At 62.3% G+C, this 57016-nt stretch carries 50 protein-coding genes and 1 riboswitch (1 of these 51 cut by a window edge); of the genes, 29 read left to right on the plus strand and 21 right to left on the minus strand.

Annotated elements, in window-relative coordinates; all coding sequences use genetic code 11:
- The first annotated feature begins 397 nt into the window (after positions 1-397).
- The 4 genes from J9892_RS00210 (at position 398) to J9892_RS00225 (ending at position 5460) form a co-directional block, all read left to right on the plus strand.
- The gene (locus tag J9892_RS00210; protein WP_210537817.1) at positions 398-850 is read left to right on the plus strand and encodes a pullulanase; all 453 of its coding nucleotides are present in this window, start codon (positions 398-400) and stop codon (positions 848-850) included.
- A gap of 204 nt (positions 851-1054) precedes the next feature.
- Positions 1055-3202: an adenosylcobalamin-dependent ribonucleoside-diphosphate reductase gene (locus tag J9892_RS00215; protein ID WP_210537819.1), complete on the plus strand. Its 2148-nt coding sequence runs from the start codon at positions 1055-1057 to the stop codon at positions 3200-3202.
- A 9-nt stretch (positions 3203-3211) separates the two neighbouring features.
- Positions 3212-3883, plus strand: a complete 672-nt coding sequence (locus J9892_RS00220) for an NrdJb (RefSeq protein WP_052816554.1) — start codon at positions 3212-3214, stop codon at positions 3881-3883.
- Positions 3884-4089: 206 nt separating this feature from the next.
- Positions 4090-5460, plus strand: a complete 1371-nt coding sequence (locus J9892_RS00225; protein ID WP_010673145.1) for a PhoH family protein — start codon at positions 4090-4092, stop codon at positions 5458-5460.
- A 66-nt stretch (positions 5461-5526) separates the two neighbouring features.
- Here J9892_RS00225 and thiQ read toward each other — a convergent pair whose 3' ends face one another.
- The 3 genes from thiQ to thiB form a co-directional block, all read right to left on the minus strand.
- Positions 5527-6234 carry a thiamine ABC transporter ATP-binding protein gene (gene thiQ, locus J9892_RS00230; RefSeq protein ID WP_210537821.1) on the minus strand — a complete coding sequence of 236 codons (708 nt, stop codon included), beginning with the start codon at positions 6232-6234 and terminating at the stop codon, positions 5527-5529.
- A 141-nt stretch (positions 6235-6375) separates the two neighbouring features.
- Positions 6376-8004, minus strand: a complete 1629-nt coding sequence (gene thiP, locus J9892_RS00235) for a thiamine/thiamine pyrophosphate ABC transporter permease (protein WP_042016674.1) — start codon at positions 8002-8004, stop codon at positions 6376-6378.
- A complete protein-coding gene (thiB, locus tag J9892_RS00240) occupies positions 7980-8960 on the minus strand; it encodes a thiamine ABC transporter substrate binding subunit (RefSeq protein ID WP_210537823.1) in 981 nt (326 codons plus the stop codon). Before thiB ends, thiP begins: the two co-directional genes overlap by 25 nt.
- An 83-nt stretch (positions 8961-9043) precedes the next feature.
- Positions 9044-9134, minus strand: a riboswitch (TPP riboswitch).
- A 91-nt stretch (positions 9135-9225) separates the two neighbouring features.
- On the opposite strand from thiB, the gene J9892_RS00245 reads away from it, so the two are divergent.
- Positions 9226-9516: a PilZ domain-containing protein gene (locus J9892_RS00245; RefSeq protein ID WP_010673149.1), complete on the plus strand. Its 291-nt coding sequence runs from the start codon at positions 9226-9228 to the stop codon at positions 9514-9516.
- A 51-nt stretch (positions 9517-9567) separates the two neighbouring features.
- Here the strand turns inward: J9892_RS00245 and J9892_RS00250 are convergent, their stop codons facing one another.
- The 5 genes from J9892_RS00250 to leuA all read right to left on the minus strand — a co-directional run bounded on the left by J9892_RS00250 (position 9568) and on the right by leuA (position 15411).
- Positions 9568-10497, minus strand: a complete 930-nt coding sequence (locus J9892_RS00250) for a hypothetical protein (RefSeq protein ID WP_039041181.1) — start codon at positions 10495-10497, stop codon at positions 9568-9570.
- Positions 10498-10609: 112 nt separating this feature from the next.
- Positions 10610-11209: a 3-isopropylmalate dehydratase small subunit gene (gene leuD, locus J9892_RS00255; protein ID WP_103261503.1), complete on the minus strand. Its 600-nt coding sequence runs from the start codon at positions 11207-11209 to the stop codon at positions 10610-10612.
- A 12-nt stretch (positions 11210-11221) separates the two neighbouring features.
- The gene (leuC, locus tag J9892_RS00260; RefSeq protein WP_041211113.1) at positions 11222-12619 is read right to left on the minus strand and encodes a 3-isopropylmalate dehydratase large subunit; all 1398 of its coding nucleotides are present in this window, start codon (positions 12617-12619) and stop codon (positions 11222-11224) included.
- A 32-nt stretch (positions 12620-12651) separates the two neighbouring features.
- Entirely contained in the window at positions 12652-13737 is a 1086-nt protein-coding gene (gene leuB / locus J9892_RS00265; protein WP_041211114.1) for a 3-isopropylmalate dehydrogenase, read from the minus strand.
- A gap of 111 nt (positions 13738-13848) precedes the next feature.
- A complete protein-coding gene (gene leuA, locus J9892_RS00270; RefSeq protein WP_010673154.1) occupies positions 13849-15411 on the minus strand; it encodes a 2-isopropylmalate synthase in 1563 nt (520 codons plus the stop codon).
- A 405-nt stretch (positions 15412-15816) separates the two neighbouring features.
- Between leuA and J9892_RS00275 the strand changes: the two genes are divergently transcribed.
- The 6 genes from J9892_RS00275 (at position 15817) to ilvN (ending at position 20966) form a co-directional block, all read left to right on the plus strand.
- The gene (locus tag J9892_RS00275) at positions 15817-16440 is read left to right on the plus strand and encodes a TetR/AcrR family transcriptional regulator (protein ID WP_010673155.1); all 624 of its coding nucleotides are present in this window, start codon (positions 15817-15819) and stop codon (positions 16438-16440) included.
- Between the two features lie 125 nt (positions 16441-16565).
- Positions 16566-17069 carry a phosphatase PAP2 family protein gene (locus J9892_RS00280; RefSeq protein WP_039041177.1) on the plus strand — a complete coding sequence of 168 codons (504 nt, stop codon included), beginning with the start codon at positions 16566-16568 and terminating at the stop codon, positions 17067-17069.
- Positions 17066-18175 (plus strand): MJ1255/VC2487 family glycosyltransferase, encoded by a 1110-nt coding sequence (locus J9892_RS00285; protein WP_210537825.1) that lies wholly within the window; start codon positions 17066-17068, stop codon positions 18173-18175. Before J9892_RS00280 ends, J9892_RS00285 begins: the two co-directional genes overlap by 4 nt.
- 35 nt (positions 18176-18210) lie before the next feature.
- Positions 18211-18363 carry a hypothetical protein gene (locus J9892_RS00290; RefSeq protein ID WP_010673158.1) on the plus strand — a complete coding sequence of 51 codons (153 nt, stop codon included), beginning with the start codon at positions 18211-18213 and terminating at the stop codon, positions 18361-18363.
- 390 nt (positions 18364-18753) lie between these two features.
- Entirely contained in the window at positions 18754-20472 is a 1719-nt protein-coding gene (locus tag J9892_RS00295) for an acetolactate synthase 3 large subunit (RefSeq protein WP_010673159.1), read from the plus strand.
- Positions 20472-20966 (plus strand): acetolactate synthase small subunit, encoded by a 495-nt coding sequence (ilvN, locus tag J9892_RS00300; protein WP_010673160.1) that lies wholly within the window; start codon positions 20472-20474, stop codon positions 20964-20966. The genes J9892_RS00295 and ilvN overlap by 1 nt, the downstream gene beginning before the upstream one ends.
- A gap of 697 nt (positions 20967-21663) precedes the next feature.
- On the opposite strand, the gene pta is transcribed toward ilvN, so the two are convergent.
- On the minus strand, positions 21664-23817 hold the full coding sequence (gene pta, locus J9892_RS00305; protein ID WP_041211116.1) for a phosphate acetyltransferase: 2154 nt from the start codon (positions 23815-23817) through the stop codon (positions 21664-21666).
- Between the two features lie 70 nt (positions 23818-23887).
- On the minus strand, positions 23888-25090 hold the full coding sequence (locus J9892_RS00310; RefSeq protein ID WP_010673162.1) for an acetate kinase: 1203 nt from the start codon (positions 25088-25090) through the stop codon (positions 23888-23890).
- 300 nt (positions 25091-25390) lie between these two features.
- On the opposite strand from J9892_RS00310, the gene yfbV reads away from it, so the two are divergent.
- Positions 25391-25831: a terminus macrodomain insulation protein YfbV gene (gene yfbV / locus J9892_RS00315; RefSeq protein WP_039040944.1), complete on the plus strand. Its 441-nt coding sequence runs from the start codon at positions 25391-25393 to the stop codon at positions 25829-25831.
- 52 nt (positions 25832-25883) lie between these two features.
- Here the strand turns inward: yfbV and J9892_RS00320 are convergent, their stop codons facing one another.
- The 3 genes from J9892_RS00320 to J9892_RS00330 form a co-directional block, all read right to left on the minus strand.
- Positions 25884-26384, minus strand: coding sequence for a YfbU family protein (locus tag J9892_RS00320; protein WP_039040945.1), 501 nt, complete (start codon positions 26382-26384; stop codon positions 25884-25886).
- A gap of 195 nt (positions 26385-26579) precedes the next feature.
- Positions 26580-27044, minus strand: a complete 465-nt coding sequence (gene bcp, locus J9892_RS00325) for a thioredoxin-dependent thiol peroxidase (RefSeq protein ID WP_102948890.1) — start codon at positions 27042-27044, stop codon at positions 26580-26582.
- Positions 27045-27067: 23 nt separating this feature from the next.
- Positions 27068-27601, minus strand: a complete 534-nt coding sequence (locus J9892_RS00330; protein ID WP_010673166.1) for an ACT domain-containing protein — start codon at positions 27599-27601, stop codon at positions 27068-27070.
- Positions 27602-27789: 188 nt separating this feature from the next.
- On the opposite strand from J9892_RS00330, the gene dapA reads away from it, so the two are divergent.
- From dapA to J9892_RS00345, 3 genes are all read left to right on the plus strand, one after another.
- On the plus strand, positions 27790-28677 hold the full coding sequence (dapA, locus tag J9892_RS00335) for a 4-hydroxy-tetrahydrodipicolinate synthase (RefSeq protein WP_029313831.1): 888 nt from the start codon (positions 27790-27792) through the stop codon (positions 28675-28677).
- Positions 28670-29788: an outer membrane protein assembly factor BamC gene (bamC, locus tag J9892_RS00340; protein ID WP_029313833.1), complete on the plus strand. Its 1119-nt coding sequence runs from the start codon at positions 28670-28672 to the stop codon at positions 29786-29788. Before dapA ends, bamC begins: the two co-directional genes overlap by 8 nt.
- A 169-nt stretch (positions 29789-29957) precedes the next feature.
- Positions 29958-31061 (plus strand): phosphoribosylaminoimidazolesuccinocarboxamide synthase, encoded by a 1104-nt coding sequence (locus J9892_RS00345; RefSeq protein WP_039040947.1) that lies wholly within the window; start codon positions 29958-29960, stop codon positions 31059-31061.
- Positions 31062-31184: 123 nt separating this feature from the next.
- Here the strand turns inward: J9892_RS00345 and J9892_RS00350 are convergent, their stop codons facing one another.
- Complete coding sequence (locus J9892_RS00350; protein ID WP_103261500.1) at positions 31185-31787, minus strand: short chain dehydrogenase; 603 nt, start codon at positions 31785-31787, stop codon at positions 31185-31187.
- 97 nt (positions 31788-31884) lie between these two features.
- Here J9892_RS00350 and J9892_RS00355 point away from each other — a divergent pair, with 97 nt between their 5' ends.
- The 4 genes from J9892_RS00355 to J9892_RS00370 all read left to right on the plus strand — a co-directional run bounded on the left by J9892_RS00355 (position 31885) and on the right by J9892_RS00370 (position 34816).
- Positions 31885-32787, plus strand: a complete 903-nt coding sequence (locus tag J9892_RS00355) for a LysR family transcriptional regulator (protein WP_113978133.1) — start codon at positions 31885-31887, stop codon at positions 32785-32787.
- Positions 32788-32861: 74 nt separating this feature from the next.
- Positions 32862-33485 carry a DUF2057 domain-containing protein gene (locus tag J9892_RS00360; RefSeq protein WP_201936017.1) on the plus strand — a complete coding sequence of 208 codons (624 nt, stop codon included), beginning with the start codon at positions 32862-32864 and terminating at the stop codon, positions 33483-33485.
- A gap of 73 nt (positions 33486-33558) precedes the next feature.
- Positions 33559-34005, plus strand: a complete 447-nt coding sequence (locus J9892_RS00365) for an HIT domain-containing protein (RefSeq protein ID WP_201872396.1) — start codon at positions 33559-33561, stop codon at positions 34003-34005.
- Positions 34006-34123: 118 nt separating this feature from the next.
- The gene (locus J9892_RS00370; protein WP_029313837.1) at positions 34124-34816 is read left to right on the plus strand and encodes a DUF3334 family protein; all 693 of its coding nucleotides are present in this window, start codon (positions 34124-34126) and stop codon (positions 34814-34816) included.
- 61 nt (positions 34817-34877) lie between these two features.
- On the opposite strand, the gene J9892_RS00375 is transcribed toward J9892_RS00370, so the two are convergent.
- Positions 34878-35876 (minus strand): DUF2860 family protein, encoded by a 999-nt coding sequence (locus tag J9892_RS00375; RefSeq protein WP_103261498.1) that lies wholly within the window; start codon positions 35874-35876, stop codon positions 34878-34880.
- A gap of 202 nt (positions 35877-36078) precedes the next feature.
- Here J9892_RS00375 and arcB point away from each other — a divergent pair, with 202 nt between their 5' ends.
- The 6 genes from arcB (at position 36079) to J9892_RS00405 (ending at position 47931) form a co-directional block, all read left to right on the plus strand.
- Positions 36079-38391 carry an aerobic respiration two-component sensor histidine kinase ArcB gene (gene arcB, locus J9892_RS00380; RefSeq protein ID WP_069784566.1) on the plus strand — a complete coding sequence of 771 codons (2313 nt, stop codon included), beginning with the start codon at positions 36079-36081 and terminating at the stop codon, positions 38389-38391.
- 29 nt (positions 38392-38420) lie between these two features.
- Complete coding sequence (gene dgt / locus J9892_RS00385) at positions 38421-39797, plus strand: dGTPase (protein WP_210537827.1); 1377 nt, start codon at positions 38421-38423, stop codon at positions 39795-39797.
- 293 nt (positions 39798-40090) lie between these two features.
- Entirely contained in the window at positions 40091-40294 is a 204-nt protein-coding gene (locus tag J9892_RS00390; RefSeq protein WP_041211124.1) for a hypothetical protein, read from the plus strand.
- Positions 40295-40438: 144 nt separating this feature from the next.
- Positions 40439-44713, plus strand: coding sequence for a transporter substrate-binding domain-containing protein (locus tag J9892_RS00395; protein ID WP_210537829.1), 4275 nt, complete (start codon positions 40439-40441; stop codon positions 44711-44713).
- Positions 44706-45917 (plus strand): EAL domain-containing response regulator, encoded by a 1212-nt coding sequence (locus J9892_RS00400; RefSeq protein ID WP_200164561.1) that lies wholly within the window; start codon positions 44706-44708, stop codon positions 45915-45917. Before J9892_RS00395 ends, J9892_RS00400 begins: the two co-directional genes overlap by 8 nt.
- Before the next feature lie 37 nt (positions 45918-45954).
- Positions 45955-47931 (plus strand): methyl-accepting chemotaxis protein, encoded by a 1977-nt coding sequence (locus tag J9892_RS00405; protein WP_200164560.1) that lies wholly within the window; start codon positions 45955-45957, stop codon positions 47929-47931.
- Positions 47932-48098: 167 nt separating this feature from the next.
- Here J9892_RS00405 and rfaH read toward each other — a convergent pair whose 3' ends face one another.
- From rfaH to metN, 4 genes are all read right to left on the minus strand, one after another.
- Complete coding sequence (rfaH, locus tag J9892_RS00410) at positions 48099-48599, minus strand: transcription/translation regulatory transformer protein RfaH (RefSeq protein ID WP_010673182.1); 501 nt, start codon at positions 48597-48599, stop codon at positions 48099-48101.
- A 97-nt stretch (positions 48600-48696) separates the two neighbouring features.
- Entirely contained in the window at positions 48697-49497 is an 801-nt protein-coding gene (gene metQ, locus J9892_RS00415) for a methionine ABC transporter substrate-binding lipoprotein MetQ (protein ID WP_041211129.1), read from the minus strand.
- Positions 49498-49523: 26 nt separating this feature from the next.
- A complete protein-coding gene (locus J9892_RS00420; protein WP_029313844.1) occupies positions 49524-50177 on the minus strand; it encodes a methionine ABC transporter permease in 654 nt (217 codons plus the stop codon).
- Positions 50158-51201, minus strand: a complete 1044-nt coding sequence (gene metN, locus J9892_RS00425) for a methionine ABC transporter ATP-binding protein MetN (protein WP_043152552.1) — start codon at positions 51199-51201, stop codon at positions 50158-50160. The genes J9892_RS00420 and metN overlap by 20 nt, the downstream gene beginning before the upstream one ends.
- 472 nt (positions 51202-51673) lie before the next feature.
- Here metN and J9892_RS00430 point away from each other — a divergent pair, with 472 nt between their 5' ends.
- A complete protein-coding gene (locus J9892_RS00430; RefSeq protein WP_010673186.1) occupies positions 51674-52129 on the plus strand; it encodes a hypothetical protein in 456 nt (151 codons plus the stop codon).
- Positions 52130-52181: 52 nt separating this feature from the next.
- On the opposite strand, the gene ppgK is transcribed toward J9892_RS00430, so the two are convergent.
- Both ppgK and queG read right to left on the minus strand, forming a co-directional pair.
- Positions 52182-52925: a polyphosphate--glucose phosphotransferase gene (gene ppgK, locus J9892_RS00435; RefSeq protein ID WP_010673187.1), complete on the minus strand. Its 744-nt coding sequence runs from the start codon at positions 52923-52925 to the stop codon at positions 52182-52184.
- Between the two features lie 83 nt (positions 52926-53008).
- Positions 53009-54163 (minus strand): tRNA epoxyqueuosine(34) reductase QueG, encoded by a 1155-nt coding sequence (queG, locus tag J9892_RS00440; protein WP_043152555.1) that lies wholly within the window; start codon positions 54161-54163, stop codon positions 53009-53011.
- Between the two features lie 99 nt (positions 54164-54262).
- Between queG and J9892_RS00445 the strand changes: the two genes are divergently transcribed.
- The 3 genes in view from J9892_RS00445 to J9892_RS00455 are tightly spaced (at most 23 nt apart) and all read left to right on the plus strand, a layout consistent with a single transcriptional unit that may run on beyond the window.
- Complete coding sequence (locus J9892_RS00445) at positions 54263-55765, plus strand: bifunctional ADP-dependent NAD(P)H-hydrate dehydratase/NAD(P)H-hydrate epimerase (protein ID WP_043152655.1); 1503 nt, start codon at positions 54263-54265, stop codon at positions 55763-55765.
- Positions 55766-55782: 17 nt separating this feature from the next.
- A complete protein-coding gene (gene tsaE / locus J9892_RS00450; protein WP_029313846.1) occupies positions 55783-56256 on the plus strand; it encodes a tRNA (adenosine(37)-N6)-threonylcarbamoyltransferase complex ATPase subunit type 1 TsaE in 474 nt (157 codons plus the stop codon).
- Positions 56257-56279: 23 nt separating this feature from the next.
- On the plus strand, positions 56280-57016 hold the start of the coding sequence (locus J9892_RS00455; RefSeq protein WP_202607998.1) for an N-acetylmuramoyl-L-alanine amidase. It continues 781 nt past the right edge of the window; 737 of the gene's 1518 nt are visible here — the first part of the coding sequence; its start codon is at positions 56280-56282; its stop codon lies beyond the right edge, outside the window.

Genomic DNA, 57016 nt, shown 5'->3' on the forward strand with positions numbered 1-57016 from the left:
CCTGACCCCATGCCGAACTCAGAAGTGAAACGCTGTAGCGCCGATGGTAGTGTGGCATTCGCCATGCGAGAGTAGGACACTGCCAGGCACCCAATACAAGAAACCCCGCTCACTCGAGCGGGGTTTTTTATTGCCTGAAATTCAGCCCTCACTGGAGGGCAGGCGGGCACTATGGTGCTGTTTTCCGCCGTGTTTTCTGATACTCGCATTCATCATCCCAGCCAATATCGACTTGTTTGCGGCCTATTTCTGCTCAATATCTATTCGAAGACCCGCATTCTGGATATAAAAAGCACAGAATGTGATGCTTCTACCTTTCTTGTCATGCCTGCTCTGGTTTAATTCCCGGGTCCACATCGATGGACCAAGGAATCACAATAATTTGAGGAATGGACACATGTTCAAAAGAACAGTAACGATGATGCTGGCGGCGGGAACCCTGGTATTAGGCGGTTGCGCATCCAATGGTGGTGCAGAGCAGGCGGCGGCGGACAACAGCGACTTCGGCGGCAAGTCCATCTACCTGCGTGGTGAGATGAACGACTGGATGGCCACCGACGAAAGCAAGGTCGTCAAGGTTGCCGACAAGCTCTACATGGCCAAGGGGACGCTCAAGAAAGAGTGGGCTCCTTACAAGTTCAAGTTTGCCGACTCCGGCTGGAGTTGTGGCAGCAACTTCGGTTACAAGAGCCCGAGCGATGGCGTTGCCGTGCTCGGCGGGGAACCTGTACCGGTCAACCCGTGCTCCAAGTATGAGGACATGAAGTTCTCGCCCGAGGCGGATGGCGTCTATGAGTTCTATCTGAATATGGCGGGTGAGACACCGAGCGTATACGTCAAGAAACCCTGAGATAGTCTCTCGCTTTAAATCTCTCGGAAATTGAACCGGTTAAATGCCCTGGCCCAGAAATCTGCTGGCCGGGGCATTTTTTTAGGATAGAATCGGCGCCCTCACGACGGATGAATCACAACATATTGTGTTTTAAGTTCTTAAATTTGCTACTGGTAGTATTCTTGTCACGATATTGCCCCATTCACAGGAGGTTGATTGACCATGGCTAAATCCATTCCGGTACTGGAGGGCGTCACCGCCAGCCGCCAGATCCCTCTGCAGGAGACGTCTCTCGAGATCTGGGACAGCAAGTATCGTCTCAAGAGCAAGGATGGCGCCCCCATCGACGGCTCCATCGACGAGACCTACCAGCGTGTCGCTCGCGCGCTGGCTGCGCAGGAGCGCGAACCCGACACCTGGTATGAACCCTTCCTGTGGGCCCTGCGCAATGGTGCCATTCCGGCGGGCCGTATCACCTCCAACGCCGGGGCGTTTGAGCACAAGCCGGCGACCTCCACCATCAACTGCACCGTCTCCGGCACCATTGAGGATTCGATGGACGATATCCTCGGCAAGGTGCACGAGGCGGGGCTGACCCTGAAGGCGGGTTGCGGCATCGGTTACGACTTCTCGACCCTGCGACCGCGTGGAGCCTTCGTCTCGGGAGCGGGGGCCTATACCTCCGGGCCGCTCTCCTTCATGGATATCTACGACAAGATGTGCTTTACCGTCTCCTCTGCCGGTGGCCGTCGTGGCGCCCAGATGGGCACCATGGATATCCGTCACCCCGATGTCGTCGAGTTCATCCAGGCCAAGCGGGAGGATGGTCGCCTGCGTCAATTCAACCTCTCCCTGCTCATCACCGAAGAGTTCGTCAGTGCGGTGAAGGAGGATGCCCCCTGGCAACTGATCTTCCCCTACACCGCCAAGGAGGTGGAGCAGGATGGCATCACGCTGGATGACCCTGCGAGGGTGGTCTGGGCGGACTGGCCCAACAAGGAGGGGGTTGTGATCAACGAGCTGGGCCAGGTGGCCTGCAAGGTCTACAAGACCCTGCCCGCGCGCAAGCTGTGGAACGTCATCATGACCTCTACCTACGACTATGCGGAGCCCGGTTTCATCCTGATCGACAAGGTGAACCAGATGAACAACAACTGGTTCTGCGAAGAGATCCGTGCCACCAACCCCTGCGGTGAACAGCCTCTGCCGCCCTATGGGGCCTGCCTGCTGGGCTCGGTCAACCTGACCACCTTCGTGCGCGATCCCTTCACCGAGCAGGCCGCCTTCGACTGGCCCGCGTTTCGCAAGGTGGTGGCCATCTTCACCCGCATGCTCGACAACGTGGTGGAGATAAACCAGCTGCCGCTGGCCAAGCAGCGCGAGGAGATCACCGCCAAGCGTCGCCACGGCATGGGCTTCCTGGGGCTGGGCTCGACCCTCACCATGCTGCGCATCAAGTACGGCTCTGCGGCCTCCGTCGCCTTCACCGAACAGGTCTCCCAGGAGCTGGCGATGACCGGCTGGCAGGAGTCTCTGCGTCTGGCGAAGGAGAAGGGGCCCGCCCCCATCATGGAGCAGGAGTTCGAAGTCACCGGCAAGATGCTGCGTCTGCGCCCCGAAATGGCGGCAGATGGCATCAAGCTCGGCGACAAGGTGAAGGGCAAGGTGTTGCATGCCCGCTACAGCCGCTACATGCAGCAGGTGGCCGAAGTGGATCCCGCTCTGGTAGCCGAGCTGGCCGAGGTGGGCGGACGCTTCACCCACCACAGCAGCATAGCGCCGACCGGTACCATCTCCCTGTCGCTCGCCAACAACGCCAGCAACGGCATCGAGCCGAGCTTTGCCCACCACTACAGCCGCAATGTCATCAAACCGGGCAAGAAGAGCAAGGAGAGCGTGGATGTCTACTCCTTCGAGCTGCTGGCCTATCGCGAGCTGGTGAACCCGGCCGCCATGCCCTATGCCGAGGAGGAAGGTAGCCGCCTGCCGGATTACTTCATCACCGCGGACGACATCACGCCGACCGGGCACGTGGATATCCAGGCGGCGGCCCAGCGCTGGATTGACTCCTCCATCTCCAAGACCGCCAACGTGCCGACCGATTTTCCGTTCGAGCAGTTCAAGGATATCTACCTCTATGCCTCGGACTCCGGCCTCAAGGGCTGTACCACCTTCCGCTTCAACCCGGCCGCCTTCCAGGGCGTGCTGGTGAAGGAGAAGGATCTGGAGAACACCAGTTACGAGTTCACCCTGGAGGATGGCACCGTCATCACGGCGAAGGGGAACGAGGAGATCGAATACGATGGCGAGCTGCACACCGCCGCCAACCTCTATGACGCCTTGAAAGAAGGCTATTACGGCAAGTTCTGAGGACGAGACATGGTCAAGAAGATCGACAGAAAAATCGTCGCCTACAAGGTAAAAACCCGGGATGAGCCGCAAGATGCGCCGACGCCCCAGGATGACGTGGTGCACATGCATGAAACCGTGCTGCGCCCGGAACGGTTGATGGGCACCACCTACAAACTGAAGACGCCGGAGCATGTCTCCGAGCACTCGCTGTTCATCACCATCAACGACATCATTCTTAACGAGGGCACGGTGCACGAGACCCGGCGCCCGTTCGAGATCTTCATCAACTCCAAGAGTCTGGAGCACTATCAGTGGATAGTGGCGCTGACCCGCATCATCTCGGCGGTGTTTCGCAAGGGAGGGGACGTCACCTTTCTGGTGGAGGAGTTGCGCTCCGTGTTCGATCCCAAGGGGGGCTACTGGAACAAGGGCAAGTACGTGCCTTCGCTCATCGCCGAAATTGGCAACGTGATCGAAACCCATCTCACCGAGATCGGCATGCTCAAGGTACCCGGGCTGGACGAGCACCAGCAGGCGTTCCTGGCCGAGAAGCAGGCGCAATTGCAGGCAGAAGAGCAGCCGGCGGGCAGCGGTTTCCCACCCAGTGCCGTGCTCTGCTACAAGTGCCACACCAAGGCGCTGGTGCAAAAGGATGGCTGCATGACCTGTCTCAACTGCGGGGATTCCAAGTGCGGTTGAGGTGCTGATTGCCACCAAAGGCCGGCGACATGCCGGCCTTTTCGTTGCTGATTTTATGTTCGAACGACGCCCATGATGGCAGCGATTTGTTGCGCACCGGTAAATTCGGGCGTAGCGTTGGGGGTAATAAAACTGTCACGGCCGTGTGGTTTCAATGACATCTGAGATTCACACACGTGGCACCTTCAGTGCCAAGGAGGATGCTTATGGACAACACGGACCGAAAGCTGTTTATCCTGGATACCAACGTTCTGCTTCACGAACCCCTCGCCATCTACTCCTTCAAAGAGCACGACGTGCTCATCCCCATGACGGTGCTCGAAGAGCTCGACAACATCAAGGATCGCCAGAAGGACGTCAGCCGTGATGCCCGCATCGCCATCCGTGCCCTGGAAGATGTGTTCCGCGATGCGACTCCGGAGCAGATAGTGCAAGGAGTGGCACTGGCCGGCGAGGCGAGCGGCCGTATCTCCATCTTCAGCGACCACCATCTGCCCCAGGATGCCGAGGTGTTCACCGACAAGGAGGCGGACAACCGCATCATCAACGCCGCCCTCTACCTGCAAAAGCACGAGATGAAGCGTCAGGTGGTGCTGGTCACCAAAGACATCAACATGCGCCTCAAGGCCAAGGGAGCAGGTCTTGCCCATGTGGAGGATTACCGCAGCGACCAGCTCATCGACGACATCCGTCTGCTCGCCAAGGGCTTCCAGGTGGTGCCCGGCAGTTTCTGGGAGCGGGTCGGCGAGTGCGACAGCGAAACCCATGGCCGCGATACGGTCCACGTCATCGATGCCAACCTGCTGGAGGGCGTCCACGTCAACCAGTACCTCCTGGACGAGGAGAACTTCTTTGCCGCGCGGGTACTGAGCCACGACGGCAACAAGATCCGCCTGAAAGATCTCGGCCGCGAGCGGCTGATGTCCCGCAAGGCCTGGGGGGTGCATCCCAAGAACGTCTATCAGGGCATGGCGCTGGATGCCCTGCTGGATCCGCACATCGACCTGGTGATCCTGACCGGCCCGGCGGGCTGCGGCAAGACCCTGCTCGCCATGGCGGCGGCGTTGGAGCTGGTGATCGAGAAGGGGATCTACGAGAAGGTGATCGTCACCCGAAATACCCCGGAAATTGCCGAGAGCATCGGCTTCCTGCCCGGCACCGAAGAAGAGAAGATGATGCCCTGGCTGGCGGCGGTCACCGACACTCTGGAGGTGCTGCACAAGCAGGACGAGAACATGAGCGGGTCCCTCAGCTACATCATGGAGAAGGCCAACATCCAGTTCAAATCGGTCAACTTCATGCGCGGGCGCAGCATCCAGAACACCTTCGTGCTGCTGGATGAGTGCCAGAACCTGACCGCGTCTCAGATCAAGACCATCATCACCCGCTGCGGGGAGGGGACCAAGATCGTCTGCTCCGGCAACCTGGCTCAAATAGACTCCAACTACCTGAGCCCGGTGACCTCGGGTCTGACCTACATCGTCGAGCGGTTCAAGGACTTCGACGGCAGTGCCAACATCTTCCTGAACGGGGTGGTGCGCAGCCGGCTGGCTTCGTTCGCCGAGGAAAATCTCTGATTTGACGTGACCTCTGAATGAGAAAGGGGAAGCCGGACGGCTTCCCCTTTTTTGATCCCGCCTATCTCATGCCTCTCTCGGTCGGCCCAGGTAGCGCAGCAGCCCGGGGTGATCGCTGCTGTGCAGGATATCCGGCTTGCCCTGCAAGGCGATGCGTCCCGCGTCGATGAAGAGCACCTGATCGGCGATGAGCTGGGCATCCTCGGGGTTGTGAGAGACCATCAGCACGGTGATGCCCTGCTCGCAGGCGAGGCGGGCGACCTCCGCCAGCATCTCCCGGCGCAGGGCCGGCTCGAGGGCCGAGAAGGGCTCGTCCAGCAGCAGCAGCGGCCTGCCCCGCACCAGGGCGCGGGCCAGCCCCACCCGCTGCTGCTGGCCGCCGGAGAGCTGCTCCGGCAGGCGCGTCAGCATCTCCCCCAGGCCCACCTTGTCAGCGGCCTCCTGCACCTGCCTTTTCTGGGCCGGATTCAAGCGCAGGCCGGGATGCAGGCCGATGGCGATGTTGTCGAACACCGACAGGTGCAGGAAGAGGTTGTGATCCTGGAACAGGGTGGTGACCGGGCGCTCGGCGGGGCCCAGTGACAGCAGATCCTGGCCGTCGAAGGTGAGGGTGCCCGACTCCACCGGCACGAAGCCCGCGATCATGCCGAGCAGGGTGGACTTGCCGGCGCCGCTCGGACCGATGAGGGCGGTGATCTCCCCCTTGGGCAAGGTCGCACTGAAGGTCACCTGCCAGTCGGGATAACTGGTGACCAGTTCCTCAATTACCAGCATGTTTGGCTCCTGAATGTCGTTTTATAGAACAACAAGTAAGAAAAATTGATGAAAGGCAGCGTGAGTGACTGCCCCAAGGGGCGCCCCAGGGGCGTGCCCGGCCGAATCCTGGGGGCTGGGGGGCGGCAATGCCGCCGGGGATCAGTGATCCACATGTCTGCCTCCCAGTCCCCGCTCCACCAGCCAGAACAGGGAGAAGCAGAGGGTGAGCAGCAGCAGGGCGGTGGCGGCCGCCTCGGTCAGCCGGTAGCTACCGAGCTGCTGATAGAGCAGCCAGGGCAGGGTGGTGAGGGTCTGGCTGCCGAACATGGCGATGGCCCCGAGATCCCCAAGGGACAATATCATCGAGAGCGCCATGGCCAGGGCCAGCGGGCGGCGCAGCAGGGGCCACTCCACCAGGCGCAGGCGATGCAGGCCGCGCACCCCCAGGCTGTCCGCCAGCCGATCGTACTGGCGCACCACCAGTTGCATGGGGGCCGAGAGGGTGCGCAGCACATAGGGCAGCGCCATCAGGGCGTTGACCAGCACCACCAGCCAGGGGCCCAGGGCAAAGACGTCGGTGAAGGGCATGAACAGGATGAAGAGGCCGGTGGAGAGCACCACCGCCGGGATCATCAGGATCATGGAGCCGCTGGCCTCCCACAGGGCGGCGGCCCGCCGTTTGCGATCCCGCACCCTCAGATGCCGGCTGGTGAGCAGCAGCCCGGCGCCGAGCAAAGTGGCCAGGGAGCCCGCCGCCAGGGCTATGCCCAGGGACTGCCCCCCTGCCTGCCACAGCCGGGGTGAGCCGAGCGCCGCCAGCAGACCGGGGTTGAACCCGGCGACCACGATGGCCAGCAGGGGCGGCAGGAAGATGGCGAGCCCCATGGTCAGGGCCAGGCCATCCACCAGAGCGCTGCCCTTCTGGTGTCTGTCGGGACGCAGGCAGGGGCGACGGCTGGTGAGGCGACTGGCCGGGGTGGTCTGCAGCTTGTGTTGCAGCAGGAGCAGGGCCAGGGTCAGCAGCAGTTGCACCAGGGCGAGCCCGCCAGCGGTGGCGAGATCGAAGTCAAAGCGCAGCGCCTGGTAGACCGCTACCTCCAGTGTGGTGGACTTGGGGCCGCCCCCGAGCGCCAGCACTGTGGTGAAGCTGGTGAAGCAGAGCATGAAGATGAGGCTGGCGAGCCCCGGCAAGATGCCGCGGATGAGCGGCCACTCCAGCAGCCGGAAGATGTGGGAGGAGCGCATGCCGAGCTGGCTGGCGAGGCGCCAGGAGGACTCGGGGATGCTCTCTATGCTCTGCAGGATGAGGCGGGCAGCCAGCGGCATGTTGAAGAAGACATGGGCTAGCAGGATGCCGAACAGGCCATAGAGATAGTTGCCGGGATCCAGGCCCAGGCCGTGCAGCAGTTGCGGCAGCCAGCCCTGACGACCGTGCACCGCCACCATGCCGAAGATGGCGATGATGACCGGCAACACCAGGGAGAGGCCGAACAGCTTGAGCAGCAGGCGGCGTCCGGTGAAACGGCGTCGCGCCAGGGCCCTGGCCACCGGGATGGCAAGCCCCAGGCTCAGCAGGGTGGAGAGCAGTGCCTGCCAGAGGCTGAAACCCAGCACGTGGCGCAGGTAGGGATCGCCTAGCAGGGCGCGGGGGGAGAGGGCCCCCGCCTGCCACAACAGGGCGACCAGCGGCCCAATGGAGAGCAGCAGGATGACCAGGGTGGCTGCACTGCCGGGCAGCCACCAGAGGGTGCGACGACCTGAACTCACTGGGTGACGGCTTGCAGCCATTCGCGGATCCACCCCTTGCGGTTGGCGGCTACCTCGTCAGAGCTGAAGGTGAGTGGCTTCGCTACGGTGATCATCTGTTCGAATCCCTTGGGCAGCACCACGTCTGTCACCGGATACATCCAGTTGCCGCCGGGGATCTCGTTCTGGAAGGCGGGGCTCACCATGAATTGCAGGAACTGGTCAGCCAGTTTGCCCTGTGTGGCGCCCTTGAGCTTGGCTGCTACTTCCACCTGGCGGTAGTGACCCTCCTCGAACGCGGCCGCCCGGTACTGGGGCTTGTTTTCGGCGATCAGGTGATAGGCGGGGGAGGTGGTGTAGGAGAGCACCATGTCCGCCTCACCGTCGAGGAACATGCCGTAGGCCTCTGACCACCCCTTGGTGACGGTGACCGTCTTTTTGGCCAGTTGCGCCCAGGCGGTCGGTGCCTCATCCCCGTAGACCGACTTCATCCAGAGCATCAGGCCCTGACCCGGGGTGGAGGTGCGGGGATCTTGATAGATCACCTTGATATCGGGGCGCGCCACCAGCTCCTTCAGGCTCTTGGGGGGCTGCTTGAGCTTGTTGCTGTCATAGACGAAGGCGAAGTAGCCGTAGTCATAGGGGACAAAGGTGTCGTCCTGCCAGCCACCCGGCACCTTGAGGCCATCGAGCCTGGTGGAATGGGGGGCGAACAGGCCGCTCTGCTTGGCCTCGCTGATGAGGGCATCGTCCAGCCCCAGCACCATGTCGGCCTTGCTGTGCTGGCCTTCCAGCCGCAGCCGGTTGAGGATGGCGACGCCATCCTCGAGGGGCACCAGATTGAGGGTGCAGCCGCACTCCTTCTCGAAGGCCTGCTTGATCTTGGGACCCGGCCCCCATTCGGCGGCGAAGGAGCCGTAGGTGTAGACGGTGAGGGTGTCGGCGGCAAACGCCTGGGCAGAGAGCAGGCTGGTGGCGATCAGCAGCAGGGTCTTCATCAATGGCACTCCTGTGGATGTCGGGGTGCTCATCAATGGCACCTCGCGTGTGGTGAGCGCCGGCGGATGAGGGCACAAAAAACGCGCGCCATGCCTCAAATTCCTCCGCCAGCATTATCTGGATCAGGTTCACGGGTATAATCTCAGCGGTAAACCGCACCCCGTTTGAGCAACGCATCGCATTGTATTGGCGTTCCTGGGGGGAGGCCAGCACTATGTTTCACGGGCCGCATCGTGCGAGCCACCACCAAGGAGGAAGTCCCCAGTGATCACCAGCACCAAGGAAAGACGTGCCTTCCAGCGCATGGTCATCAATGCCCCCGTCACCCTGTTCCAGCATCAGCAGGTGCTGGAGGGGGTCTGCCGGGATCTCAGCGCCAACGGCATGGGCGTCGAAGTGAACAAGCACGAGTTCGATCTGGCCCAGCCCATCCGGGTGAGCCTGGCGACCAGCAGCAATCTTCTGCCTCCCTTCGAGGCCCAGGCTCGCATCGTGCGGGTGTTGGAGGAAGAAGACGGTCTCCTGCTGGCGCTGGAGTTTCTCTCCCTCACCTGAGACCCGGGCGCCCGTCCTCCTCGAGACAGGCCAGCCATGGGCTGGCCTGTCTCATTTCCCCTCATCCTGCACCGGCTGCACGCTCAACTGGCCGCTGTCGACCAGCGTCTTGCTGGTGGGCGCGAGCTGGCCCATGGGCAGCTGGGCCGGGCCGGTCGGCTCCATCAGGAGGTAGGTCTCCCCCGCCCGGCTCAAGGTGGCGTCCCCCGGTTTGGCTGGCAGGGCCACCCCCAGCAGGGCATGTCCCGGCACGAACACCATGGCCTGCTTGAGATCGGGATACCCCTGGGCCAGCAGGGCGGCCATCAGGGTCACCTTGCTGTCGCAATCCCCCCGGTTCTGCTCCAGCACCTGGCGCGGGCTCAGAAACCCCTTGCCAGAGCGGCCCGACTGGCTGTCGAGCAGTTGATAAGGGATGGCCTGGATGAAGTCGAGCATGTGGGCCACCGTCTTCTGGCGCGCCTCGGTCTCGGTGGCCCCTTCCTGCTTGAGCTGCTCCATCAACGGGGCCAGTTCGTCCCGGCTCTCCAGGGCGATGCGCACATGATCCTGCTTGATGGCGGGAGCGCCGTCTGGGGCAGTGAAGGGCTGGAAGTAGTGCTGCGTGAGCCAGGCAGCCTCCAGTTTGGCCTGCTCGGGCTTGACCCATTGGGAGGCTTCCCGCGCCTTGTCGGCGTTGCGGCTCTTGATGCTGAGGCTCATGGCGGGGCGAACGAGGGAGAACTGCACCTCGGGGAACGCCAGGGGGGCCTGTTGCAGCAGGCTTTGCAGTACGTCTTCCTGCATCCTGGCCGGACGGTAAGCGATGAGAGGGGGCAGCTTGCCCGCCTCCAGCCGGTAGCTGAGCTGCTGCGCCTTGCCCTCTCTGTCCTGCCAGCCGACGTTGAGCTGACCGCCACTGTTGGTGAAAGAGGTCTGCCCGCCCAGGGCCGGGAGGCTGAGCAGCAGGCAGAGCAATGAAAGGGCGCCCCTTGCGGACATAGGTGTCTCCTGTCGGACATGCAGAGGTGGCGGGCTTTGTACAGCGACCCGACAATAAAACAGGGAGCCTCGGCTCCCTGTTGATTCTACTCGCTTTCTTGTCGCAGGCTCGTCAAATCCAGCTTGGCTGCTTCGCCTCGAAGGCGCTGATGGCGGCCTCGTGCTGCAGGGTCAGACCGATGGCATCCAGCCCGTTGAGCAGACAGTAGCGACGGAACTCGTCGATTTCGAAGCGGAACGTGAGGCTGCCTGCACGCACCTGGTTGGCCTCCAGATCCACTTCGATCTCGATACCCGGCTGGGCGGCGACCAGCTGGAACAGGGCGTCGACCTCCTCCTCTTTCAGACGAACCGGCACCATGCCGTTGTTGATGGCGTTGCCGTAGAAGATGTCGGCAAAGCTCGGGGCGATCATGGTCTTGAAGCCGTAGTCCGCCAGCGCCCAGGGGGCGTGCTCACGACTCGAGCCGCAGCCGAAGTTCTCGCGGGCCAGCAGGATGCTGGCACCAGCGAATTGCGGTTTGTTCAGTACGAACTCCGGGTTGGGCTGTTCCCCTGCATCGTCCAGGAAGCGCCAGTCGTGGAACAGGTGCTTGCCAAAGCCGATGCGGTTCACCTTCTGCAGGAACTGCTTGGGAATGATGGCGTCGGTGTCGACGTTGGCGCTGTCGAGGGGAACGACGATCCCTTTATGCTGTTTGAAACCTGTCATGTACGTTCCCTCTTACAGTGCACGAATGTCGGCGAAGCGGCCGGTGACGGCGGCGGCGGCGGCCATGGCCGGGCTCACCAGGTGGGTGCGACCGGCACGACCCTGACGCCCCTCGAAGTTGCGGTTGCTGGTGGAGGCGCAGCGCTCCCCCGGTTGCAGCCGGTCGTTGTTCATGGCCAGACACATGGAGCAGCCGGGCAAACGCCACTCAAAGCCTGCCTCGATGAAGATCTTGTCCAGCCCCTCGGCCTCGGCCTGGGCCTTCACCTGCTCGGAGCCCGGCACCACCAGGGCCTGTACCCCGGCGGCGACCTTGCGGCCACGGGCGATGGCGGCGGCAGCGCGCAGATCCTCGATGCGGCTGTTGGTGCACGAACCGATGAACACCTTGTCGATGGCCACGTCGGAGAGCTTCTGGCCCGGTTGCAGGTCCATGTAGGCGAGGGCCTTGCGGGCGGACTGCTGCTCCACCGGATCGGCGAAGGATTCCGGGGCAGGGATGGGCTCATTGACGGCAATCACCTGGCCCGGGTTGGTGCCCCAGGTCACTTGCGGGGCGATGTCGGCTGCGTCGAGCACCACTTCGGCGTCGAAGTGGGCACCTTCGTCGCTCTTGAGGGTCAGCCAGTAGGCGATGGCCTGTTCCAGCGCCTCCCCCTTGGGAGCGAACTCCTTGCCACGGATGTAGTCGATGGTGGTCTGGTCGGGGGCAATCATGCCCGCTTTGGCGCCGAGCTCGATGGCCATGTTGCACACCGTCATGCGCCCTTCCATGGTGAGCCCCTCGATGGCTTCACCGGCGAACTCCACCACGTAGCCGGTCCCGCCTGCATGACCCACCTTGCCGATGATGGCGAGCACCACGTCTTTGGCGCTGATGCCTGCGGCCAGCTTGCCGTTGACAGAGATACGCATGGTCCTGGCGCGGCCCTGTTTCAGGGTCTGGGTGGCCATTACGTGTTCCACTTCGGAGGTGCCGATACCGAATGCGAGCGACCCGAAGGCACCGTGGGTGGCGGTGTGTGAGTCACCGCAGACGATGGTGGTGCCGGGCAATGTGATGCCGAGCTCGGGGCCCATCACGTGGACGATGCCCTGGTACTTGTGGTTCAAGTCATAGAGACGAACCCCGAACGCCTTGCAGTTGGCGGCGAGCGTCTCCATCTGGATGCGGGCCATCTCGCCGGAGGCGGCGATGTCCTTGGTGGTGGTGGAGACGTTGTGATCCATGGTGGCCCAGGTCAGATCCGGGCGACGCAGCTGGCGGTTCATGGCGCGCAGGCCGTCGAATGCCTGGGGGCTGGTCACTTCATGCACCAGGTGACGGTCGATGTAGATGAGAGGGGTTTCCCCTTCCACTTCCCGCACCACGTGGGCGTCGAACACTTTCTGATAGAGGGTCTTGGACATTGCTCGGTTTCCTTGTTATCGATGCCGTGGGATCAGATGCGCGCGGCGATCTGGCTGCCCATGTCGGCCGTGCTCTGCACCGGGTGTGTGGCGCTGGCCTGATGCAGGTCGGCGGTGAAATAGCCTTCTGCCAGGGTCTGGGCCACAGCCTGCTCTATGGCCTGGGCGGCGGCTTCCTGGCCGAGACTGTAACGCAGCATCAGGGCGGCGGAGAGGATCTGGGCGATGGGATTCGCAATCCCCTTGCCGGCGATATCTGGGGCCGAGCCACCGGCCGGCTCGAACAGGCCGAAGCCGGATTCGTTGAGGCTGGCTGAGGGGAGCAGGCCCATGGAGCCGGTGATCATGGCGCACTCGTCGGAGAGGATGTCACCGAACAGGTTGGAGCAGAGCAGCACGTCGAACTGGGACGGATCCTTGATGAGCTGCATGGTGGCGTTGTCGATGTACATGTGGTTCAGGGCCACGTCCGGGTAGGACTTGGCGACCTCGGTCACCACCTCGCGCCACAGGATGGAGGAGGCGAGCACGTTGGCCTTGTCGATGGAGGTGACCCTGGCCTTGCGCACCCGGGCCGATTCAAACGCTATCTTGGCGATGCGCTCGATCTCGAAGCGGTGGTACACCTCGGTGTCGAAGGCCTTCTCGGTGGCGCCTTCCCCTTCACGCCCCTTGGGCTGGCCGAAATAGATGCCGCCGGTCAGCTCGCGCACGCAGGCGATGTCAAAACCGCGATCGGAGATGTCGGCACGCAGCGGGGAGAACTGCTCCAGACCGGTGTAGATGCGGGCCGGGCGCAGGTTGCAGAACAGTTTGAAGTGGGCACGCAGGGGCAGCAGGGCACCGCGCTCCGGCTGATCGTTGGGCGGCAGGTGCTCCCACTTGGGGCCACCCACCGATCCGAACAGCACCGCATCGGCCGCTTCGCAGCCTTTGATCGTGCTCTGGGGCAGCGGTGTGCCGTGGTTGTCGATGGCGATGCCGCCGACGTCGTGACGGTCATAGTCGAGGGAGAAGCCGAATTTGGTCTGCACCTTTTCCAGTACCTTGATGGCCTCTGCCATCACTTCCGGGCCAATGCCGTCACCCGGCAATACTGCGATCCGATAACTGCTCATACTCTCTCCGTCTTGATAGTGTGATTCCGTTTCATCCGGGAGGCCGGTCCGGGCCACTGCCCTGGCCTCGGTCCTCCCCATGTCATGTTGTCATCTTGTCCGGCGGCGGGCTCAGACGGTTTCCGATTTGATGGTGTGGTTGCGCTCCATCTGCTCGGCGACCTGGTCCGCGCGCCAGATGCTGTTGATCACGTGGACCAGGGCCTGGGCCGAGGATTCGATGATGTCAGTGGCCAGCCCCATGCCGTGGAACTTGCGCCCCTTGTACTCGGCGACGATGTCCACCTGGCCGAGGGCGTTCTTGCCCTCGCCCTTGCCTTTGAGTTCGTATTTATCGATGCGGATCTCGTAGCCGGTGATGCGGTTGATGCACTGGTAGACCGCATCCACCGGGCCGTTGCCGGTGGCGGCCTCGCACACCAGATCCTGGCCTACCTTGAGCTTGACCGAGGCGGTGGCGAGCACCGAGCTGCCGCTCTGCACGCCGAGGTACTCCAGCTTGAAGTGCTCGGGCTCCTCGTGGATCTGGCTGAAGAAGGCGAGGGCCTCCAGGTCGTAGTCGAACACCTGGCCCTTCTTGTCTGCCAGGGTGAGGAACTTGGCGTAGAGATCGTCGAGGTCGTAGCTGCTCTCGGCGTAGCCCATGGACTCCATCCGGTGCTTGATGACGTGGCGGCCGGAGCGGGAGGTCATGTTGAGGTTGTTCTGGGTGAGACCGATGCTCTCGGGGGTGATGATTTCATAGGTGTTCTTCGCCTTGAGCACGCCGTCCTGATGGATGCCTGAGCTGTGGGAGAAGGCGTTGGCGCCGACGATGGCCTTGTTGGGCTGCACCGGCATGTTGCAGATTTGACTGACGAGGGTGCTGGTGCGGTGGATCTCGCTGTGGCGAATGTTGGTGTGTACCCCGAGCAGGTCGGCGCGGGTCTTCAGGATCATCGCGACCTCTTCCAGAGAGCAGTTGCCAGCACGCTCGCCGATGCCGTTGATGGTGCACTCGATCTGGCGGGCCCCCATCTGCACGGCACTGATGGAGTTGGCCACCGAGAGGCCCAGATCGTCGTGGCAGTGCACCGAGATGATGGCCTTGTCGATGTTGGGTACCCGGTTGAACAGGGTATGGATGATGCCGGAGAATTCGGTCGGCACCGTGTAGCCCACGGTGTCAGGAATGTTGATGGTGCGGGCGCCGGCCTTGATGGCGGCTTCCACCATGCGGCAGAGGTTGTCTATCGGGGTGCGGCCCGCATCTTCGCAGGAGAACTCCACGTCATCGGTGTAGCGCAAGGCGTGCTTGATGGCGCCGACCCCCATCTCCAGCACGTCTTCGAAGCTCTTTTTCAGCTTGCTCTCCACGTGGATGGAGGAAGTGGAGATGAAGGTATGGATGCGAAACGCCTCTGCCACTTTCAAGGCTTCGCCGGCGGCATCGATGTCTTTTTGCAGGGCGCGAGCCAGGGCGCAGACCCGGCTGTTCTTGATGTGGCGGGCGATGGTCTGAACCGATTGAAAATCGCCGGGAGAGGAGACGGGGAAACCCACTTCCATGATATCGACACCGAGCCGCTCCAGCGCCTGGGCGATCTGCAGCTTCTCCTTGACCGTCAAGCTGGCCGACAGCGCCTGCTCACCATCACGCAAGGTGGTGTCGAATATGATGACCCGATCTGACATGTGACTTCCCTCTTCCTAAGTTCGCTGCGTGCATCCTGCATGGCATAAAAAAACCCGTGCGGGGTGCACGGGTTTCTGTAAATTCCGGCTATGCCTTAGCCCGGCTACAAGGATCCCGCGCGAGGAGTCGCGATTAGGGAGAGCAGTAGTAGCGGAGCGGCAATACGCATGATGTCTCAATCCTTCCAGTCGATAACGCTACTACCAATAACGAGATTTTTATGCTGTGTCAACCGGAATGGACAGGTTCAATCCACTGGTTTATTTAATCGAATTGTAAAGGAGTGCAAATTCTCTTGTCCCATATTCGGTTCATGCCTGATTATCTGGTCATTCCTGCTGTACTCGATCACCCGCACAATCAGATCGACTTATCAGCCCTTGCTGAATTATCTGAGGTATTCCATGGAAAAACGCAGACCTGGCCGTCCAGTCGGACGTTCCGACATTCGTGACAAGCTGCTTGCCGCCGCACGCGAACGTTTTCTCAACACCCCCTACAGCAAGGTGACGACCCGCGAGATTGCCGAGCTGGCAGGCTCCAATCTGGCGATGATCCACTACTACTTCGGCAGCAAGGAAGGCCTCTACAAGGCGGTGCTGGGGGATGTGGCCGAGCCCCTCGAGCAAGCCTGGCACGACGAGAGCAGCAACCGCAGCCTGACCGATCTGCTCAACACCTACTATCAGGTGATGGCGCCCAACAGCGAGCTGACCTCCGCCATCTCCAGCGCATTGTCCACTGAAAAGAGCCCGGGGCGTGATTTTGTGCTGAGCCGCCTGCTGGATCGCCAACTTCCCCAGTTCGATGCCCTGCTCGAATCCATGCGCTCCAACGGCCAGCTGGCGGACAACCTGGACCCCGAGATGCTGAAGATCTCCTTCCTCAGCATGATGTGGCAGCCTTTCGTGATGAAGGATCTCTACGAACAGGTGTTTGGTCTGACGGTGGACGAGCACTTCATGAGCCGCCTCGCGGCCCACAACTGCCGCCTGATGGAAAACGGCCTGCGCGGTGCCCTGAACTGACTTTTCCGGGATGACGGATGAAAAAGGGCCCCTGGGCCCTTTTTTTCATCAATCTGTTATCTGGGCGTCAACGAAGTGTCATGCCGCCCTCCTAGTCTGCACTCAGGATGCAAGGGAGGGCCGTGATGAACAAGATCCAGCAATGGGACCTGCGGGTGTGCCGTGTCTGCCTGCTTCATCCCTACAATCAGCCGCAGGCCAGGATAAGCCGGCTTGTCTCCCGTACCGGTGACGGCCCCCTCTATGCCGTGGCGGCCTGCCTGCTCTGGTGGCAGGGGAGCGCCGGGCAGGAGGCGGTCAGGGTGGCGCTCTGGGCGTTTGCCCTCGAGTTGCCGCTCTACCTGCTGCTCAAGAATGCCCTCAAACGCCAGCGCCCGGCAGGGCTGCCTGTCTTCATCACCCCGTCGGATCGTTACAGCCTGCCCTCGGGCCATACCGCGGCCGCCTTTCTGATGGCGACCGTACTGGCCGCCAGTTTCCCGCTCTGGGCACCGCTGCTGTTTGTCTGGGCCGCGCTGGTGGGGGCGTCCCGCTTGCTGCTCGGGGTGCATTATCTGAGTGATCTGGTGGCCGGGGCGCTGCTTGGCGGTGGTTGCGCCCTCTGGGCGCTGGGTTGGAGCCAGGGATGAGGATACTGTTCGGCGTTCAGGGGACCGGCAACGGCCATATCAGTCGCAGCCGGACCCTGGCGCGCGCATTGAAGAGCAGGGGCGTGGCGGTGGACTATCTGTTCAGCGGGCGCGCCGCCGACGGCTACTTCGAAATGGGGGAGTTCGGGGATTATCGCACCTTCCCCGGTATCACTTTCGCCAGCCATCAGGGGCGCATCTCGGGCTGGCGTACCCTCAAGGGACTCTCTCCCCTGCGTTTCTGGCAAGATCTGCGTACCCTCGATTGTCGCGAGTACGATCTGGTCATCAGCGACTTCGAGCCGCTCAGTGCCCATGCTGCTCGCCGCTGGGGCAAACCCAGCCTCACCATCAGCCATCAGGCGAGCTTCGACTGGCCGATCCCGCGCTGGGGGGAGAGCGGCTTCAACCGCCAGCTGATGCGCCATTTTGCGCCGGTACGCCAGTCCCTGGGGCTGCACTGGTTCCATTTCGGCCAGCCCCTGCTGCCTCCCATCGTCGATCCCCTCGAGCCGGTGCCGGACAACCAGCAGATCCTGGTCTATCTGCCATTCGAGCAGACAGAGACGATCGCGGCCCTGTTGTCGCGTTTCAGCACGCAGTCGTTCATCTGCTTCCATCCCGAGGTGCGCAAGCGTAGCGAGTGGCGCAACATCCGCTTTGAACCTCAGGCCAGAGAGGGGTTCAAGCTGGCGCTGGCCGGTTGTCGCGGGGTCATCAGCAATGCGGGATTCGAGCTTGCCTCCGAGGCGCTCTCTTTGGGCAAGAAGCTGCTGGTCAAACCCCTGGGTGGCCAGTTCGAGCAGTTGACCAACGGCAGGACCCTGGAGCTGATGGGGCTGGCCCAGTTGATGGACAGCCTGGATGCCAATGCGGTGCGAAGCTGGCTGGAGGCCCCTTCTCCTGGCAGGGTACGCTATCCCGATGTGGCAGGAGAGCTGGCCGACTGGTTGCTGGCCGGGGCCGGGGAGGAGGTGGGGGCGCTCTCCCGCCGCCTCTGGGGCAGGACTCTCTTTCCGGAGGAGGTGTGTGACAGCCTGGGGGAGCTTGCCAGCCGTACCGGCCAGGAGCGTCCCTGGTTATCCCAACTCAGCGCCTTTGACTAAACTGAGTCGATCCCACCACGGAGAGGACGGACACCATGCGCTTTACCAATGAAAACGGCGACACCATGACCCTGGCAGACAATCTCACCCTGCATGAGCTGCTCGACATGGGTGTCAGCATTTCGGTCTGCGAAGAGACGGATCCGGATCAGCAGATCTGGCTGGCAGAACCCGAAGACGAGCAGTGAAACCAGCCAGTTTTTGACGGCCCACCCCCTCGGGGTGGGCCGTTTATTTTGTTCCTGACCGACGCGGGCAGCATGATCCGCTGGTTGTTCCCCCCAGGGCCCCTCTTTGTTGCCCGTCTGGTGGCCAAGTCACTGAATGTTAATAGCTGTTTGAAATTTATGACTGTTATGGCCAGACAAAGCCGTGGACAAGCGTTCACGGGCGGGTTAAGTTGGTTTTTCACCCGCTTTTCGGGTGAATGATGGAAAACCCCTATTTTTCTACTATCGACGGCTCCGAACTCGCCTGATCTGCCTGCAGACAACAACAAGACTCGGATCGGCGCTGCCGGGAAGCAGCGGACTGTCGATAGCTTTCGCTTAACGGAGCAAAGCCTGGAGGGCTTTATCATGGAGATGTTATCAGGCGCCCAGATGGTGGTTAGAGCGCTGGAGGATCAGGGAGTGGAACACGTTTTCGGCTACCCTGGTGGCTCAGTGCTCGACATCTATGACGCTCTCTTCGAAAACGGCAAGATGGAGCATGTCCTGGTGCGGCATGAGCAGGCCGCAGTGCACATGGCGGACGGTTACGCCCGCTCCACCGGCAAGGTGGGCACTGTGCTGGTGACCTCGGGTCCCGGCGCCACCAACTGCATCACGGGGATCGCCACCGCCTACATGGATTCCATTCCCCTGGTGATCCTGTCCGGCCAGGTGCCGACCAGCATGATCGGGGAGGATGCGTTCCAGGAGACCGACATGATCGGCATCTCCCGCCCGGTGGTGAAGCACAGCTTCCTGTGCAAGAAAGCCAGCGACATTCCCGAGGCCATCAAGAAGGCCTATTACATTGCCGCCAGTGGCCGCCCGGGGCCCGTGGTGGTGGATCTGCCCAAAGACGTGCAGAATCCGAAAGAGAAGTTCCCCTATCAGTATCCCGAGTCCGTTTCCCTGCGCTCTTACAATCCGACCAAGGCCGGGCACAAGGGCCAGATCAAGCGGGCTGCCAAGCTGCTGACCGAGGCGAGCCGCCCGGTCATGTACGTGGGTGGCGGCGCCATCAACGCCAATGCGGATCACCTGGTGACCAAGCTGGCGGAGCTGCTGAACCTGCCGGTGACTACCACGCTCATGGGGCTGGGCGCCTTCTCCGGCACCCATCCGCAGTTTATCGGTATGTTGGGGATGCACGGTACCTTCGAAGCGAACAAGAGCATGCACAACGCGGATCTCATCTTCGCAGTGGGTGCCCGCTTCGATGATCGCGTGACCAACAACGTAGCCAAGTTCTGCCCCAACGCTACCATAGTCCACATCGACATCGACCCCACCTCCATCTCCAAGACGGTACAGGCCCACGTGCCCATCGTCGGCTCGGTGGAAACCGTGCTGGAACAGATGCTGGAAGTGATCCGCGAGTGCGGCTTTGACAACGACAAGCAGGCGCTGGCGGACTGGTGGGAGCAGATCAACCAGTGGCGCTCCCGCAACTGCCTGGCCTACGAGACCCACCCCACCCTGATCAAGCCGCAGCAGGTCATCGAGACTCTCTACAAGGTGACCAAGGGGGAGGCGTTCGTCGCCTCCGACGTGGGTCAGCACCAGATGTTTGCCGCCCTCTACTACCCGTTTGCCAAACCGCGCCAGTGGATCAACTCCGGCGGTCTCGGCACCATGGGCTTTGGCATTCCCGCCGCCATGGGCGCCCAGTTTGCCAACCCGGAAGCCGTGGTCTGCTGCGTCACCGGCGACGGCTCGGTGCAGATGAACATCCAGGAGCTCTCTACCTGCATGCAGTACGGGGTGCCCATCAAGATCATCTCCATCAACAACCGTGCGCTGGGCATGGTCAAGCAGTGGCAGAAGATGTTCTACGGTGGCCGCCACAGCCACTCCTACATGGAATCCCTGCCTGACTTCGTCAAGCTGGCGGAAGCCTATGGCCACGTCGGCATCGCGGTGAGCGATCCGGCGGAGCTGGAGAGCGCCATGGAGAAGGCCTTTGCCATGAAGGACAGACTGGTGTTCATGGACATCTCGGTCGATCCGGACGAGCACGTCTATCCGATGCAGATCAAATTTGGCGCCATGGACGAGATGTGGCTGAGCAAGACGGAGAGAACCTGATGAGACATATAATTTCCGTTCTGCTGGAGAACGAATCCGGTGCCCTGAGCCGTGTGGTGGGCCTCTTCTCCCAGCGCGGCTACAACATCGAGACCCTGACGGTGGCCCCTACCGAGGATCCCACCCTGTCCCGCATGACTATCGTCACCATGGGGGATGAGCGGGTGCTGGAGCAGATCCAGAAGCAGCTGCACAAGCTGGTGGACGTGCTCAAGGTGTGTGACCTGAGCGAGGGTGAGCACATCGAGCGGGAGATCGCGCTGGTCAAGGCGCGCGCCGCCGGTGGTGCCCGTGACGAACTGAAGCGGCTGGCGGACATCTTCCGTGGCCAGATCGTCGACGTCACCCCCGAGCTCTACACGGTGCAGCTCGTCGGGACCAGCGAAAAGCTGGACGCCTTCATCAAGACGGCTGCCCAGACCAACGAGATCATCGAAGTGGTGCGCTCCGGTGTCTGCGGCATCTCCCGGGCGGACAAATCCCTGCGTCCCTGATGTGGCCGGATGTGAAAATAGCTGTTCAAGGGCTCTTCGGAGCCCTTTTTCGTGTCTGGCAGCGTTGCGGGCAAGTGGGGGGGGCCGGTAGGGATGATGGCCACAGCATCAGGAGGTTATCAAGGGGGTGAAAGAGAAGATGAGAGGGAGGGCCTTCACCTGTCATTTTCTTTCAAATGATCGGTAAACTATCCACAAAAGCTGTGGAAAACTCTGTAGATTAGCGGTGTGTCTGGCGTTAGTCTCATGATCTTAAAGGGATATTTCAATTTGATCCTGGCTGGATCGCATTTGTGCAATCCCCTGGCGAGGGTGTGAGCGTTTGCTTATCCCTCGTGCCTTGCCAAGGGCGGAACGCGGATCTGTTCGTGGATCCGGACGGGATCCCGATCTGATCTTGCGGATCAACATTTCTGGGCGCGAGCCATAAAAAAACCCGCCTCTCGGCGCAATGCTGTTCACTTAAGAGAATTTGAGTTCCAGTCCACGTAGTATCAGGACAAAAAATCGAGGGAGGCATGATGCCTCCCTCTTTCTATTGCAAGCCCCGCTGGATAAAGGCTGGAGGAAGATCGACTGGACACAGCCTTGCCCCCTCAACTCAAATCCAATTTATGAATAATCAGTCAAAAAAGTGCTTATCTGAACAGCATTGCGCCTCTCGGCGGGTTTTTCATTGCATCGGACTGCGGGTCGATTACTCGGCCTGGGCTGCCTGGATGCCGGTCAGGGCGATGGTGTAGACGATGTCGTCCACCAGGGCGCCGCGAGAGAGGTCGTTGACCGGCTTGCGCATGCCTTGCAGCATGGGGCCGATGGAGACCAGCTCGGCGGAGCGCTGTACCGCCTTGTAGGTGGTGTTGCCGGTGTTCAGATCCGGGAAGACGAACACGGTGGCCTTGCCGGCAACCGGGGAGTTCGGTGCCTTGGACTTGGCGACGTTCTCCATGATGGCCGCATCGTACTGCAGCGGGCCGTCGATGATGAGGTCGGGACGCTTGGCCTTGGCCAGCTCGGTCGCTTCACGCACTTTCTCCACATCCGCGCCGGCGCCGGAGGTGCCGGTGGAGTAGGAGATCATGGCCACGCGCGGCTCGATGCCGAAGGCGGCAGCGGAGTCGGCGGACTGGATGGCGATCTCGGCCAGTTGCTCGGCGGTGGGATCCGGGTTGATGGCGCAGTCACCGTAGACCAGCACCTGATCCGGCAGCAGCATGAAGAAGATGGAGGAGATCAGGGAAGAGCCCGGGGCGGTCTTGATGATCTGCATCGGCGGACGGATGGTGTTGGCAGTAGTGTGCACTGCGCCGGATACCAGACCGTCGACCTCGTTGCGCTCCAGCATCATGGTACCCAGTACCACGTTGTCTTCCAGCTGCTCGCGGGCAACCACTTCGGTCATGCCCTTGTTCTTGCGCAGCTCGACCAGACGAGCCACATAGCGCTCGCGTACGGCAACGGGATCGATGATCTCGACGCGGTCGGTCAGGATCACGCCCTGCTGTTCAGCGACGCGGCGGATCTCGTCCGGGTTGCCCAGCAGCACCGGACGGGCGATACCGCGCTCGGCACAGATGGCGGCCGCCTTGATGGTGCGCGGCTCTTCCCCTTCCGGCAGCACGACGCGCTTGTTGGCCTGACGGGCCAGCTCGGTCAGCTGATAGCGGAAGGCCGGCGGGCTCAGGCGACGGGAGCGGGTGGACTTGGCGGAGAGAGACTCGATCCAGTGCTTGTCGATGTGACCAGCAACGTAGTCCTGCACCAGCTCGATACGCTCGCGGTCATCTTCCGGGATGTCGACGTTGAAGTTCTGCAGGCTGACGGCGGTCTGCCAGGTGTTGGTGCCGGTGATCATGATCGGCAGACCGGTGGCCATAGCCTGTTGGCACAGGGCCATCACCTGGGGTTCCGGGTGGTAGTTGCCGGTCAGCAGCAAGGCACCCAGCTTGACGCCGTTCATGGCGGAGAGGCAGGCGGAGACGATGACGTCGGAGCGGTCGCCGGAAGTCACCAGCAGGCTGCCTGGACGGAAGTGCTCGATCATGTTGTGGATGGAGCGGGCGCAGAAGGTCACGGTCTGCAGGCGGCGGCTTTCCAGCTCACCCTTGTTGATGATCTTGGCGGCCAAGTGCTTGGCGAGATCCTTGGCGCGTGGTGCGATCAGCTGGGTGTTCCAGGGAATGCAGCCGAGGATGCGCAGCGGACTCTTGCCGAAGACCTGCAGCACTTCCAGGTTGTGGCCGGTATCGGCGCCGTGGTGGTGCGCTTCGAACATCTCGGTCAGGTCGGGACGGGTCACGCCGTGCTCGTCAACCGGGGCACCCACCTTGTTGATGACGCAGCCCACGATGCGCGGGTTGTTGACGCCACCGAAGTTGGAGCAGGCCAGCTCGATGCGCTCTTTGAGCTTCTGGCTGGAGTCGTTGCCCGGATGGGTCACGAACACCATGTCGGCGTCCAGCGCCTTGGCGACGTCGTAGTTCAGCTTGTTGGCAAAGGGTTGCTTGTCGGTCGGAACCAGGCCCTCGATCACCACCACTTCGGCACCGCTGGTCTTCACGTGCTCTTCGAAGCGGGCCACGATCTCTTCCAGCAGGATGTCGGTGTTGCTGGAGGTGATCATGTTCTCGGCGTAGGAGAGGGCGAACGGCTCGGGCGGGTTGATGTTGGCAGCGGCGCGGATCACGGCGGTGGAGCGCTCGGTACCGGTTTCACCCGGACGCGGCTGGGCGACCGGTTTGAAGAAGCTGACATTGACACCGTGACGTTCCATGGCGCGAACGACGCCAAGGCTCACGGAAGTTACGCCGACACCAGTGCCGACCGGGATGAGCATAATAGTGCGTGCCACTTATTACCCCTTGTTCATTTTTTGGGATCAGGAAAAGGCCGCCCTGGGGCGGCCTTGCTCTACAGCTAATTTATGCGCCGACCAGTTCCAGCGCGTCGTGGGCGATGACCCACTCTTCGTTGGTCGGGATAACCAGGGCCTTGGTGGAACCAGCCTTGGTGATCTCGCCGCCCTTGCCGAAGCGAGCCTTCAGGTTGGCGTCGTGGTCGACGTCAAAGCCCAGCAGGCCCAGCTTGTTCAGGGTGATCTCACGGATCGGGGCGGAGTTCTCGCCGATGCCGCCGGTGAAGACCACGGCATCCAGACGACCGTCCATGGCGGCGGCGTAGGCACCGATGTACTTGGCCAGACGGTAGCAGTACACGTCCATGGCGCGCTTGGCTTCTTCCTTGCTGTCGTAGTTGTCTTCAACGAAACGGCAGTCGGAGGTGACTTCGGTCAGACCCTGCAGGCCGGATTCCTTGGTCAGCATGGTGTTGATCTCGGCAACGCTCATGCCCAGCTTGTCGTGCAGGAAGAAGATGATGGCCGGATCGATGTCACCGGAACGGGTACCCATCACCAGGCCTTCCAGCGGGGTCAGGCCCATGGAGGTGTCGACGGACTGGCCGTTCTTGATGGCGCAGACGGAGCCGCCGTTGCCCAGGTGGCAGTTGATGATGTTGAGCTCTTCCACCGGCTTGTTCAGCTGCTTGGCCGCTTCCAGGCTGATGTAGTAGTGGCTGGTGCCGTGGGCGCCGTAGCGACGGATGCCGTTCTCTTTGTAGAGCTTGTACGGCAGGGCGTACAGGAAGGCTTCTTCCGGCATGGTCTGGTGGAAGGCGGTGTCGAACACGGCGACGTTCTTCTCGGCCAGTTCCGGGAAGACCTTCAGGGCGGCACGGATACCGATCAGGTGAGCCGGGTTGTGCAGCGGTGCGTAAGGAATGGCGGCTTCGATGCCGGCAATGACGTCATCACAGATGCGAACGGAGGAGGTGAAACGCTCGCCGCCGTGTACCACGCGGTGGCCGATGGCGATCAGGTTCTTGGACAGTTCCGGGTTGAGCGGCAGGATCTTGTGAACGATGAAGTCCAGCGCTTCCTGGTGAGCGGCACCGGCACCCAGATCAGCGTTGCCTTTCTCGCCGTTCAGCTTCCACTTGATGCGGGCGTCGTCGAGGTTGAAGCATTCGGCCAGGCCGGACAGCAGGTCATCACCGGTGGTTGCGTCAATGACAGCAAACTTCAGGGACGAGCTGCCACAGTTAAGAACAAGAACCAGCTTACTCATGAATAAATCCTATCGCAGATTGGGTTGGGTTGGAGGATGCGCCGGACGCGGTGCGTCCAAAAACTATCAACTTATCCTTATGAGGGTTGGCAATCTGTTGCTTGCCCCTTGTATAGTGATACAAGACCCGAAATTCAGACGTCCCTGACTGGTCAGTGGCCGTGCCCCAGCGTAAAATGGGCGTACAAAGGATAACCTGATTGTTGAAAAATAACAAAGTCATCCTCAACCTTTGTTATTGCCTCTCAAATATTGTCGAGGTTTTGCCGTTAATGCGTTCGAAAAGAGCTCGGAGGTAGCATGAGCATGAACATTTTTGGAACTAAATTACAGCAAGGCCGTCATTATATGACTCTTTGGCCGCGCCGTCCCGAGCTTAATTCCATGTTCCCGGAGAATCGGGTGATCAGGGCCACCGAATTCGCCCTCAAGGTGATCCCGGCACTGGCGGTGCTCAGCGTCATGGTGCAGTTCCAGTTTGGCGAGCTTCATTACTGGCCCTCCGTGATGGCGTCCGTGCTCTTCCTGCTCAGCCTGCCGCTGCAAGGGTACTACTGGCTCGGCCAGCGCGCCGATACCCGGCTGCCCCCCTCCCTCGCCACCTGGTATCGGGAGATAAACGGCAAGATGAACGAGCAGGGCGGTCAACGTCAGCTGGTGGCCCGTCCCCGCTACGAAGAGCTGGCCGATACCCTCAACGCCGCCTTCAAGCAGCTGGACAAATCCTTCCTCTACGAATGACTTTCCGGAGTCAGACTGACGACAAAGGCGCCCTCAGGCGCCTTTTTCACATTCAGGCGGCCAGCACCTTGCTGATCTCCTGGATGGATAGCTTGTATTGACGGGGGCACTGACGCCAGACCGCCAGCATGCGTTGGTACTTGTCCCGCATGGCGATGTCGCTGGAGAGCTCATCGCAGGGGCAGGGCAGTTCGGGGAAGCGCTTGTCCACTTCCAGCAGGAAGCAGACGTAATCCGCCAGTTCCCGCTCCTGGCTGCGGCTGTAGCCGTTGAAGGCAAGGCGGCTCTCGTTGACATCGGCCCGGGCGCTGGCATCCAGGTTGCCCCAGGAGATGGCCAGTGCATGGTGCAGCTCCAGGGTGTCCAGCACCTCCTGGCAGGTGGCAAGATCCAGATGGCCGAAGCTCTTCTCCAGCTCGAGGATCTGCAGGCAGTAGCCGCGCTCGACGATGGTGCTGGCACGCTGGTAAAACGCCGCCTTTTCCGGATTGAGTTTGGCCAGGATCTCGTACTGGTTGCTCAGGATCAGGCGTTCGGTGTGGCTCATGTTCATGGGCTGTCTCGCTGGAAAATGAATCTGGGGTCACGTTAACCCATATCCAGGATGAATTTTTTGATCTGAGAGGGGAGGTTGGCGAGAAAAGGCGGGAGGAGGCGCTCTGGTGAGCCGCCAGAGAGTGGGGGCTGATGCCGTGGTGAAACGAGCAGGGCCCGCCATGGCGAGCCCTGCAACAATGCCGCTGGTGGCTTACCCCTTGACGAGGTCGAGCACCACCTGATGGTGATCGCCGGTCTTGAACTTGTCGAAGCGATGGGCAACCTTGCCCTCTTCGTCGATGAGGAAGCTCAGGCGATGGATGCCGTCATACTCCTTGCCCATGAACTTCTTCGGGCCCCAGACGCCAAAGGCATCGGCCACCGCGTGATCCTCATCGGCCAGCAGGCGGAAGTTGAGGTTGTCGCGCTCCTCGAACTTTTTCAGGCGCTTGGCGCTGTCCGGGCTGATGCCGAGCACCACCACATTGAGGGCAGTCAGCTCGCTATTGACGTCGCGCAGACCGCAGGCCTGGGTGGTGCAACCCGGGGTCATCGCCTTGGGGTAGAAATAGATCAGCACCTTCTTGCCGCGCAGGTCGGCGAGGCGAACCTGATTGCCGTCCTGATCGGAGAGGGAGAAATCGGGGGCCTGGGTACCAGCTTCTAGTGGTGACATGGGGTCTCCTCGGATAAACGCCGTCAGGCGTACTTGTGATTGACGATGAATTCGAACGACTCGGCGCCCAGTCCACGACAGAAATCGGCGAAGGCTGTCTTCGAGCCAGGCTCTTCTCCCTGCTTGGAGAGATTCAACTGAAAGTTCGCCTTGAGCAGGTTGAAGGGCTGCTGTTCCAGGGTGATGGTCTGCATGGCCTGGATGTCCCAGCCGTGATCGCTGAAGAACTGGGTGCACTGACTTACGATGCCCGGCTGATCCCGGATCAGCACCTCTGCGCTGGCGCTGATGTCATATTGCAGGGAGTGGTGGCGCTCGGTGCGTTTCATCATGGTGATGAGATCCCACTCCTGGCTGCGCAGTGGGAGGCTGATTTCCAGTTGCATCAGGCTGTTCCAGTCACCGGACAGGAGCATGATGAAGGTGAATTCGTTGCCGAAGATGCCAAGACGGCTGTCGACAATGTTGCAACCGCAGCCACTGACGTGACGGGTCACCTCATTGACGATGCCAGGCCTGTCCGTGCCGATGGCCGTTACGACCAGGTAGTGAGTCATAAATCGTCTCTCGTCCATTATTGAGAATGCGTTGACCGCGGGTGCCGGCACTCTGCCGTGAGGCCTCTTGTGCGCTCGTGCATTCATACGTTTTGTGCCGGATGGTAACACGGCTTGTCCCGTGCCTCCCTTGTTTTTCAAAAGGGGCAGCTTTACCATTACGCCCCTGAAAATCGGGAGAATTATCCATGTTACGCGGTAGTATTGTTGCGCTCGTTACCCCCATGCTGCCCTCGGGCGACATCGATTGGGTCAGTCTGGCAGCGCTGGTGGAATATCATGTGGATGCCGGGACCAGCGCCATCGTCGCCGTGGGAACCACGGGAGAGTCGGTCACCCTGAGCGAGCAGGAACATATCGCCGTGGTTGAGAAGACGGTGGAATACGCCGCCGGACGCATTCCCGTCATCGCGGGCTGCGGCTCCAACAATACTGCTCATGCCATCGCCCTCTCCCGGCGTTTCGCCACCATGGGCGTGGTGGCGGGTCTCTCGGTTACCCCCTATTACAACAAACCCACCCAGGAAGGCCTCTATCGTCACTATTGTGCGATCGCCGAGGCTAGTGGTCTGCCTCAAATTCTCTATAATGTGCCCGGTCGCACCTGTTGTGACCTCAAACCCGAGACGGTGGCCCGTCTGGCCAAGGTGCCCGGCATCATAGGTTTGAAAGAAGCGACTGGCGATCTTGGCCGTACCCCGCTGCTGCGCGAACTGTGCGGGCCGGATTTTGCGCTTTATAGTGGCGATGACGCCAGCGGATGTGATTTTATGCTGCAAGGGGGCGATGGTGTCATTTCGGTCACCACCAATATTGCGGCGCCCCAGATGGCCGACATGTGTCGTGCTGCCCTGGCCGGTGATGCCGGGCAGGCTCATGACATCAACAATCGATTGATGCCGTTGCATCAGACTCTGTTCTGTGAACCGAGTCCCATCCCGGTGAAATGGGCCTGTGCCCGGCTGGGATTGATGGCGACGGCGACCTTGCGTCTGCCCCTGACCGATCTCACCCCCGAGGGGGAAGCGGCGATGGCGCGAGCACTGACGACTGCGGAGTTGATGGCGAGTGTTTAAAGCAAATGGAAAGGGAAATGCAGTGCGCCTGGTACTGAGTGTCGCGACGGTGGCCGTGCTGGCTGCCTGCAGCTCACCCCAGGAACGCAAAATGGCCAACCGTGGCTTCGAGTATGAAGAGAGCCGCCTCGAAGGCCGCGCCTTCCTTGTGCCCGCCGGGTTGAGTACCCCCGCCTTTAACAGCAATTTCGACATTCCTGCCCTGCCCGAGAGCAGCCGTGAGGGAGCCCTCGGGGCCAAGGTGGACGTGCGTCCGCCCGCCCAGTTGCTCACCGTGGTGCCCGGCAGCCAGGTGGTGGCCAATGCCAGCGAGCCAACCGTCGCCTTCTATGCCCTCAGCACCTCCCAGAGCGTGGAGCGCGATACCTGGGCCTTCCTGATGAACTTCTTGGCCGAACACAAGGTCACCACCGAGAAGCTGGACCAACAGGACGGCGTCTTGCAGACCGGCTGGTTTGACAACTCGGCGGTGCTCGATGGCTGGGCGGAAGATGACGATGACTTCAAGATCCGTCAGCGTTACCAGTTCACCCTGCGCAACGATGTGCAGCGCCACGCCATCAAGATGTCGGTACGGGTGCTGGATCACGAAGAGACCATCGACGGCGAGACCAGCACTGTGCTGACGCCGGCGGACGCCCAGCGTTATGCTACCCGCGCCCTGAACCAGTTTTCCCTCTATTACGACAAGCAGCTCAAGGCCCGTGAACAGCACAAGTCCAGCGATGGCATGGGGCTGGAGCTGGGTCTGGACAACAACGAGCTGAGCGCCTGGATTGCCGAAGGGTCGTTTGACCAGGTGTGGCGCCGCCTCAATCAGGTGCTGCCTGCCTATGGTTTCACCATCAAGGACACCCAGCAGTCCCTGGGCTGGATCGACGTGGAGTACGACGAGCCGGACAGCGAGTTCTGGAAGGCCAAGGGAGCGGAGCCCTTCAAGCTCGAGGAAGACAAGTATCGCTTCCAGCTCGGCGAGATGACGGGCGGCAAGACCTCCATCACCCTGTTCGACAAGGACAAGAAGCCTGTCGCATCCGGTGTCATCTCCCAGATGTACATCAGCCTGTCCGAGGCCTTTGCCAAGGGCTTGGCCGATCAGGGGGCGAAGTAAGCATGGAAACAGGGGCCTCGCGCCCCTGTTTTGTTATGTCCGGGTTGCCGCAGGGCCAGCGTGCCGAGCCGGTTGCCCCGGGCCTGAGTACCTGATGATGTGAATCCCCCACAGACAGGGGTCTGGTGCCCCTGCCTAACTAGTCCCACAACAGGAAGTGTTATTAGCCATGAGTCTTGCAGATCAAGTATTGGCGGTGAACGACGATTTGCCGATCCGTACCGATAAACCTGTCCATTCCGGCAAAGTGCGCAGCGTCTACTGGTTGACCCCGGCAGACAGTGCCCGGCTCATTCGGGAGAAAGGCTATGATGTGCCGGCCGATACGCCCCTGGCCCTCATGGTGATCAGTGATCGCATCTCGGCTTTCGACTGCATCTGGCAAGGGGTGGACGGTCTGAACGGCGTGCCGGGCAAGGGCGCGGCGCTCAATGCCATCTCCAGCCACTGGTTCAAGCTGTTCAAGGAGCAGGGGCTGGCGGACAGCCACATCCTGGACATCCCGCACCCCTTCGTCTGGATCGTGCAAAAAGCCCGTCCCGTGATGATCGAGGCGATTGCCCGCCAGTACATCACCGGCTCCATGTGGCGTGCCTACAAGGATGGTGAGCGGGAATTCTGCGGCATCACCCTGCCGGAAGGGCTCAAGAAGGATCAGAAGCTGCCCGAGATCCTCATCACCCCGTCCACCAAGGGGATCCTCAAGGGGCTGGATGGTGTGCCGGAAGCGGACGACGTCAACGTCTCCCGCGGCGACATCGAGCGCCACCATCAGGCCTTCGGCTTCCGCTCCCCGGCGGACATCGACCGCTACGAGGCGCTGCTCAAAGAGGGCTTCAACGTCATCAGCGAGGCGCTGGCTGCCCTGGATCAGGTCTTCGTCGACACCAAGTTCGAGTTCGGTTACGTGACCGATGCCGCCGGTCGCGAGAAGCTCATCTACATGGATGAAGTGGGCACCCCCGACAGCTCCCGCATCTGGGACGGCGCAGCCCTTCGCGGCGGCGAGATCATCGAGAAGTCCAAAGAGGGCTTCCGCCAGTGGCTGCTGAACCACTTCCCGGATCCGGACATCCTGCTCAACAAGAACCGCATGCCCGAGCGCTTCGCCCTGGCCCGTGACAACAAGCTGCCCACCGAGGTGATGATGGATATCTCCCGCACCTATGTGGGGATCGCCGAGAAGATCATCGGTCAGCCGCTGGTACGCAGTGCCAATCCGAAGCAGGAGATCATCGAGGTACTGCGGGAGCAGTACGGCCTGATCGACTGAGGCCGACCGCTTTTTTTGCCGCAGGCGCACAAACGTTTGCCGGTGGCAGGGGAGGCGTTTGCAACGCAGATGACAAAACGGGCCCCATGACGGGGCCCGTTTTCATTGGGTTGTCCGGAGCGCTCAGCCATTGACCCGGAAGATCTGACCGGTCTGTACCCCCAGTACCGATTTCTTGTAGGCCTGGGCCACCCGGGCGGCGGGTACCGGCACGAAGCCCGGGAAGAAGTCGGCATACTTGCCCATGGACTCTTCCAGCACGGTGGGGCTGACCACGTTGATGCGAATGCCCCTTGGCAGCTCGCAGGCTGCCCCTTTCACGAAGTGCTCGATGGCACCGTTGATGGTGGTGGCGCTCACCCCCCAGTGGATGGGCTCCTCGCTCAGAATGCCGCTGATGAGGGTGATGGAGCCACGGTCGCTCAGGTGGGCAATGGCGGCCCGGGTCAGGTTGATCTGGCCCATCAGCTTGCTCTGAAGCCCCACCTGCCACTGCTCGTCCGTCATCTCGGTCAGGGCATTGAAGGCGACGCTGCCGCTGGCGACCACCAGGGCATCGAAGGATCCGATCTGCTCGAAGAGCGCCCGGATGGAGGCGGGGTCGCGCATGTCCACTCTGGCATCCCCCTGGCTGTGACTGACCCGGATCACCTGGTGATCCTGGGCAAGCAGTTCGCTGACGGCGGCGCCAATGGTGCCGGAGGCACCCACAATCACAATCTTCATATCTATCGCTCCTGGTTGAGATGAGTTGATGATAGCGGGATAAAAAGGGAGAAAAAGCGCTTATGATGAACCCATTGTTTCCATATTGGTGCTAATGATGGATATCACCCACCTGGCCAGTTTCTATGAAGTGGTGCAACGGGGCAGTTTCTCCGCCGCTGCCGATGCCCTGGGGGTGAGCAAGGGGATGCTGAGTCGCCATGTCAGCGCCCTGGAGTCCGCCCTCAATGCCCAGCTGCTCCAGCGCACGACCCGCAGACTCAGCCTGACCGAGGCGGGGCGGGTGCTTCACCAGCAGGCCGGTGAGATCTTCGCCCTGGCCCGGGAGGCGGAGGAGGGGATCCGTGCCCTGACCGAGGAGGACAGCGGCCGCCTGCGCTTCACCTGCCCGGTCAGCACGGGGGACCGCATGGTGAGCGAGCTGCTCGCCCGTTTTGCCGAGCTCTGCCCCGGCGTCCAGGTCGAGCTCAACTTCACCAATGCCATGATCGACATGAGCCAGGGGGAGAATGACATCGCTCTGCGGGCCATGGAGCTGATCCCCGACAACCTGGTGGCCCTGCCGCTCGGCAGGCTCAAAGATGTGGTGGTGGCAAGCCCCGCCCTGCTGGCGCGGGAGGGGATCCCCGCCACTCCCTATGAGCTGGGGGGGCGCTCCTGCCTGCTGCAGGGCCACAACCTGGACTGGGAGCAGTGGCACTTTCGCCAGGGGGAGGAGGAGGCGCACATCCTGGTGCAGGGGCGAGTGCGGGCCAACCACTACAGCACCCTGCTGCAACTGGCCCGGGCGGGCATGGGCTTTGCCAAGTGTCCACTGATGCTGGTGGAGGCCAGCCTGGCCCGAGGGGAGCTGGTGGCCGTGCTGACGGAGTGGCAGACCGGCCTGCACCCGATCCATGTGCTGCACGCCCAGCAGCGCCGGGTGCCGCGCAAGATCCGGCTGTTCAAGCAGGTGCTGGCCCAGTGGTTTGCCGAGCGGCCCCATTATCTGCTGGGGTGAGCCTGCATCCCGTTATTTTTCTGTCATCTGGGGCTGCTACCCTGCGCCCTTCATCGCGAAAGGAGAGTCAGGGAATGAAGCGTCATCAGGGTTGGGCAGGGGTTGCGCTGCTGTGCTGCGGCGGTGTGCAGGCCGAGGTCAGGGTCGAGGTGCCCCGGGATTTCCAGATCCTGGCGGTGAGCGCCGGCAAGGTGCAGGACGAGCAGCATGCCGTGCTGGCCGACGGGGAGCAGCAACTGCTGGTGCGCTACGAGGGGGTGATCCCGAGTCGCAACAGCAGCGACAACGATCGCCAGGTTCGCTCCGAGCCCCAGGTGCTTCGCTATGAGGCACGCGGGCAGTCGGTGCGCCTGCAGGCTCCCGTGCCTGCGGACGAGGCCGGGATGGAACGCTACGCCAGGGCCCCTGTCCTGGGCCTGGTGGCGGGGGGGCAGCCCCTCGAGGTGCGTCAGGATACGCTGATGGTGCAGGGGATGCAGATCGGCATGGACTGGCATGCCAGGCTGATGGAGTACAACCGCAGCGAGGGGCCTGCCGTGCTCGCCGGTGCGGCGGATGTGACTGCGGCCGCCGTGGCGACGCCCCGGGCCTCCTCCGTGCCGGCCAGCGCCCTGGAAGGGCAGTTGCAACAGCTTTTCCTGCAGGCGGACCCCGCGCTTCGCAAGCGCTTCATCGGTTGGGCCGTGCCGCGCCTTTAAGTTTGCTCCCCGTTGCAGTAACGTGGGCACATCTTTGATTCCCGATGTGCCCATGTTGATCAGCGAGGCCCCCATGTTTGAATTGCACCCCCGCCTTCAGGCGGATACCCGGATACTGGGGGATCTGCCCCTGTGCCGCGTCCTGCTGGCCAAAGACAGCCAGTATCCCTGGCTGATTCTGGTGCCCCGGGTCGCCAACCTGCGGGAGATCCATCATCTGGCCCCCGAGCAGCAACAGCAGTTGATGCAGGAGTCCTGCGCCGTCGCCACCCTGATGGAGCGGGCACTCGGCCCGGACAAGATCAACGTGGCGGCCCTCGGCAATCTGGTGCCTCAGCTGCACCTGCACCACGTGGCCCGCTTCAGCTCGGATGCGGCCTGGCCCGGCCCCATCTGGGGTGCCTGTCCCGCCATTCCCTATGAGGAGCAGGCCTTGCAAGGGGCGGCTGCCAGTTGGCAAGCCCGTCTGGCTACCCTGGATGGATTTCAGCCATTTCTGACTGATAATCCAGTCAAGTGAGAGGTGGCTCGCGCTTTGGGCACCGGGATCACGCAATCTGTTAGCGTATCGCGTCGGTGCATGGTGACATGGGCGACACGAGTGACAGCCCCATTATTTCGATCAGCAGGAAGGTTCCATGATAGTGACAAGATCCGAGGATGATGCCGTATTGACCACAGAGGACGTGCTGCTGAGCCTGTGCAATTCGGTGACGAGCGTATTGAGTGCGGCGACCCAGACCCAGGTGCGCTTCTCCGGCATGGTGCAGCGGATCAGCAAGACCTGCCTCAAGCCTGACATCGGCTGTTTCGTGCTGTTTGACGGCGGCTTCTCCGGGCTGGTGGTGATCAACTTCTCCGCCGCCGCGGCCATGGAGCTCTACCAGAGCTACATGCTGAGCATGGGGCTCTCCAAGGAGGATCTCGCCATCTCCCACACCTCGGACGAGGTGAGCAACGTCATGGGCGAGCTGATGAACCAGATTGTCGGCAGCTTCACCACCAAGGTGGGGCGCGAGCTGCAGACCCACATCACCCAGAACCAGCCCAAGATGCTGGCGCTCAACAAGCAGGTGATGCTGAGCGTCGACACCAACCTCGACAATCCCGAGACCCGCCGGGTGACCTTCTTCACCGCCAGCAACAACATCTTCTATCTGGAGCTGGCCATGGACAAGACGGAGTTTATCCGGATCCATGATGGCGGCGTGCAGGAGGAGGTGGATCCCGACGAGCTGATCGCCCAGGCCAAGCAGTCAGCCAAACCGGCACCGGCGGCCGCGCCGGCGAGCAACGAGCACGACGATCTGCTGGATTCCCTCGGCATCTGATGGTCGAGGGTTGTGCAAATGAAGAGGCCACCCCGGGGGTGGCCTCCTTGCTTGGGGCGGGTCAGAAGTTGTAAAGCAGCCCGGTACTGAAGCGAAGCGCCTCGGCATCGTAGAAGTCGATGTCGGAGTCGGCACTGGAGTAGGCAGCGGTGAAGGTGGCGGCAAGGGGTTTGATGCCGAACAGGTTGTGCCAGAAGAAGGTGCCATTGAGGGCGAACTCGCTGGCATCGGCGCGCTGGCCGAACAGGGGATTCGCCTCGTCGTACTTGCGCTTGCCGGCGTAGAGGCTGCTCACGATGGACCACTGGGAGGCGCGCTTGGCATAGGTCAGCTGCAGACCGGTGTTCTTGAAGCTCTCCGCACTCCCGTCCAGGCGGGCCTCCTTGTAGAGGAAGGCGGGCTCCAGCAGCTGGTTGCCGCCGAAGTGGTACTGGTAGGAGACAGCCAGGTCGTGGACCTTGCCGTTGCGGCTCAGCATGGAGGCGTAGTGGGTGCCGTGGGTCAGGTCATATTGCTGGCCACTGCGCTCCTCGTCGAGCTCCACTTCCCGGCTGGTCAGGGTGGCGTAGACGTTGCTGCCCCAGATCCTGTCCCAGGCAAAGCGCACCCCTTTCGAGGTGAGATCGGTGGCGCTGCGGTCCACGCCGGTGGCGAAGGGATCGCTCCACACTTCCACCGGCATGAGGTTGAACACCAGGGAGGTGGCGACGATACCCTTGTCACCCATCTCCTGGCGCAGACCGAGTTGCTGGGTAAAGTCGAAGCGCACCGCGTCCTGGATGAGGTTGCCGAGGAAGACCTGGGTGCGGGTATCGGCGAAGGTGTAGCGGATATCGGCATTGAGCAGCGGGCTCAGACCGCTTTCGCGGCCGGGGGAGCCCAGATCATCGATACGGCTGTTGCTGTCGTCACCGGCATAGAAGTTGGACTTGTGGCTGCCGGCATTGACTCCGCCCAGCAGAAAACCGGACCAGCCGGTCTGGCGGGGGATCTCCCCCAGATCGGCGTGGGCGGTGGTGGCGACCAGCAGGCCAAGGCTCAACAGAACATGATTTCGCATCGGGTATGCTCCTGACATAACGAATGAGAAGGGTGACAGTGTGCCCCGGTATTCCGGTGGAACCGGTGCTGACTGAGGCATGGCAGGCATGCTACCCCAGCCGGAGTGTGACGTTAATCAATAATTGAATACGCGACGGACAAGAGTTCATGGCGCCGTACTGGTATCCTGTTTGCGCAAGAAAAGGGGAGAAAACAACGAGATGAAGCAGATCAAATCCTGGGCGCAATATTACGTCGACCTGATGACCAAGCTGGGACTGGTGCGCTTCAGCATGTTCCTGGCCACCGCCATCATAGTGCTGGCCGTGTCGATCCAGATGGGGGTGACCCTGTTTTTGCGCGGCACCGTGGACATCGTCGACCTGGTGCGCTCTGTCTTCTTCGGCCTGCTGGTGACCCCCTGGGCCGTCTATTTTCTCTCCATCGTGGTGGATCAGCTGGAGGACTCCCGCCAACGGCTGACCCGGATGGTGCGCAAGTTGCAAGACATGCGCGAGCGGGATCTCGAGCTCAACAGCCAGTTACAGGAGAACATCAGCCGCCTCAATGCCCAGATCGCCGAGACCAACCGGGCCGAGACCCTGCGCCAGCAAGCCATCGAGGATCTGGAGAACGAGGTGTTCCAGCGGGAGAAGGCCCAGCTGCATCTGGGGGAGCGTACCGCCCTCTTGCGCTCCTTCATCGACTGCTCCCCCGATCTGGTCTATTACCGCAACGAGGACGAGCAGTTCTCCGGTTGCAACCGCGCCATGGAGGAGCTCACCGGCAAGGTGGAAGCGGAACTCATCGGCCTGACCCCGTTCGATGTCTACAAGCACGACATCGCCAGCAAGGTGGTGGAGACCGACAAGCAGGTCTTCGCCCAGAACGAGCCGCTCACCTATGAGCAGTGGCTGGAGTATCCTGATGGCCGCAAGGCCTACTTCGAGCTGCGCAAGGTGCCCTTCTTCGACCGCTTCGGCAAGCGGCTCGGCCTGCTCGGCTTTGGTCGCGACATCACCGAGCGCAAGCAGTACCAGGACAAGCTGGAGAAGGCGAGTCGGGACAAGACCACCTTCATCTCCACCATCAGCCACGAGCTGCGCACCCCGCTCAATGGCATCGTGGGCCTGAGCCGGATGCTGATGGATACGCCCCTCGATGCCAGACAGCAGCAACAGCTCAAGACCATCCACCTGAGCGCGGTGACGCTCGGCAACATCTTCAACGACATCATCGATCTGGACAAGCTCGACCGTCGTCGGCTGGAGATTGCGCCGGCTCCGCTGGATTTGCCCGCCTTCCTCGACGAGCTGGAGACGCTGTCGCGCATCCAGGCGGAGCAGAAGGGGCTCTACCTGCACTTCGACCGGGACGGCGACATGCCCCAGTTCGTGATGGCGGACGGCACCCGGCTGCGCCAGGTGCTGTGGAACCTGGTGGGCAATGCGGTCAAGTTCACCGATGAAGGGGGCGTCACCATACGCTGTCTCGCCCACGCCGCTGATGAACCGGGCAAGCTGGCGCTGCACTTCGAGGTGGAAGACACCGGGGTGGGGATTCCCCGCGCCCAGCAGGAGAAGATCTTCGCCATGTACTATCAGGTGCAGGGCAAGAAGCACGCCACCGGCACCGGCATCGGTCTTGCGGTCTCCCGCCAGCTGGTGCAGGCCATGGGCGGTCAACTCTATGTGGACAGCGACCCGGGCGAAGGCGCCTGCTTCACCGCCGAGCTGGAGGTGGACTGCGTCGAGCCCAGGGCCGCAGCCCCGGAGCCAGAGATGCCCTCCCTCGACATCCTGCTGGTGGAGGATGTGGAGCTCAACGTGACCGTGGCCTGCGCTCTGCTGAACAAGCTCGGCCATCAGGTCAAGGTGGCGCGGGATGGTGCAGAGGCGCTGGCCATGGCCAACCCGGATGATTTCGACTTGATCCTGCTCGACATCCAGCTGCCGGACATGACGGGGTTCGATGTGGCGGAGCAACTGCTCGCGCGCTACGGCGACAGCCTGCCCCCCATGGTGGCGCTCACCGCCAATGCCACCGGCGATCGCCAGTACTACCGGGATCACGGCATGCAGGATGTGATCAACAAGCCGCTGGGCTCCAAGGCGGTGCGGGAGGTGATAGGCCACCTGTTTGCGGATCTCGCCGGGGACGAGGCGGACGAGCAGGACGATGTCCACCATCAGGATGCCCTGCTGGATCTGCCCTTCCTCACCGATTACGCCAGCACGGTCGGCAAGCCGGTGCTGCTCTCCAGCGTCGAGCTGTTCGAGAAGATGATGCCGGATTACATGGCGGTGCTCGACTCCAACATGATTGCCAGGGATCAGGCCGGTGTGGTGGAGGAGGCCCACAAGATCAAGGGGGCGGCGGGCTCCATCGGCCTGCGCCGGTTGCAGCAGACGGCCCAGCTTATCCAGAGCCCGGATCACCCCGCCTGGTGGGAGAACGTGGAAGACTGGATTGAAACCCTGCGCCGGGAATACCCGGGTGACATCGCCCGCCTGCGGCGCTGGCTGCTCTCGTAGACACGACGCCTCAGGCAAGGAGCCACGACATGTATGACCGTTTGATCCCCCCCGAGCGCATTCACCCCTGGGGAGACGAAGACCTGCTGGAGGCGACGGAGCAGGACCGCACCCGCATCGTGCAGGCGGCGCCGGTGCGTCGGTTGCAGCAGAAGACCCAGGTCTTCCCGCTCGATGTGAAAGCCTCGGTGCGCAGCCGTCTCACCCATTCGCTGGAGGTGCAGGAGACCGGTCGCCAGATCAGTCGCCGTATCCTGGCGGCGCTGCCGGCCGGAGTGGTGTGCGAGGGGGCCTTCATCAATCTGGTGGAGATGTCCTGCCTGTTGCACGATGTCGGCAACCCGCCGTTTGGCCATTTCGGTGAGCAGGTGATGAGTCAGTGGCTTGCCCAGGAGCTGGACGGCCTCTTCGCCCGTGCCCACGACCAGTTGCCGAGCGCCCAGTGGGCAACCCTTCGCCAGGATCTGCTGGTGTTTGACGGCAATGCCCAGAGCCTGCGACTGGTGCACAGCCTGCACGAGCTGAACCTCACCCTGGGGCAGCTGGCGGCGCTGTGCAAATACCCGCAGCAGCCCCTGCCGGGCCTGCACCATCCCCAGGGCTATGGTCAGCACCACGGCTGGACCAGCAAGCGCGGCATCTTCTTCAGCGAACAACCCCTCTATCGTGCCCTCGGCCAGAGCCTGGGGCTGGCCGAGGGGTGCCGTCATCCGCTGGTCTACATCATGGAGGCGGCGGACGACATCTCTTACTGCATCGCCGATCTCGAGGATGCGGTGGACAGGCACATCCTCACCCAGAGCGAACTGCTGGCAGCCCTGCGCGAGGCGGACGAGGGCGGTTACATGGCCGACCTGCTCGATGAGGCGCTTGCCTCCGGTCGGGGGTTCTTCCCCCATTTTCGCCAGCATCTGACCCGGGATCTGGTGGCGCTGGCCGCCCATACCTATGTGGCCGAGCACGATCAGATCCTGAGCGGGGCCTATCCCCAGGCGCTGCTGCACGGCCAGGCTCCGGCAGCCCGGGTACTCGATACCCTCAAGCGGGTGGCTCGCGAGCTGGTGTTCATGCGCCCGGAGGTGGAGGCGCTGGAGCTGGAAGGCTATGCCGCCCTGCGCGGGGTGCTCTCCACCTACGCCTGCCTGCTGGCCCTGCCCGCCAGCCAGTTCGAGCGGCTGCTCGCAGGCAACGGCGGGAGCGAGCTCTTCTTCGCCCGGCGGCTGTTCCACCGCCTCTCTGCCCGACACCTCAAGGCGTACCGGCTGGCGGTGGCGAGCCGGGATCCCCGTTTCGAAAAGGAGAGCGAGCAGGAGTGGTACTACCGGGTGCGGCTGCTGCTCGATTATGTGAGCGGCATGACGGATACCTATGCGCTGGAGGAGTTCCGGCTGTTGTCAGGGATTTGACTGAACCTCTTTTTGGCCGCATTCCACCCATATGGGTGGGAGAGATATTGCGTAAAATTCGGTGTTTTTTTACACTGCGGCAACTTGTTCAACTTTCACACGGTAAGGAGACGACCATGCAACATTCCATGTTCAACGTTGCGTTCGATCGCTGCTCTGGCAGCGCGAAGACTCGTGCTCTTTATTTGCCGCGTGGAGGGGACAGGTAACACCTGCTTTTTTCATCACCCGCGGTTGTCCCGCAGGGTGATCACCTCTCTCCGGGGGAACCGCACGTTCAACTGGAGAATATTATGTCTATCGAACTCGCCCTGCTGCGCCACGTAGAGACCCTGGTTCAAAAAAGGATCACCCGGCTGGAGCGTCGCGTCAGCTACCTGCATCTTTCACCTGCCCTGCTCAAAGACATCGGGCTGGAAGGCAAGGAAGTGCAGATCGCCCACATCCGTGAGCGGGAGTTTCAAACCGGTTTCCGGCTCGGGAACCGAATAACCTGAGGGGAGGGGGCCCGGCCCCCGACCTGGTGGATGGCAGGCCTGGGCCTGCCATTTTTCTTTCCTGATGAGCATTGTCTCAATTTAGTTGTCGCACATTGCGCCAAACACTCTATGATCCCCCTCCGTTTCGTATGGGAGTTGATAATGTTCCGCCGCTGCTGTCGTCTCATCCTGCTATGTGGTCTGGCTTTCTGGAGCCTGATGGTTGCGGCTGCGCCGGCGCAACTGGACCAGAGCAACTTCACCCTGGACGAACTGCACTGGCTTGCCACCCATGATGAACTGGTCGTCGGCATGCCTTCGGCGGCCTGGCCACCCTATGTCTATACCGATGGGCGCGGCAATTTCACCGGCCCACTGGATGAGTTCGCCTCCCAGATTGCAGCCAGGCTGGGGATGAGCCTTCGCTACCGTGCCTATGCCAACAATGCGGCGGTCCAGCAGGCCTTGCTGGATGGCAGGGTCGACATGTTGATCGGGGTGGCACCGAGCCCGACCCGCACCCTGCAGATGCAATTTACCTCCGAGCTGATGGCACTGCCCCGGGCCGTGCTGTTGACGGGGGGGCGGGAGAGCCTCTCCCTGGAGGAGGCCTATGGGGTGCGCTGGGTCTGCGTCTTCGGTGTCAGCGCCTGCGATGAGCTGCTGCGCCTGGGGATCTCGAACCTGATCACGGCCGACAGCCGGGACGAGGCGATCTTCATGCTCAAGGAGGGCAAGGCGGATGCCTATCTGGCCGAGCTGCCCATGCTGAACAGGCTGCAAGCCATGGCGGGCATGGCGCTGGCCAGGATCGACTGGATGAGGGATACCTCCCTCGCCATGGCCGTGGCACCCAGGAATGATGTCTTGCAGGGATTGCTGGAGCGGGCCCTCGAGGACATCTCTCCCTTGGAGCGTCGCGCCATTCTGGAGGCGGGGGACATCCTCGACTATGCCCTGGTGAAAAGGAGCAGGGAGATCGTCTTCAATCCGCAGGAGCAGGCGTGGTTGCAAGCACATCCGGTCATCCGCTACGGGGTTGCCCCGGATTGGCCCGGGATGAGCGAGGTGGACGACAGGGGGCGGCTCAAGGGGCTCATTGCCGATCTGCTGACACTGATGAGCCAGCGTGCCGGGCTTCAGTTCACCCTGGTGCCGACCCGGAGCTGGGCCCAGAGCATGGCGCTCTTCCAGGATCGCAAGCTGGATCTCATCCCGGCCATGACTCCCACCGCGGAGCGTCAGCAGTTTGCCCGCTTTACCCCCAACTACGCGTCGATCAACCGGGTGGTCGTGGCGAGGCAGGGGATGGCCGAGCTCACCGCCGCCAGGGCACTGAAAGGGCACAGGGTGGGCATGGTAGGGGGCTCGGTGGAGCAGGTCTTGCTGAACGAGGTGGGGGCCATCGCCGTGCCGGTGGCCAGCGATGCCGAATTGCTGCCCCTGCTGGACCAGCAGAAGGTCGACTATGTGCTGATGAGCACCACCACCCTGGAGCAGTCGCTGCAAAAGGGATTCAGCGACCGCTACCAGGTGGTCTTCTCCGGCAGCGACCTGCGGGTACCCATCGCCATGGCGACCCAGTTGCAGGATCCCATGCTGCAGCAGATCCTCACCAAGGTGCTGATCGCCATTCCCCCCGACGAGCTCTCCGCCCTGGAGAAAAAGTGGCTCTCCCTGACCATACAGACGGGACTGGATCCGAAGACGGTGCTGCTCTGGTCCTCCCTCGGCGGCGGCATTTTCCTGCTCTGCCTCTTGCTGTTCATGGGCTGGAACCGGACGTTGCGCCGCCAGATCAGCCAGCGGCGGGAGGCCGAGCGGCGGCTCGAGGAGCAGCTGGTGTTTGTCCAGATGATGCTGGATGCCCTGCCCAACCAGGTGGTGCTGACCAACGAGCGCTATGAAGTGGCAATGACGAACCGGGCGTACCGGCAGATGTTCCTCGGCGGGGAGAACCTGACGGGCTCCTATGAGCGGTTGCTCCAGGATCGATTGCCCGAGTCGATCCGCGCCAGGGTGATGGAGGAGGATGCCAGCGTCTGGGAGAGCGGAGAGGAGCTTCATGGCCGGGGCGAGATCCGGTTTGATGACGATCGCCTGCACCAGATGATCTACACCAAGCGGCTCTTTGCGGGGCCCGATGACAAGCGGCTCGGGATCCTGACCGTGCTGACCGACGTGACCGAGCTGGAGCAGGCGCGGTTTGCGGCCCAGGAGGCGCAGACCCGGCTGACCCAGATCACCGACAGCATGCCGGGTCTGGTCTATCAGTATCACTGGCTTGGGCTGGGCAAGGGGCACTTCCTCTACACCTCGCAAGGGGTCAGGGAGATGGTGGGGGTCGAAGAGGACCTGGTCGGCATGGCGGTCACCGGTGCCTCCATCCTGGGGCTGACAGGCAAGGCGCACGAGGACTTCGTGGCCACGGTGGATCGTCATGCCCTGAGCATGCAGCCGCTGGATCTCGAGGTGGAGATCCGGCGTCAGGGGGAGGCGGGCTATTTGCAGATCCGTGGTCATTTCGTTCACCAGGAGGGGCTTGAAGGGGTCATATTGAACGGCGTGGTGCAGGACATCACCAAGCTCAAGCGCCAGGAGCTGGAGCTGCGCCAGGCCAGGCGGGTGGCGGAGGAGGCGACCCAGGCGCGCAGCCGCTTCCTCGCCACCATGAGTCATGAGCTTCGCACTCCCATCTCCGGCATGCACGGCATGCTGGAGCTGCTGCAAATGAGCGCGCTGGACGACGATCAGCGCTACATGTTGCGCAATATCTCGACCTCCACCAACCATCTGCTCTATCTGGTGAACGACATCCTGGACTTCTCCAAGATGGAAGCCGGGCAGTTGCAACTGCACCCCCATCACTGCCGCCTGACCTCGGTGATTTGCGATGTCATCCGGGGACATGCGGCCCTGGCCTATGGCAAGGGGCTCAACGTGACGCTGCAGTGGGGGAAGACGGTGCCGGATCTGGCCTGCATTGACGGGATAAGGGTGGGGCAGGTGATCTCCAATCTGTTGAACAACGCGGTGAAGTTCACCGAGGCAGGGGCGATCGCCATCCAGGTGGATTATGAAGACGACCGGCTGGCCTTCCGGGTCCGGGATACCGGGATCGGCATCGCCCTGGAGCAGCAACGCACCCTCTTCATCCCGTTCAAGCAGGTGGAGTCCGACACCAACCGCCGGTTTGGCGGCACCGGGCTTGGGCTTGCCATCTGTCATCAACTCACCCAGAAAATGGGGGGGAGCCTGACCCTGGAGAGTACCCCCGGAATGGGCACCTGCGTGACTTTCACGCTGCCCCTGGCCGAGTGCCAGTGGGAAGCGCCGCCCCTGACCGGTCAGGTATGGTGGTGGTTTGGGGAGGATGAGGGGCTGGAATCGGTGATGGCCAGGCTGGGCGCCAGACTGGTACGCATGGAGGCACACCATTGGCAGCAGCCCCTCGAGGGGCATCTGCTGGCGCAGGAGAATCACCTGGAGCAGGCCCTTGGCAGTGACTGGCTGGCCTGTTTGCAGCGTTCGAACCTCAAGGGCATAGTACTCTCTCCCCATGAGGCCCTGCGGGGGCGAATGGGGGGCGACGCCTGGTGGCGACTGGGACAATCGCCCCTCTACCCCGATCTGTTGCTGGAAACCTGCCAGTCACTGTTCAACCAGCAGGCGAGCCAGTCGATGGGGATGGAGGGGGAGAAGCTCAGGGGGCGGGTGCTGGTGGCGGATGATCACCCCGTCAACCGGGCATTGCTGACGAGGCAGCTCGCTATCCTGGGGCTCGAGTCCGAGGTGGTGGAAGATAGCGAGGAGGCGCTGCGCGCCTGGCAGGGGCAGGACTTCGCCCTGCTGCTGACCGACTGCCACATGCCGGTGATGGATGGCTATGCCCTCACGCGAGCCTTGCGGGATGCCGGGGACAGTGCTCCCATTATCGGGGTGACGGCCGATACCTCTGAGGAGGCGAGCCAGCAGATGCGTGATGCCGGCATGAACGACATGCTGTTCAAGCCCTACAGCCTGGATGCCCTGAGCCAGACCCTGGGACGCTGGTTGCCGACTCAGGAAGAACAGCTCGCCTCGGAGGCGCCCCGGCAAGCCAGGGTTCAACTGCCAGGCATAAGCTGGTTGACCCTGTTCGGGGATGAGGCGGTGGCACGCAGCATGGCCAGCGAATACCTGGAAGCCAACGAGCAGGATGGCGAGGACATGAGGCTGGCGCTGGCCAGCCAGGATACCCAGGCGCTGGTGGAGACGGCACATCGCATCAAGGGGGCCGCGCGCATGGTAGGACAGCAGGCTTTGGCAGAGGAGGCGGCCCGGCTGGAGGCGGCGGCCAGATTGAAACAACTGGACAAGCTCGATGACCTGGCCAGGGCGGTACAGGCATTGATGGACTCTATCAGAGGTGAAACGGGGTTATGGCTCGATGAATAGCGCACAGCATGAGTTGGCGATCATGGTGGTGGAGGATCACAACTTCCAGCGCAAGGCCCTGATGCACCAGATCCGCGGACTGGGCTACGGCAACCTGCTGGAGGCGCAGGACGGGGAGGAGGCGCTGGCACAGTGCCAGCACCACAGGGTCGACATCCTGTTCTGCGATCTGCGCATGCCAGGCATGGATGGCATGGCGCTGCTGCGCCGCCTCTCCCTTGGCGGGTTTCGCGGCGGCATTGTGCTGTGCAGCGCCTTGGAGGATGACGTGGTCGATGCCGTGCTGCGCATGAGCCGGGCCTATGGCCTGCAGGTGCTGGGGCGCATCGAGAAACCCGCGTCTCCCCAGCAGATCGCGCAGCTCATCGGTGCCTGGCGGCCCCAGCAGGTGCGCAGCCAGGAAGAGGATGGTTATCACCTGACCCTGGATGAGCTGCGCCGGGCGCTGGATCAGGACCAGTTGCTGCCCTGGTATCAACCCAAGGTGGGTTTTCACAACGGGGAGTGGCTCGGCATGGAGGCGCTTGCCCGCTGGCAGCACCCCGAATATGGCCTCATCTCGCCGGCCCGTTTCATCCCGCTGGCGGAGCACAACGGGCTCATCGACCCGCTCACCGAGGTGATCATCGGCAAGGCGCTGCGGGACGGCCACCTGTGGGAGAAGACCGGGCTCTCCCTGAACCTGTCGATGAACCTCTCCACCACCTCCCTCATCGAGGGGGATCTGTGCAACACCCTGCTCAGCCACTGCCAGCGCTGGAGCATCAACCCCGAGCTCATCACCCTCGAAGTAACCGAGAGCGCTTTCGTCAAGGATCTCGGCAAGTCGCTGGAGGTGCTGACCCGCTTGCGGATGCACGGTTTTGGTCTCTCCATCGATGATTTCGGGACCGGCTACTCCTCCATGCAGCAGCTCGCCCTGCTCCCCTTTACCGAGTTGAAACTGGACAGATCCTTCGTGGATCGCTGCTATGAAGATCCCTCTCGCCTAGCCATCATCGAGTCCAGCATCGAGCTGGCTCGCAAGTTGGGCTTGAAATCGGTGGCCGAGGGGGTCGAAGATGAGGCGACCTGGCAATTGCTGGCGAAGCTGGGGTGCGATCAATGCCAGGGCTTCTTCTCCGCCCGTCCCATGCCCCGTGAGGAGCTGCTGGGATGGCATCAGGGTTGGCAGGCTCGTTTGCCCGCGCTCATCAGACGCTAATCCCGGGCAGGATGCCCGACGAATTCCAAGGATGGCCATGAAAATATCAAGCAAGTTGTTGTTGAGCTTCTGTTTTATCAACCTGCTCATCATTCTCTCCTCCGCCCTTGTCTATCATCAGCTCGGCCGGATCGAAGGCTCGCAAGATGCCTTGCTGGCCCAGGCCCTGCCCGCACTGCAGCGGGACGAGGCGAGCCAGAAAGCCCTGATTGCCACCGTCTCATCCCTGCGGGCCTATCTCATCCTCGGCAAGGATCCGGCACAGGGTGATCGTATCAAGCAGGAGTGGGAAGAGGCCTGGCACGCCATCGAACGCCAGCGTTTCACTCCCGACCTGGCCCAGGCACTCAAGGATTTCAAGGGGGCACAGTCGCAGGTGTGGGCCCTGGCTCACACCGAAGAGAACCTGCCCGCCCACACCCTGATGCTGCTGGAGGCCGGCCCCCTGGCGGAATCGGCCCTCGATCAGTTGCAGTCTTTTGCCAATGAAGAGGTGGCGACGCCCCAGGCGACGTTGCCCGGTGACAGGCGCCTGCTGCTCAAGCAGGTGGGGGATGCCTACAACAGCCTGGGCAATGCACTCTCCGCCCTGCGGGATTTCCTCATCTCGGGAGAGAAGGAGTACCTGGATAAGTACCGGGACTACTACCAGTTCCACCAGCAGCGGGTGGCCGAGCTGAAACAGCAGGAGGCCAACTTCACCGAGGCACAAAAGGGGCTCTGGACGCTCTTTGAAGAGATGTCAGCCCCCTTTGCCGAGCTGGTCGGCCAGGTGATCGAGAAGCGCCAGGCCCCGGACTGGGACAGGGCCAACCACCTGATGGCCACCGAGATAGAGCCCGCCCTGACCCGGCTGGCGGATCAGCTGGCGACCCAGGTGACCCATACCCGTGCCGAGGTGGACAAGATGGCGGGGGAGATGGCGGCCGCCAGTCAGACCATTCACCGCACCCTGCTGCTCGCCACCACCAGCGTCATCCTGCTGGGCACCCTGGTGGCCCTGCTGTTCAGCCGGCGCCTGACCCGGGACATCGCCAGCCTGGTGAAACGGGCGGGCCTGGTGGCCGATGGCCGCCTCCCCGTCACCCCCTTGCCCGTGCTTCGTCAGGATGAGCTGGGAGGGCTCACGGGCTCCATCAACCGGATGTCGGCACAGTTGCGCGAGCTGGTGGGGGAGATCCAGGGGGCGGTCGGTCAGGTGGAAGGGGCTGGCCGCGAGGTGGGCCAGACCACCAATGCCATCGTGGATGATCTGGCGAGCCAGAATCAGCGGCTCGATGCGGTGGCAGCGGCCATCGAGCAGATGTCGGTCAGTACCCGGGATGTGGCGGGCAACATTGCGGACGCGGCGGGAGCGGCTCGCCAGACCGAGCAACAGGCAAGGGAGGGGGAGCAGGCCCTCGCCCGCATGGGGACCACCATGGCGCAGATTGGTGCCATGATTGCCCAGGCAAACCAGGCGATGACGCAGCTCAGCAGCCAGAGCGAGCAGGTGGGGAGGGTCACCGAAGTGATCGCCACCATCGCCGAGCAGACCAATCTGCTGGCACTCAATGCGGCCATCGAGGCGGCGCGGGCCGGTGAGCAGGGACGGGGATTTGCCGTGGTGGCCGATGAAGTCAGGCAGTTGGCCAGCCGCACCAGCGCATCGACCATGGAGATCAACCAGACCATTGCCAGCATCCAGCAGCAGACCCGGGAGACCGCGGATACCGTGGGCAGCGGCACCCTGCTGGTGGAGCAGGGGCGCGGCGCCGTGGCCTCGGTGACCGAGACCCTGGAGTCGATGGCGACGCTGGTGCAGGATCTCAGCGGCCAGCTTGCCGCCATCGCCACCGCCACCGAGCAGCAGTCAAGGGCGGCGCAGGAGGTAGCGGGCACGGTGGAGGAGATTGCCGGGCTCAGCCATCAGTCCAGCGAGCATGGCCAGCAGGGGGAGCAGATCGCCGCCCGCCTGACCCGGGAGACGGGGAGACTGACATCGGCCATCAGCCGCTTCGAACTGGATGCCTGACGCAAGGGAGAGAAAAACGGGGCAGACCTCTGGGTCTGCCCCGTTTTTTTCGGCCCGAAAACCTGGTGGTGGAAGGATGCACGCCGCAGGTGCGGTCCTGACCGTTCGGAAGCTGGGGGATGGTGTCTTGTGTACTGCCCTGTGTCTCTTTCTGCCGACAGGACGGTTTACTCCAGGCGGCGGAAGGCCTGGTTTTCGAAGCTGCTGCAGGTCTCCTGGTTGAGCAGGTTGACCAGCAGGATGGCCCGCTTTTCGCCATCCGGCTCCAGATAGATGGCTTCAAACCCGGCGAGGGGGCCGGATTCGATAAGTACCTTGTCTCCCTGGGTCGGCAGACGGGCATAGCTGGCGCGCGCCTCGTCGCTGTCGTCCCGGCTCATGAGCCGGTAGATCAGCTGGCTGCTGACGGGGGTCCACTCCTTGCCGAAGTGGATGATGCGACTGATGCCCCGGGTCGATTTCAGGGTGACCGGGGTGACCTCTTCCAGATCCACGTAGATGAAGAGGTAGTTGGGGAACATGGGCTCGCGCTGGGGCACGCGCTTGCCTCGCCGCAGTTTTTCAATCTCGACCATGGGGTAATAGGATTCAACGCCCTGGGCTGCCAGATGGGCGCGGGCGCGGGCCTCTTCCTTGGGTTTGCAGTAGGCCAGATACCATTTCTTCATTGTTGTTCTGTTTTTCGTGTTGCCGTGCTTGTGGCTATGATAACGGGGGTAAAAAAAAAGGCCACGCTTGACGTGGCCTTTTTTCCAGAGTGAGTGATTACCAACCTTTCACCAGACCGCCCTTGAACAGCTCGGTCCCCTTCTTGAAGACCTCGTCGGTCTGGAAGGACTGAACGAACTCCTTGACCTTCTCGTCGTCCTTGTTGTTCTCGCGAGCAACGATCAGGTTGACGTAGGGGGACTCCTTGTCTTCGACAAACAGGCCGTTCTCGGTCGGGGTCAGACCAATCTGACCGGCGAAGGTGTTGTTGATGATGGCCAGATCCACGTCTTCCAGGGAGCGCGGCAGTTGTGCGGCTTCCAGCTCGACGATCTTGAAGTTGCGCGGGTTGCTGGCGATGTCCAGTACGGTCGCTTCCAGACCGGCACCCTCTTTAAGCGTCAGCAGGCCCTGCTTCTCCAGCAGGATCAGGGAACGACCCAGGTTGGTCGGATCGTTCGGCACCGCGATCTGGGCACCGTCTTTCAGCTCGGACAGGGCCTTGACCTTCTTGGAGTAACCGGCGATCGGGTAGACGAAGGTGTTGCCGACCGGCACCAGCTTGAAGCCGCGATCACGGATCTGGGCATCCAGGTAGGGCTTGTGCTGGAAGGCGTTGACGTCGACGCTGCCGTCGTTCAGGGCCACGTTCGGGGTGACGTAGTCGGAGAAGGTGACCACTTCGACGGTCAGGCCGTATTTTTCCTTGGCCACCTTGGCCGCGGTCTCAACCAGCTCGGTCTCGGGACCGGCGATGGCGCCCACCTTCAGGGTCTTGTTCTCTTCCTTCTGGCCGCAGCCGACCAGTACCAGGGTTGCCAGCAGCGCAGCTGCTGCGGATTTGATGCCCAATTTCATAAAAACCTCCTGTCAGAAATCGACGATTAACGATGATCACATTGTTTGACCAGGCGCTCACCCGCGCTCTGGATGAGTTGAACCAGCACCACCAGAATGACCACGGTGACCAGCATGACGGTGGGATCGAAACGCTGGTAGCCGTAGCGAATACCCACATCACCGAGACCACCGCCTCCGATGGCACCTGCCATGGCGGAGTAGTTCACCAGGGTGACGAGGGTGATGATGACGCTGTTGAGGATCCCCGGCAGGGCCTCGGGCAGCAGCACCTTGGCGATGATTTGCAGGGGCTTGGCCCCCATGGCCTTGGCCGCTTCCAGCAGGCCGTCAGGCACCTCCATCAGAGCCCCTTCCACCAGGCGGGCGATGAAGGGAATGCAGCCCACGGTCAGCGGCACGATGGCGGCGATGGTGCCGATGCTGGTGCCGACGATGAAGCGGGTCAACGGAATGATGGCGACCAGCAGAATGATGAAGGGCACCGAGCGACCGACGTTGACGATGACGCCCAGGACCTTGTTGAGCAGCGGATTGGCCAGGATCTGGCCCGCCTTGGTCACGTGCAGCGCCACGCCGAGCGGCAGGCCGAGCAGGCAGCCGAACAGGGCGGAGGCAAACACCATGATGAGGGTGTCGCCCAGAGCCGAAATCAGCAGATTAATCATTGCTTCGGACATAACCCATTACCTCCAGCTGAATGTGGTTGTCGATGAGGAACTGCTGGGTGGCCTCGCACTGGGCCTCGTCCCCGAACAGTTCCGCCAGCAGGAAGCCGAACTTGACGCCACCGGCGTATTCGATGTCTGCGCTCAGGATGCTGATGTCGATGTTGAAACGGCGGCTCGCCTCGGAAATCAGCGGCGAATCCACCGTGGTACCGGTAAAGCCGAGCTTCACCAGGGGATAGCTGCCGGGCACCCGGTCGCTACTCATCCGATCCTGATACTCCTGAGGCACTTCCAGGTGGATGGTGGAGTGGATGAAATCCCGTGCCAGCTGGGTCTTGGCATTGCTGAAGAACCAGGCCACTTCCCCCTGCTCGATGAGACGGCCGTCGCTGATGATGGCCACTTCGTCGCAGATCCCCTTCACCACGTCCATTTCGTGGGTGATGAGCAGTATGGTGAGCCCCAGCTTGGCGTTGATCTCCTTGAGCAGGGTCAGGATCGAGCGGGTGGTCTGCGGGTCGAGGGCCGAGGTGGCCTCGTCACACAGCAGGACCTTGGGAGCCGGTGCCAGGGCGCGGGCGATGGCGACGCGCTGCTTCTGCCCGCCGGAGAGCTCGGACGGATAGGCGTGGGCACGGGCTTCCAGCCCGACCAGGGCCAGCAGTTCGCTGACCCGGCTCTGGATCTTGTCCTTGTTCCAGCCCGCCAGTTCCAGCGGGAAGGCGATGTTGGCGGAGACGGTGCGAGAGGCCAGCAGGTTGAAGTGCTGGAAGATCATGCCGATCTGGCGGCGAGCCTGAGTCAGATCCCGCTCGCTGAGGGCGACCAGGTCCTGGCCATCGACGATGACCTGCCCCTCGGTGGGGCGCTCCAGCAGGTTGACGCAGCGGATGAGGGTACTCTTGCCGGCACCGGAGGCACCGATCACCCCGAAGATCTTGCCTTGGGGCACATGCAGGCTCACGTCACGCAGGGCGTGCACGGCATCACTGCCTTTACCGTAGACTTTGTTGAGACCGATCAACTTAATCATGGATTCTTCCGTGCTAACAGCCTTAAAGCACAGGGCGCTACAGGCGGGTAAATTGGGCAGAGGTTTCACTGGGTAGCTCTGTCATCATGGAGGATGATGCTAAGATGTCCGGATGGCTGTGTCAACGCATGTTTTTACGTCTAGACGTCTAAAAAATGGATAAGGATTCCCGCCATTTGACTATGGTGTGGAGGTATCACCACCAGCATCAATATTAGATTCCGATTTGATGACTCTAGTCCGAATATAAGCTGGTAAATATCTTTTATGTCGTCGATTTGATGCCTCCCCTTCGGACAAGGTGCCCGGTTGTCCGGGCAGTCTCGCTGCCGGTTTCCCCTTCCTCCTGCCGTCTCTTTTCCTGCTTTCTTTTCCATCTCCTTGATGCAGAACAATAAATGACCAGTTTGTGGCCGTGTCGACATGCCAGCTCCCTATACTGGCTGCAGGTGGATGCCAGGAGGGGGGCGAGATGCGATTCCAACAGATCAAGGACCTGATGCTCTATCTCGAGGAGCTTCATCATCGGCAAGGGCACATTTACGGGCGCCAGATCCCCCGGGTGGATGCTGAGCGCAGCAGAATGTTGCTGGCCTATCTGCAAGGGCGGGAGGATGCCGCGGCGGCTCATCTGCACGATTATCGCGAGCAGATGGGCAGCGCGGTGAAGGAGACCTGGCTGGATCAGGGGTTTGGCGAGGATCTGCTGGCCGAGGGGGATCGTCTGGCGCTGCCCGCCACAACCCAGCCCGCGGAGATAGTGGCCCTGGTGTCACGCCAGGAGGAGAGGCTCATCGGCGAGCTGGAACGTCTGGCCCGGGAGTGCCCCACGCCCGACACGGCGGCGCTGCTGAAAGCCCTGGCCTCCATGGCCCAATCCCGCCTGACCCGTCTGGTACACGGTGCTCATCGCCTCGACGATCTCTGAGCCCGGATGAGAGAGACCCGGCACGGGCCGGGTCTTCTGATGTTGCTGGCGGTCAGCCCCCTTGCCGGGCCGCGCCATAGAGGGCGGCGCCTATGATGCCGGCCTGGTTGAGGTTCGCGGCCGCCACCAGGGGAGCCCGGGTCTCAATCTTGTCGATGAACTTGTCGAGCTTGGCGGCGCTGCCGCCCCCCAGGATGAAGAGGTCGGGGGAGAACAGAAACTCCAGGCGAGCCAGGTATTTGTTGAAACGTTTGCCCCAGCGGCCCCAGGAAAGATCCTCGCGCTTGCGCACCGCATCGGAGCAATAGTGTTCGGCCACCATGCCTTCCAGCATCAGGTGACCCAGTTCGGTATTGGGCAGCAACTGGCCATTGACGAAGACGGCGGTACCGATGCCGGTGCCGACGGTGATGAGAATGATGACCCCCTGGCGATCCTGCCCGGTGCCAAAGCGCATCTCCGCCAGACCGGCCGCATCGGCGTCGTTCAGGACATGGCAGGGCAGGCCGGTCACATCGGCAAACAGGTGGGCGGCATCGGTCTCAATCCAGCTCTTGTCGATGTTGGAGGCATTCTTGGCGATGCCGTTGTGGATGGTGGCGGGAAAACCGCACCCCACGGGCCCCTTCCATTGGAAGTGCTCGACCAGCGCCTTGAGGGTGTGTGCCACGGCGGCCGGGGTTGCCGGTTGCGGTGTGGCGATGCGGTGGCGTTCGCCAATCAGCTCCCCGGTTTCGGTGTCGACCAGGCAGCCCTTGATCCCGGACCCCCCAATATCTACTCCCAGCATCTGCATCAGAATCTTCCTTTTATTGTGCCGATGTTCAATGGTCGGCAGAGCATGAAAAAATGGCTGCGATCCGGCAAGGGCCAGATCACTTATGCGTGATCCGGCAGACCTTTTTCGATGCAGCGGATCAGCAATCGCGTCTTTTTATTCTCTTCCTGCTGACGCCTGGCCAGGGTCGCCAGCGCCCACTCGATATGCTCGGCCACCATGGGCGCCGCTTCAGGCAGCGCCTGTTGCAGGGCGTCCAGGACCTCGCTGCTGGCTGGTCCGTTGCCAAGGGCCACCGCCAGGTTGCGGCGCCAGCGCTGATAGCCGATGCGGCGGATGGGGCTGCCTTCCGTGTGCTTGAGAAATTCGGCCTCGCTCCAGCGCCACAGCACCAGCAGGGGAGGGCGATGCAGGTCGGGACGGGGGCTGAAATCGGGTTCGGGGCTGGCATCGGCATAGCGGTTCCAGGGGCAGATGAGCTGGCAGTCGTCACAGCCATAGATGCGATTGCCCATGAGCGGCCTGAACTCCTCGGGAATGGGGCCGTCATTCTCAATGGTGAGATAGGAGATGCAGCGCCGTCCGTCTACCACATAGGGGGCGATGATGGCACCGGTGGGGCAGATGTTGATGCAGGCCACGCACTTGCCACACAGCTCCTTCTCCACCGGGGCATCCACGGGCAGCGGCAGGGCGATGAGCAATTCCCCCAGAAAGAAGAAGGAACCGGCAGACTCGTTGAGCAGCAGCGAGTGCTTGCCCACCCAGCCAAGGCCGGCCTTGGCCGCCAGCGGCCTTTCCAGAATAGGGGCCGAGTCGACGAAGGGGCGCCACTCGCCCAGGGTTTGTCCCGCCGCCCGCAACAGGGTTTCGCACCGCAGCTCGATGCGCTCCCCCAACTGCTTGAGCCGGTTGCGCAGCACCTTGTGATAGTCGCGGCCGAGGGCATAGCGGCTGATGTAGCCGAGGGTGGGATCGCGCAGGGTGGCGGCAAAGCCCGCCTCGAACGGGAGGTAGTTCATCCGTACCGAGATGACCCGCAAGGTGCCCGGCAACAGCTCGTGGGGGCGGGCCCTCATCATGCCGTGGCGCGCCATGTAGTCCATGGTCCCGTGATAACCGGCATCCAGCCAGGCCTGCAACCTCGGCTCTTCCAGGGTGAGATCGGTGTCGGCGATGCCGACCTGGTCAAATCCTAGCTCCCTTGCCCAGAGCTTGATATCGTGGGCCAGTTGCGCAAGTTCGGCAGCCGTCATGCAGCATCCCCCCTCTGCCTGCAGGAGTGTGGCAGGCGCAGGGCGGCAATATGGCGTGCCAGTTGCCGGGTCATGGGATGATGAAACGTGGGGGCCGTCATGGTAGAGGTGTTCGGGGACGCTATCCGCAAAAATGAGTGGGAGAGTCTAGCACAACCCCTGTGGCGGGCCGAGCAGATCCGCAGCATGGAACGGCGCTGGGCCGAGCAGGAGGGGCTTCCCCTCTATGTGCTGATGGAGCGGGCCGGGACTGCGCTGTGCAACTATGCCTGTCACCACTGGCCCGACAGCCGTCAGTGGTGGATCTTCGTCGGCCCTGGCAACAACGGCGGGGACGGCTACGTGCTGGCCCGCCTTGCCCGGCGCATCGGCCTCGAGCCTTTGGTGATTGCCGCCCGGGCTCCCGGCCTGCTGAGGGGAGATGCCAGGCGGGCTGCCGAAGAGTGGCTCGCATCGGGGGGGAGCGTGACCATGGCCGAGGATCTGCTGCCCGCCACGCTGCCGCCGCCGGATCTGGTCATAGACGCACTGCTCGGTACCGGCGTCCAGCTTCCCCTCTCCTCGTCAATGACAAAGATCGTCGCAACAATCAATGGCTTGAACGCGCCCGTGCTGGCGGTGGATCTCCCCTCCGGTCTCCATGCCGACACCGGCCGCGCCATGGGCGCACTGGTGCGTGCCACCCGCACCCTCACTTTCATCGGCATCAAGCAGGGCATGCTCACCGCCGACGGGGTAGACGGAGTCGGCCACCTCGACCGGGATCCCCTGGGAGTGACGCCGGGGGAGGAACGGGTTCCCGCTGCCGAGCGGATCGATTATCCCAGCCTCAAGGGGTTGCTGACCCCGCGCAGGCGCTCGGCTCACAAGGGACACAGCGGCAAGGTACTGCTGACGGGGGGGAACCTCGGCATGCAGGGAGCGATCCTGCTGGCGGGTCAGGCCTGTCTGCGGGCGGGGGCGGGATTGGTACGCCTGCGCCAGCACCCGGATTGCCCGGCGGCCAGCCTGGTTCAACCCGAGCTGATGGGATGCCCGGCGGACATGGATGAAGGGTGGGCATCGGTGCAGGTACTGGGCCCCGGGCTCGGTCAGGATGGGTGGGGCCGGGCCCGGTTCGAACAGGGCATCGGAGCCGCCGTGCCACTGGTATTGGACGCCGATGGATTGAATTGGCTGGCGCAGGCCCCCCGTCATCAGGATAATTGGGTGCTCACGCCCCACCCCGGGGAGGCGGCTCGCCTGCTGGGCTGCACCATCGCCGAGGTCGAGGGGGACAGGTTTGCGGCCGTCTCGCGGCTGCAACAGCGCTACGGTGGCGTGGTGCTGCTCAAGGGGGCGGGGTCGCTCATCTGCGACGGCAGGCGCATTTCCCTGTGCGACGAGGGCAACCCCGGCATGGCCAGTGGCGGCATGGGTGACCTCTTGTCTGGTATAATCGCCGCCCTCCTGGCTCAGGGCTGGTCTGCGGGCATGGCCACCCGACTCGGGGCCGTGATCCACGCAGAGGCCGCCGATCTGGCCGCCGCCGAGGGTGAGAGGGGCATGCTGGCATCGGATCTGCTGCCCTGGATCCGTCGTCTGGTCAATCCGACACAGTAACAAGTAACAAGAAGAACATGGCAAAAACCTTGATGATGACACTGCCGGATGAGGCAGCAACAGTGGCGCTGGGTGGCCGTCTGGCAAAGGCGTGCCAGCAGGCCACCACGGTATTTCTGCACGGTGCCCTCGGGGCCGGCAAAACCACCCTGACTCGAGGCTGGGTACAGGGACTGGGTCATGAGGGCAAGGTCAAGAGTCCGACCTATACCCTGGTGGAGCCCTATGAGCTTGCCCAGTGGCAGGTCTATCACTTCGATCTCTATCGACTGGCGGACCCGGAAGAGCTGGAGTTCATGGGCATTCGCGACTATTTTGCCGCCGATACCCTCTGCCTGGTGGAGTGGCCAGAGAAGGGCGACGGCTGGCTGCCAGCCCCGGATCTCGAGATCACCCTGAGTTATGCAAACGAGCAGCGCGAGGTGCAGATTGATGCCCGCACTGCTATCGGCGAAGCCATTCTGGAACGGTTGTCATCTCAGTGCGCGTGATCCTTGTTTTTGTTCTCTCCCTGATGGCATTGCCCACCTGGGCCAATCAGCTCAAGAGTGTGCGGGTGTGGCCATCACCGGACAACACCCGGGTGGTGCTCGACATGAGCAGCGCCCCCAATTTCAACTACTTCACCCTGACCGGTCCGAACCGTCTGGTCATCGACCTGAAAGGGGCGAGCAACGCCACCAACCTGGCCCGCATCGAGAACAAGAGCGAGCTGGTGCGCAAGATCCGCGAGAGCACTCCGCTGGAGAAGGGCGGCCTGCGACTGGTGCTGGATCTCGGCTCTGCCATCAAGCCGGTGGTCTTCCCGCTGGCGCCGGCAGGCCCCTATGGCCACCGTCTGGTGATCGATCTTCCCTATGAAGAGAAGGGGAGCGCTGCGGCGCAGCCCGCTCCCGTCGGGGGACACGGCAAGGCCATCGTCATCGCCATCGATCCTGGTCACGGCGGGGAAGACCCGGGCTCCATCGGCCCGCGCCGCACCTACGAGAAGCGGGTGACCCTGGCGGTCTCCCAGAAGCTGGCGGCCCTCATCGACCGGGAGCCCGGCATGCGAGCCGTGCTGACCCGCCGTGGCGACTACTTCGTCGATCTCAACAAACGCTCCGAGATTGCCCGAAAGGCCAAGGCTGACCTGCTGGTGTCGGTGCATGCCGACAGCTTCCACAACTCGACTCCTCGCGGCGCCTCCGTCTGGGTGCTGTCGACCAACCGCGCCAACCGCGAGATGGGTAGCTGGCTCGAGAAGCAGGA

Origin of the sequence: Aeromonas sp. Prich7-2 (assembly GCF_017939255.1) — a bacterium.
In the GTDB taxonomy this organism is placed as follows: domain Bacteria; phylum Pseudomonadota; class Gammaproteobacteria; order Enterobacterales; family Aeromonadaceae; genus Aeromonas; species Aeromonas caviae.

Coding starts and splice junctions, on each gene's coding strand:
- thiP (WP_042016674.1), bottom strand. CDS start 8,004: ATGGCTGCAAGCCGTCACCCAGTGAGTTCAGGTCGTCGCACCCTCTGG.
- queG (WP_043152555.1), bottom strand. CDS start 54,163: ATGACGGCTGCCGAACTTGCGCAACTGGCCCACGATATCAAGCTCTGG.
- thiQ (WP_210537821.1), bottom strand. CDS start 6,234: ATGCTGGTAATTGAGGAACTGGTCACCAGTTATCCCGACTGGCAGGTG.
- J9892_RS00375 (WP_103261498.1), bottom strand. CDS start 35,876: ATGCGAAATCATGTTCTGTTGAGCCTTGGCCTGCTGGTCGCCACCACC.
- J9892_RS00370 (WP_029313837.1), top strand. CDS start 34,124: ATGATAGTGACAAGATCCGAGGATGATGCCGTATTGACCACAGAGGAC.
- metQ (WP_041211129.1), bottom strand. CDS start 49,497: ATGAAATTGGGCATCAAATCCGCAGCAGCTGCGCTGCTGGCAACCCTG.
- tsaE (WP_029313846.1), top strand. CDS start 55,783: ATGGCAAAAACCTTGATGATGACACTGCCGGATGAGGCAGCAACAGTG.
- J9892_RS00345 (WP_039040947.1), top strand. CDS start 29,958: ATGAGTCTTGCAGATCAAGTATTGGCGGTGAACGACGATTTGCCGATC.
- thiB (WP_210537823.1), bottom strand. CDS start 8,960: ATGAAGACCCTGCTGCTGATCGCCACCAGCCTGCTCTCTGCCCAGGCG.
- rfaH (WP_010673182.1), bottom strand. CDS start 48,599: ATGAAGAAATGGTATCTGGCCTACTGCAAACCCAAGGAAGAGGCCCGC.
- dapA (WP_029313831.1), top strand. CDS start 27,790: ATGTTACGCGGTAGTATTGTTGCGCTCGTTACCCCCATGCTGCCCTCG.
- J9892_RS00355 (WP_113978133.1), top strand. CDS start 31,885: ATGGATATCACCCACCTGGCCAGTTTCTATGAAGTGGTGCAACGGGGC.
- J9892_RS00420 (WP_029313844.1), bottom strand. CDS start 50,177: ATGTCCGAAGCAATGATTAATCTGCTGATTTCGGCTCTGGGCGACACC.
- J9892_RS00430 (WP_010673186.1), top strand. CDS start 51,674: ATGCGATTCCAACAGATCAAGGACCTGATGCTCTATCTCGAGGAGCTT.
- J9892_RS00220 (WP_052816554.1), top strand. CDS start 3,212: ATGGTCAAGAAGATCGACAGAAAAATCGTCGCCTACAAGGTAAAAACC.
- J9892_RS00275 (WP_010673155.1), top strand. CDS start 15,817: ATGGAAAAACGCAGACCTGGCCGTCCAGTCGGACGTTCCGACATTCGT.
- J9892_RS00320 (WP_039040945.1), bottom strand. CDS start 26,384: ATGAACATGAGCCACACCGAACGCCTGATCCTGAGCAACCAGTACGAG.
- J9892_RS00405 (WP_200164560.1), top strand. CDS start 45,955: ATGAAAATATCAAGCAAGTTGTTGTTGAGCTTCTGTTTTATCAACCTG.
- J9892_RS00225 (WP_010673145.1), top strand. CDS start 4,090: ATGGACAACACGGACCGAAAGCTGTTTATCCTGGATACCAACGTTCTG.
- J9892_RS00310 (WP_010673162.1), bottom strand. CDS start 25,090: ATGAGTAAGCTGGTTCTTGTTCTTAACTGTGGCAGCTCGTCCCTGAAG.
- metN (WP_043152552.1), bottom strand. CDS start 51,201: ATGATTAAGTTGATCGGTCTCAACAAAGTCTACGGTAAAGGCAGTGAT.
- J9892_RS00330 (WP_010673166.1), bottom strand. CDS start 27,601: ATGACTCACTACCTGGTCGTAACGGCCATCGGCACGGACAGGCCTGGC.
- bcp (WP_102948890.1), bottom strand. CDS start 27,044: ATGTCACCACTAGAAGCTGGTACCCAGGCCCCCGATTTCTCCCTCTCC.
- J9892_RS00290 (WP_010673158.1), top strand. CDS start 18,211: ATGCGCTTTACCAATGAAAACGGCGACACCATGACCCTGGCAGACAAT.
- J9892_RS00390 (WP_041211124.1), top strand. CDS start 40,091: ATGTCTATCGAACTCGCCCTGCTGCGCCACGTAGAGACCCTGGTTCAA.
- arcB (WP_069784566.1), top strand. CDS start 36,079: ATGAAGCAGATCAAATCCTGGGCGCAATATTACGTCGACCTGATGACC.
- leuD (WP_103261503.1), bottom strand. CDS start 11,209: ATGACAGGTTTCAAACAGCATAAAGGGATCGTCGTTCCCCTCGACAGC.
- J9892_RS00295 (WP_010673159.1), top strand. CDS start 18,754: ATGGAGATGTTATCAGGCGCCCAGATGGTGGTTAGAGCGCTGGAGGAT.
- ppgK (WP_010673187.1), bottom strand. CDS start 52,925: ATGCAGATGCTGGGAGTAGATATTGGGGGGTCCGGGATCAAGGGCTGC.
- J9892_RS00365 (WP_201872396.1), top strand. CDS start 33,559: ATGTTTGAATTGCACCCCCGCCTTCAGGCGGATACCCGGATACTGGGG.
- leuA (WP_010673154.1), bottom strand. CDS start 15,411: ATGTCAGATCGGGTCATCATATTCGACACCACCTTGCGTGATGGTGAG.
- J9892_RS00400 (WP_200164561.1), top strand. CDS start 44,706: ATGAATAGCGCACAGCATGAGTTGGCGATCATGGTGGTGGAGGATCAC.
- J9892_RS00445 (WP_043152655.1), top strand. CDS start 54,263: ATGGTAGAGGTGTTCGGGGACGCTATCCGCAAAAATGAGTGGGAGAGT.
- J9892_RS00360 (WP_201936017.1), top strand. CDS start 32,862: ATGAAGCGTCATCAGGGTTGGGCAGGGGTTGCGCTGCTGTGCTGCGGC.
- yfbV (WP_039040944.1), top strand. CDS start 25,391: ATGAGCATGAACATTTTTGGAACTAAATTACAGCAAGGCCGTCATTAT.
- J9892_RS00280 (WP_039041177.1), top strand. CDS start 16,566: ATGAACAAGATCCAGCAATGGGACCTGCGGGTGTGCCGTGTCTGCCTG.
- J9892_RS00285 (WP_210537825.1), top strand. CDS start 17,066: ATGAGGATACTGTTCGGCGTTCAGGGGACCGGCAACGGCCATATCAGT.
- J9892_RS00215 (WP_210537819.1), top strand. CDS start 1,055: ATGGCTAAATCCATTCCGGTACTGGAGGGCGTCACCGCCAGCCGCCAG.
- ilvN (WP_010673160.1), top strand. CDS start 20,472: ATGAGACATATAATTTCCGTTCTGCTGGAGAACGAATCCGGTGCCCTG.
- dgt (WP_210537827.1), top strand. CDS start 38,421: ATGTATGACCGTTTGATCCCCCCCGAGCGCATTCACCCCTGGGGAGAC.
- J9892_RS00350 (WP_103261500.1), bottom strand. CDS start 31,787: ATGAAGATTGTGATTGTGGGTGCCTCCGGCACCATTGGCGCCGCCGTC.
- J9892_RS00395 (WP_210537829.1), top strand. CDS start 40,439: ATGTTCCGCCGCTGCTGTCGTCTCATCCTGCTATGTGGTCTGGCTTTC.
- J9892_RS00210 (WP_210537817.1), top strand. CDS start 398: ATGTTCAAAAGAACAGTAACGATGATGCTGGCGGCGGGAACCCTGGTA.
- leuB (WP_041211114.1), bottom strand. CDS start 13,737: ATGAGCAGTTATCGGATCGCAGTATTGCCGGGTGACGGCATTGGCCCG.
- leuC (WP_041211113.1), bottom strand. CDS start 12,619: ATGTCCAAGACCCTCTATCAGAAAGTGTTCGACGCCCACGTGGTGCGG.
- J9892_RS00250 (WP_039041181.1), bottom strand. CDS start 10,497: ATGTCCGCAAGGGGCGCCCTTTCATTGCTCTGCCTGCTGCTCAGCCTC.